Raw genomic sequence first — 57,671 nt, 5'->3', positions numbered from 1 at the left:
CCTCATAATCTACCTAACATTAACCAAGCCTAACTAATGATATTATATCTTATGCAACTAATATTTTTTTTCAGTATTAATCTTTGCTTTTTAACAGAAAAGATGGAAATTTTTAGTTAGTTGAATAACTATTGAGCAGAAATGCAGCCAGAAATCATACCCTTAAAAGATCAGCATGGTGCGTACCTTTAACGTTCGAATTAGATGAAGTAGGCTCAGTGCCATAAATCCCGCAAAATCAACCTGAACTAACATGAATTAACTTGAATTCGAAAGAGTTCCCATGGCAATTTTTTCTAGCTATGCTTAACATATCACCTCTTTGGCGCCCAAGGTATTTGTTATGTTAACCGATAACGTTCATCTAAAGATCATTAATTTGGCTCACCGGATCGATAGAAAAGAGGAATCCATAGCTGAGTTAAAAGAATGCGGTATTAATATTGGTGATGAGTCATTCTTTGAAGCTTACTATAAACCAGAGTGTGGCGCATTAGGCTGTAGCCTCAGTCATGGTAACTTAATTGCCCACTATTTATCTCTCTCTTCCAGTCCATACTTGTTAGTCTTGGAAGATGACTTTGAAGTCCAAGAATGCGAACTATTTCTTTCTAACTTAGAGAGAATTTTGGATTGCTCTAGCGATTGGGATGTATTTCTTCTTGGCAATAACCAAGCCATACCTATTGCAATAATCGATGATCAACTCGGGTTTTCTCGAGTAATCAACTCACAAACCGCATCAGGCTATATTGTCCATAGAAGCTTCGCTGTTAAGCTGATGAGCACGTTTTTTGAATCTGCACTCGGTCTAGAGTATTCGAGCAAGCTCCCTCTCAAGCTCAATAAACTCGTTAGCCATCACTATTGCTTAGATATTTTATGGAAGAAGTTACAAACTGAACATAGATTTGCAACAAGATTACCTCCATTAATCAAACAACGGGCTAGTTACTCGGATATAGAGATGAAAAATGTAGATTATGGTGTTTGATTTAGACAGGTAGGCAAGGGTCAGAACATTTTTGAGTAACAGTCATAATTATAATTCAGTTCTGTCCAACTCGTCAGCCATTGTTAAAATTCGGTTGCAATTCAATCTGTCATTATAATCAAAGAAAACCTGGCCATCATTTAGATAGGTTGTCTTATCATTTATTATTTTTCCTATATTTTCAATGACTTCGTCGCTATTATTACATGATGCCAAAAAGGGCGTTTCTTTATCCGTAATCATTTCCCCTCCTCGGACAGCAAGAAATGCTTCTTTGTCAAATGGATAAGTGATCGCGGGCTTTCCTAATCTTATAAAGTCAAATACGACAGAAGAATAGTCAGTGACTAATAACCTACCTGTAGACAACATATGTTCCCAGTTTAAATCTGACATATACCGAAAAGAAACGCATGGAAGATTAACGTTCATTTCAAATTTAGACATCTTGTGATGTAATACCAAAGTAATCTGATGGTCATTTTCGCTTGCCCATTTTGATAATTTGGACGTTAGATCAATAATTGAACGATAATATTGAGATTTTATAAATTCATCTAAGCTTTGATGTTCCAGCCAATTTCTCCAAGTTGGAATATAAAGAATGTTGTTGCATTGCTTGTTTGTAACTTCAGGAAGATAGTCATACCTTGAAAGCCCAGTGACTTTAATAATATCTTCAGGAAATGAGTAGTCGCTAATAAAACTATTTTTCTCAAAATTAGATGAAACACAAAGCATATCAGGAAGCTCATTCCTGCATGTCATAGAATAATGATCATAATAGAATGATGTGCGATTGAGTGCCATAACACCATGTTGTAAAAAAATAAGTTTTTTGCTATTTCTTGGCTTTTTATTGAGAACTCTCCAATAAGGAGAAATATCTAACATTGATACGTCAAAGAAGTATCTTCTCGCCAGTCCAACATAAAATAAATGCCTGATACTGCCATACTTTAAGACATTACCATGCTTACTCGCTTCTTCAATGTTTTTCTCTCTAGTGACAAAATAACAGTTTAGTCTCCTACCTACGCCTTTAAAAAAAGCAAAGCCATTATCAGATATTGTTTTTCCTTCCCTTTCTCCTATAAGAGAAATGTTTACATTAAAAATTTTTGAACAAAAAAAACCAATATTGAATAATAGCAATGACTTAATGAAATTGTAATATATGATGGATTTTTTACTAAAAAAATATTTAAATGCACTAAAATTTAGATTGAAGATTAAATGACGTTTTTTTAAATTATTATGATACATATTTTTTAAAAAATCCAACTCTCCAGCACTTAAGTATTTAAGAAGGTTGAAATTATATATAAGAATTCTTTTTACATCCTTAATATCTTCATTTTTAAATGACTTAGTCTTAGAATATATACCTATATCACTAATTAATTCTTTTATGAAGAAAAACTTTCTCATTTTTTTTTGAGTTTCTTTCTCAAGAGTACTCAAAGAATTATCAAGATCCTTTGATATGAGAATAGATTCTTTTATATTTTCAATTAAGTATTTGTCCCTTTTGGTACTTTCTATATAGACGACCTTGTCAACAGACCCTATTCTTTTTGCTTTGTAATATCCATAAATACAAGGCTTACTATCACTGGAGTAATTAGAAAAATCTGAAAAAATTGACTCGTTATAACTTATTAAAAATGCTTTCCTATATATCCTATTAAAAGGAAATATATTTTTTATCAGTTTTGGAGTTTCCTCAAAAGTAGTTGAATCGATTTTTCCTAGAAAATGGGAAGGTTTTATATATGCTCCATTGCCTCCAATGTACTTTACCCAAGCAATTGCCATATCTAAGCAGTGCTTTTCCGCGTGTTCAAATAAAGAAATCAGTCCATCTTCAACAACATATCCATCTGATTTCATGAAGAATAAGTACTTACCTCTTGCGTTTTTTATTCCTGAATTAAAACAATATCCATTTTCAGGAAAGTCGCTTTTTATGACTGAAACTCTATCTAATTCAGAGTATTTATTTAATACATTATTAACATTGCTATCGTCTATATTATAGATTACAATAATTACTTCTATATTAAGTTTGCATATCTTTAATAAATCAATAGTATTGATTATAGAATATGAAATATCTCTCGCTGATATAATAATCGAGATATCTATTGTTTTACTTTCCATAATAGTTTTTATAAGCAATGTTTTCTATATACTAGCATAATAATAACTTGGATGTGAAAAATATTATAAATGCTCAATATATTATGGTTAGAGAAGTCCTAATGGATATTCTGTCTTTCAACGTCAATGTTCGTTACTGTATCAACCAAATCACTAAAGACAGTAACTTCTCTCATTGAGTAACAATGACTAGCTGGTAACATTTATGCGCCAACAAGTAAAATCTTGCTTCCCGATCTTGATGAGTTCACATCCAGCCTCAGTGGCATCTGCTCTTTGAGCTCTGAAACATGAGAAATAACGCCGATCATACGACCGGTTTGCTGAAGCTCTACTAGAATCTGCATCGCTAAATCCAATGACTCAGGGTCTAAACTGCCAAAGCCTTCATCGATAAACAAAGTATCCAGTCTTATTCCACCACTGTATGACTGAACGACATCCGACAGCCCCAGAGCAAGAGCCAGTGCCGCCATAAAAGACTCTCCACCTGACAATGTAGCAACATCACGTGTTTTACCTGTGTATCCATCTTCAACCGATAGGTCCAATCCTCGGCCAGCGACACCTTTAAAGCCTTCTGTTTTACGTATAAGTTGATAACGCCCTTGACTCATCACTCTCAACCTTTGAGAAGCTTGAATCAAGACATCATCAAGTAACACACCCAGCACAAAGCGATGTAAACTGACTCGGCTGCCTGTTTTTCCGCTCGCGACATCGTAGAGTGTGCCGTATACCTTATATTCCTCGTCGAGTTTACTGTTTTTGGTTCGTAATTGGGCAATATCCGAAGCGACTTTTTCCAAGCGATGGAAAAGCGATTGATCAGCATCTAGTTCACCTCGACATTTAACGTGCTCTGACTCAAGAAGCGTAACATTAAGTTGCTCTTGTTCTAGATTTGGCCGAGAAGTGTTGGCAAGCTCTTGTTCAATATCATAAATAGTTTGCTTGAGTTTTAACTTGGTCGAGCTATATTGATCTATTTGCTCACGCCATTGTTGCATTTGCTCTGAACTAGAACGGCATTCCCAAAAATGCTCCAATGAGGAAAAAGAAACGGTCTTTAAAGCGTAATCCCACTCTGTCTCAGCCAGTTGCGTATTGTTGAACGCCACAGTCAGTAGCTCTTGGTGAGAAGATATCTGAGACTCAATATTGGAATAGCTTACTGTCGCATTATGCAGTGAGTCTTGCGCACTTTTCAATGCTTTATTAAGCTGGTCAATATTCTGCTGGAGATCGAGGTACACGGCATCAATTTGAGCTACCGAATCATATGAGCCAGAGATTGAGGCACGAAGCTGAACCAACTGTTTTTTTTGAGCTTCAAGTTTTGCTTCATTAGCTGATATTTCTTCTCTAAGAGCGTTTATTTTCGCCTCACCGTTTTCACACCTTTGCTTAAGTTCCGCAGCGACACTTTCTAACTTAGGCACATCAATAGAATCAAGTTCATGGTATCTTGCCTTTAACTGCGAAAGCTTTTGCTCTGTCGATTCAATATCGAGAACGGCATCATCACCTAATTCCAGTTTGTATGACTGAATCAGTTTTTCCTGCTGCTCACACAAGGAATGATGACGCTCCAATTCGTTCAGTGCTGTATTAAATTGATCTAATGCCGCCGTTTCAACTTGACGAGCTTGTTGCACATCCTGCTTATATACTTCCTTACCTTCAAACTCTGTTGGACTCGGGTGCTCACAACTGCCACAAACTGGGCAAGGTTGGTCCGACTTCAGCCGTTTAGCCAGTACTGCTGCCTGAGCACTATGCCAATGCATTTCCAACTTGTCCGCATGTTGGCGTTTCTCTGCTAAATCTTTCTCTAACAGCTGCTTAGCTAAGAGCATAGTACCAGTTTGGTTGGTAAGCTGTATCTGCTCATTGACCAAAGATCTCAACTTACTCAGGTCGGCCAATAAACGTTGGGTTTTCGCAATATCAGCCTCAAGAGAGACTTTCTCCGTAGTCCCTTTCCTTGCACTATCTAAGTCGCGTTCACTTTTCTGTAACTGTTCGAAAAGTTGAGCTTTTAGCGCTTGATACTTAGCCATAGTGTGAACATGTTCTTTACCCTGAGATTCAAGCACTTTCAGATTTGCTTGCTGCAAGTCTACTTCTATTAGTTTTTCTTTACTTTGCGCTAAATGAAAAAGTTGCTCATTTAATCTGGGTAGTTGTTCTGCATTCAATGTGGCTTTTTGAAATTCTTGCTCACACAAAGTTAAGTAAGTTTGAGCTTGCTGTCTTTCAATATTTAAAGTCGAGATTTTACTTTCCAGCGCCTTGACTTGATTAAGGCATGATTGCCAATGTTGATACGGCACATTGAGCTTTTCTGCGCTTAGAGCAAGCTCAAGCAATGAGGTAATTTCTACTATTTTATCCCGCTGCTCTAAATGCAGATTTAAGCTCTTTTGACTATGATCTCGCTTAGAAAATTGACCAGCCAGCATCTTCGACTGCTCAAGTTTAATTTTCGCTTGATTGAGACGATCAAAGCTCGATTTTTCCTCTTGTTTTGCTTTAACCAGTTGCTGTGCGACTTCCTCAAACTTATCTTTCAGCTCTTGCTCTGAGGCCACTTCAGCCACTTTCAGTGCGCCTTGTATTTGGTTATCAAACTCTTCTTTAGCGGTGACAATAGCCGAAGCCTTATCTTTTAAAGCGAATTCTATTTTTTTGTAGATATCGGTTTGAAATAGCTGACCAAAAATCGCTTCTCTGTCTTTTGAACTTGCCAATAATAGCTCACGAAATTTTCCCTGCGGCAATACCATGACCTGACGAAACTGACTTTCATTTAAGCCAATAAGCTGAGTAATCTCTAGCTTTACTTGTGCTGTTTTACTGGTAATTAATCTGTCACTTTCGGTTATTTCGTAAAGCGACGCTGTATGCTTGCGTGTTGTTGTACCCTCTCCACGCGACTTAGGCACTTGCTGCTCTGGCTGTCGAGTTACACGGTAATGTTTGTCATATAGTGCAAACTCAAATGTTATCTCTGTTGGTGTTGAGAGATCGGCCAGATCACACCGCATATGAATTGCTTGTCTCTCATTGCCGGTCGTCTCTCCGTACAAAGCAAAACAAATCGCATCCAAAATAGAGGTTTTGCCCGACCCTGTTGGACCGTTGATTAAAAACAGAGGATTGCTGCCTAGCAGTCGAAAATCAATGGATTGCGTCGTTGCGAAAGGACCAAAAGCTTGCAGAGTTAACAATAGTGGTTTCATTCGTTTGCCCTGTTATTGATGGCTTAGCTGCATGATCAGATCCGAAATTGCCTCATCTTGCTCATGGCTCAAATCAACATTCTGGGTTTCTTTAAAAAAGTCACGAAACATATCCATTTCACTGCGCGACAGTTTGGCGGCTGCCAACTCTTTCTCTACACCGATTAACATGCCCGGTTTCTCAATATGTAATACGTTTGGGTACACGCTACGAAGCTTTTCCATAGGGTTTAGAATGGCGTGAGTATCCATTAAACGAACCAATAAATAGTCCTCATGATTGGAATCCTCTTTCGCTTGCTCAATGATATTAATCAGCTCACCTTCGATAATTCGCATCTGATGCGGCGCTTTAAGATCAATATGTGTTGCCGACTTAAAGCCATTTTTGTCAAGCTCGACTAAAGTCACCCCTTTTTTCTGATGTTGTTCAGAAAAACTGTACTTCATTAGAGAGCCTGAATATCGGATATAATCTTGGCCTTTTTTTTGTGGTTGGTGAAGATGTCCTAGGGCCACATAATCAAAGTCGACAAAGTGCTCATGGCTCACTCGCTCAGATCCGCCAATACAAAGCGGTCTTTCCGACTCAGATTCTATGGCGCCATCAACAAAACAATGGCTGATCAATACATTTTTCTGCTTTGGGCTAAATTGAGACTTAATTTCATCGGCCAAGAATTTGTGCGCATCATCGAACGTCGACACGGGTTGCTTGAAATAATGGCGTACCATTTCAGGGTCGTTATACGGCATACCATAAAAAGCCACTTCTCCAATATCACTAGTGATGACAACAGGCTGAGTCATGTCGTCAAAGCTTGATAAAATATGGAGTCCAGAGCCCTTCATTTGAGATGAACCAAAGCCAAGTCTTTCAGCACCGTCATGGTTACCAGGAATGAGAATGATAGGTAGGCTTAGCTCATCACACACTCGGCCAACAAATTGATTCATTAACTCAATGGCTGCTGTTGGCGGAACCGAGCGATCATAAATGTCTCCCGCAATCACTAACGCATCAACTGGATTTTCTGAAATATAATCAATTAATTGGCTTAACACTGCTCTTTGGTCTTCAAGAAGAGAAACACCGTGGAATTGACGTCCGATATGCCAGTCAGAGGTGTGGAGAAACTTCATTTCATTCCTAAGTTTGAATCATAGTCCTAAGCGCATCATAGCATTGTGATGCGCCCAACCACTAGAAGGTTTTTGCTATCAGAACTTACTGTGTTTTTTGCAAAATTGGACCGCTTCGTCAATCAACTCAAGCGCCGACTTTTTACACTCAGGCAGTGCAGAATGACTCGTATCAATTGGCGTGACACGCTCTCCCCATTTTAGATGTACTGCGCCCCACGTCAAACCAGCCCCAAAAGCGGCAAACAGTATGTCGTCACCCGATTTGACTCGTCCTTGCTCTAAGGCTTCACATAACGCAATCGGAATTGTCGCCGCAGACGTATTACCATATTTATTAATATTGACAAATGCTTTGCTTCGATCGATATCAGATAAATCACAAAGCGTATGAATAATTCGAAGATTCGCTTGGTGCGGAATAACCACATCAATATCTTGTGTTGAAAGCTGACTACTTGCTAACACAGTCTGCGCTGCCGCGCCCATGCCTTTTACCGCACGTTTAAAAATTTCTTTTCCAACAAAATTGAATTCCCAGTACCCATTATCCGCAGCGAAACGGTTCATTGAGCTACCAAATTTCGGCACAGACAGAATATCTCTTCCTTGAGAGTCACAGCCAAGTTGCGCACTTTGCAACCCCACTTTTGCTTCAGATTGACTGAGCACAACAGCCCCCGCTCCATCACCAAATAACACGGCGGTTTCTCGCATGGACCAATCAATAAAAAATGACAGTCGCTCGGCACCAATAACTAAAGCATGGCAATAACTTCCTGATTGCATCATTCGGGTTGCCGTTTCTAGGCTATACAAAAAACCAGTACACGCTGCATTTAGGTCAAACGCCATTGTTCCTTCCATTCCTAAGTTTTGTGAAACCTTAGAAGACATATTAGGAATAAGGGAATCTGGTGAACAGGTTGCGATAATGAGAAGATCGATATCACTCACTTGCAAACCAGCACATGCGATGGCATGTTTGGCGGCAACGGTCGCGAGTTCTGAGGTATCAACATGACTGATTCGACGGTTTTCAATCCCAGTTCGGGCTTTAATCCATTCATCTGACGTATCAATAAAACTGCCCAAATCTTGATTAGACAAAATGGTCGGTGGAAGGCACTTACCCCAACCCGTAATTTCTGCGTATGTTGTAGTCATTCGAAACCTTTATTTTTATTGTGTTAGATAGCCAACATAATCGGTTGGAACATTTATATTTTCAAAGTATAACTACCGACTATCTTCAATGTCACCTGATTGATAGAATCAAGCTCACAGTTGCGTAGAAAACTAAACGAGAAAACAATCATGTCGACATTTAATACACGCAGCCCTTCTTGCCAGAGTATGAATCGAATCCCTAATGAAAGAGTATCTGAAAGCCCCAAATGTGGGAAATGCTCAAGCACACTGCTTGATGGTTTTCCGATAGAAGGAACGGATGCCAACTTCGATGCGATTTTAAACAGTGAACAACCTGTCGTCGTCGACTTTTGGGCGCCGTGGTGTAACCCTTGTGTGGGCTTTGCGCCCATTTTTTCCGATGTTGCACTGGAGTGCGCAGAAAACGTTCGATTTGTAAAAATAGAGACAGAAAGCCAAACAAACCTAGCTGCTAGATATCAAATTAGAAGCATTCCAACAATAATGTTGTTCAAAAATGGTAAAAGGGTCGACTCTTTAAATGGCGCACTGCCTAAAAGTCAGTTTAAGCAATGGCTTAGTGAGGCTTTAAAAAAATAAAAAACACCAGATCAGTGCGTATGTTCGCTTGCCTTGCTGGACCAGTGAAATGCGCACAACACCCAGCCTCAAACTAAAATTGGGGTCAGTCATGGCTGCTTTATTAGAGCTCATTTAGTCACGCTGTATATTTAATTTAATATCGGTAACCTGCGTTCGGGCTGTCAAATGCTGCTTCACTGATCGAGCAATTTCGATTGCGTCTGAACGGGTCGAACTAACCTCTATAGAAATAACATAATTGCTTATGGTTTCGCTACGAGCACCATGAACCGCTTCACATGAGGCTACTAGCAACTCTGATTCAGATTCTTGAGCACTTTTCAGCGCTTGCTGCTCAGAAAGTTTAACAATTCTATTCTCAACGGTTAATTTCAACTCAGGTAACGGCAGAGACAAAAGATACTGCATATCTTGAAGTAGTACACGATGCTGGTCACTCTGATTTGAAATAAACTGATAACTCTCATGAGCGAACTGTTCTTGAGCGTCGATCTCTTGCATTAGCTCCTTAACTTTAGTGTCCAGAGCTCTCTCCACCCCACTCAAAGAGGCTTTACCTTTTATGGCAGCTTCCAACTTACTCACCGCAGTAAACTGCTCTTGATCCAAATACGAGAATATTTCAGATTTTGCTTTACAGTAATCGACAAGCTTTAGCTGTGCTTGGGTCACGAGCTCAGATTTTATCTGCTGTTTTCTCGTTCGGACTTGACGTTCTAAAATTAAACGAGTTTCCCGCGCTGTTTCTGAGACTTCATCAATTGCTGAAAAAAGTTGTTGAATATCATGCGTTTGCTCTAAAGCCTTAATCTTACATTCTTTTAACGTTTTTTCAGCTATTTTTAATGATTTAACATTATCTGACGCAGTAGCAAAATCATTGTCGGTTTCGAGTTCTAGATTTGTCGACGCTATTTGTTCAAGTAAATCCAACTTCCAAGAAGCAAAGTTATTTTTCTGGATTGAACCCAAAATAGATATTTCTAAATGTTCCACATTCTTTCCTTATATTGATTTACTTATGAGTCCGAGAAACTACGAAGACAAGCACTTCAAGGTGATAATTTCATTAACTCAGTTCAGGAGCAATTTCTTGAGGTAATAGCCTTCCATCCGCATAAATGTCATCACTCGCCCAACGTAAGTGAGTTGAACCATCTATTTTTGATGTATTTTTATGTGCCAATTCAATCAGCTTCAAGTAAGCCTTATCAAAATAGCTTTTATCGCACCACACTTGGATATCGCCGATGATAATCAAGTGTTTTTTGGCTCGAGTAACAGCAACATTTAATAAGTTTGGTTTCGAAGAAGCCCAAGATGCACCGCCACTATTTCTTTCATCACAGCCGAGCACCAAAATAACGGTATTGTTCTCCTTACCTTGGAAGGTATGCACCGTCCCGACGTTGTTTTTCAAAAAGTCATTAAACTTCTTTCCAGTCCAACTCGAATTACTGAGTAACTGCGATTTACTACGTCTTAGCTCTTCTTTCAACTCTCTTTTCACCGCTTTAAACGGTGTTATTAGATAGATACTGCTCAAGTCACCGTTGTGTGCTGCTAACTCGAGTAAAAGAGCTTTAACCTCTTCACCCAACTCACGTTTGTACTGTTTCAGTACACAGTCTCCTTGTGAATCATTCCAGCGATTGTGTCCTAACACCTTATGAGTTATTGGCTCGATATCTTTATCTTCAACAGAACCGTGTATCATGCGATTGTTGTAAGCTATTTCATTCGCAATACTAAACATTGGTTCGATACATCGACGATGTACCCATAAGGGTATTCCTATCCATTGACCTTCGCCGTTCATATCTATCATACAACCATATGGATTAACTCGGTCGGCTAACGTCTGAACTGACCACATACAAGGGTCCCACAGCTTTGATTCCTCTTGCAACTTAGATTGCATTAAGTAGTCAATTAACTCTGGTGGTGAAGTAAATACAGGTTCGATCTGTAAAGGGTCTCCAACAACCACTGCTCGCTTAGCACGAAGTAAACCACCAACCGCTGCTTGCGGTATTGCTTGCCCAGCCTCATCAATCATCAACCAACCTAGAGACTCTGGAGGCAGCTTAGAAAACATGTTTCCGAATGAAGCAAAAGTCGTCGAAACCACGGGGACAAACATAAATAGTATCTGCCAAATCGCCAGAGCATTATCACTACTCTTGCCTAACACGACATCCTTAACTTTATATATCTGATTTAGAAAGGTATTTTGATTACTTACCTCTATGAGCCAAGCCTCGTGAAGCTGTAACGCTGCCGCGTACACGTCTGACCTCAAGGCATTTATCTTGTCATGCTGCCAGCAAGCATGTCTCTGTCTGTCATGACACTCGATATCATCGGTAATTTCAGGTAAGTGATACGCCTTAAACTCCATTCTATAAGTATTTAATTCATCTGAAAGCTTTTGCTTTTCAGCCTCTTTGGATTGAATGTCAAGCTTTTGCTGTAAAATTTTCTTTGTAGATGCTGTTATCTCGATTTGTTTGGCCTCAACATCACCAACAATCAACCGAATCGCTTTTTTGACATTTTCGAGTTCACTAAGTTTGTGCGATAGCGAGATCTTATATTGTTTATTATTCTTGGTGTTAAAGAAGCGACTGAACCAACTGGGAGAATTAAGCCTCAGCAACTCTAGGGAAATTGAAATTTCTTCTTCCCTTTTCGCTTCAGAATTTCTGGTTGAATTTAGGATATCTAGCTCTACAGATAGCGAATGAGCATAGTTTTCTAATTCATTTAGAGCTAAGTTCATTCGATTTAAATCAACATCAAATCGCTTTGCATCGAAAGTATTTTGCAGGCTATCGAAGTAGGCTAACTTATCATTAAGCTCATGAAAACGAGATAGCTTGTCGTTAAAATTTTTTTTGGCTTGGTGAAAAGAAGGTCCTGTATAAGTTGAGCGATATTGCCAAAAATTCAAGAAGTCTAAAGAAGGTTCTCTAGCCTCTGGTTCTTTGCCTTTTTGATAGTGGTATTTAAAGAAAAAGCGCTCAAGAAATCTATTCCTCTTTTTATAAGCCCCCATAACGGCAGAGATATTTCCCCAAGTCTGCTTTTCCTCATCCAAAGGTTGTAAACGACCTTTCTTTTCATCTGCACTAATTTGGTTTGCTACAGAACGAAAGAAACTGGTATCTAAATATCTGCTGCCTATTGATTTTATTTGAGGTAGCTCCTTAGAGATGTTTTCAACCGCCGCATTGTTCGATGATGCAACCACCATTTCAAAATCAGTGAGTTCTTCAACAAGGAACCCTTCTGGGTTTAACCCATCTCGAGCTTTTGAACAAAGAAGCTAAAACTTTCCCTCTCTCTACAATATTTTGCGCTATGATATCTCGCAGCAACGTAGTTTTACCTGTGCCAGGAGGCCCGTTAACGGAGATAACACCACCTGTTTTTAGCTCCGTGAATACAGTATTGATGGCAAACTGCTGCATTAAGGACATATTATGTACAGGTTCTGTCAACCATCGACCTTCTGGCGTCATCTTAGGGTTCAAATGCTTATGAATTAGAGGAATAGAATCATTGGTATACAGATCAACATGCTTGGAGCTGGATTGTCCTAGATAAGCTTGAAGAGGTTTGCTAGTCCTGCCAGTCGCAATTGAATTAATCGCGCGCTCTATATCTCGAATGTAAAAGCTGTTTAGAATGGGGAGCTGAGAGTCATCAGTAATAGGATCATCTTCATAAGAGTCATCTTCACTATCGTCTTGAGTATTTTCTGGCTTGTTTTTGTCCGCTAAAAGGTTATCAGACTTAGTTTCGTACTCGTAAAAAGCCATCTGAAACGGGTAAACCTTTGAGTTTTCAGAGAGTAATAAGTCCTGATTAGAGATGCCAGCCCATTGATAAAGTCCCTCTATTAAGTTCATTAGGCTGTTCACACAAAGAGTATACCTACCCTCTAAGCTAGGATGGCTAGGCAAGGTCGTTTCCCAGCGCTCCACAAACTCTTTTAGGTCGTCGCACCTTGTATCAAATCGTTCCTGAGATATTGCCCCAGCTCTGCCCTCGAGTAACTCGGCTAAAGCCCAAGGTAATGTGCTCACCGAAAAAGTATCTAGACGAGGTGCACCAAACTCATCCAACATCAACTTAGCAAAGCAAGACATTCCTTCATTGTCTCTTCTTTGCTCTATTTCTTCACAAGCGCAGTCGTCCTGATTGTTAGTAGAAAAGTATTGTGCAACTTTTTTATCTATCGAAGATTTATCGAACAGCCCCAAATAAAGGGTATAAACGCATTTTTTACCCAGAGTAATACCAAGTGAATCACGAATCGCTGGATTTAACCAAGGAAGCAGATGATTGCCATGTGACTGTAATTCGAGACCAGACACGTTTACTGGTGCAATTTTACTGTCTTCTTTATCTGGTACTGAGTAGGCTTGAAAAAACTCCACTAAATGCCAAGATTCCAATATATTTTTTGAGCTTTCTCTTCTAATGCTCACTAGCCACTGCCTATCAATACCACAAAAAGATCATAGGCTTGTGATGATATACGATCTGGTTGCATAAGGCGACATCTTGCTTTATCCAAAACATATAAATTTCATATGAATTTTGAGCATTTACAACAAATTTTCAGCGTATCTGAATTAAAAAAGCCGCATCTCAACTGAGATACGGCTTTGGGTTTCTACCGTCTTATTTTGGGTTTAAACCTTAAGCTCGGCGACGGGGGCTTCGAGTGAAATGGTTTCTTTGGTGATCCAATTTTCTAGCCATTCGCTGCGTTTTTGCTCATCCGTAAGGGTGCGCCAATGACGGGCGGCCGATTCATTGTATATCTGCTCGCGCTCGACACTTTGCGACCATGGCATACCAGAAACGAGTGACTTTGACGCCGGAAGCGCTATTGGCTGTATTTCCAGCTCAAACTCTGTCGCAACATCGCGCTGAGCCACACTGAGCAAGGTAATTTCTGAACGTGTTAAGCCACCCTGTGACACTATGTCACCAAAAGGACGCAGTCCATTGAGTTTTCGACCGTTTGGCGCGACATAAGCAAGATCAAATTTCATCACATGAACAAATTTATCACCGCAACCCATGAGCCTATCTTTTAGTTCCTCACGTTCTTGGCTGATTTGCTCTAGTGCCTGACTTGCAAAGCTGACAAGATCGGCCTCTAAGGTCTCACTGTCCTCTGGCTCACTTTCTTTCCATGTCATCATATAACTTGGCGTTTCATAAGGGCTAGTGAGGGGCCGCTCTATCCCAACCTCAGCCTGACCGACATAATGCATCCGACTGGCCATTTTTGGCCCTGCACATTTCTCAAGCCCGCCAAGCTGTATTTCTACAGGGACACTCATAGGATCAAGATGCATGGTTTGGTAAGTCTCTTTCTCAAACTCGTCCGAGATCACAGCAAAATATAGCGAGGCGGGTGTTTCTTTCGACCAATCGAAGCTATCGCTATCAAAGGCGACACCTTGCTCAAACAACGACATTGAGCTGCGGGTGCCTTGCTTGAAAAACTTCAGCTCAGAGCCAACTTTCAGCGCAGGGAGCAATATCAAATCTCCACCCACAATTGGAGGGGTGTTTTCTCTTTGGTTAACCGATGGGCTGGTAATGAAATCCTCAATCAAGAGATCGGACCCTTTTAGGCGCACCTTCTGCATGTGCTGACCATCATACAGTGCTTTACTTTGTGATTCGTCAAACACGCCATAATCAAAACGGGCATCCCTTGCAGGCACCTCACGCGTCAAGGTGAGAACTTGTGTATCCGGCCTTGTCGCGAGAACAATCTTACCGTTGAGCTTAAACAAGTATTCCAGCTGGTGAGCGCCATTGCTTTCAACCCACAAATCAAACGCCTCACGTTCATCGGCGAGTGAGCGAATATCTTCGATAAGGTTGGTTTGGTATAAGGGTTTTAGCCCAGGTATTTCTAATGCGCCGAACCAATACGTCGGCTCAAATTCAAATCCCGTCAATGTCTCCTTGCCCTGTTTGGCAAAATAGTCCTCAAGCTGGCTGTCTTGTAAGGTAAAATCGCCTTGTTGTTTTGGCCCCATGAGCAAACTGTATGAAGGGCCTTCAATATCAAACAACAAGCGAGACACCTCGTAAGAGAGATCGCAATGAAAGAGCGTTTTGCTGTCATCTGAGGCCGCTGCGGTGAGCAGTACCTGAATTTTAACCCGTGTAAACGGCCCTATTTTTCCAGCGCTAGGCTTATTTAAAGTGCGTTGCTGCTTGAGCCAATCGGCATGAGACAGCCAAGCGTTAGTCTCGTCATCAAACACCAAAAGGCGGCTAAAACCAACATCAGCCGCCGTCAAATCAGGCTTAGACATATCAAAGTCTTTGCTGAATTTCTCAAGCGCTTTTTCGCCTTTGTCGAGATAAATGGCGGTTTGGACAGGAAAGCCAGTATGAAATGCGCCGCTGATGCTCCTTCTACTGACATAATAAGGGTCGCGGCGATGTGATGACGAAGAGAAACGATTGAGCCAATTGTGCGCGAGCGTATTGTAGTCATGCTCAGGAATTTCCCAGTTATCATTCATCACATAGGTTTCAATAAAATGGTCAAGTTGGTAATCTTTAACAATACTGCCGCGCGTTGTAAAAGGGTTGAACGTTTCTTTTAAACGGATACGCGCCAAAAGCTCAACCAAGCTATTAATCGCATAGGCTCTGAGAAGAAAACGCTTTAACAGCTCTTTTGGCAAGTCTTGATTGTCTAGATGGTCGGCCAATTGCTCGGCATTGAGTTCTTGGGCTTCAATCTTTTCATTGATGTTAAGGTATTGCTGAATGATGCTGCGGTTGATTTTACCCAGTGTCTTAAGTTCACTTTTCTTCTCAAACGCCTCTTTAAACGAGGTATACACTCTTGAACTATTGATTTCATCGAGCAAGGTAAAGGCGGTGTCTAATACATCCAAGCCGGCTGAGCCGATAAAATAGGCACCTGCCGCCGGCGCAAGCGGGGTAAACATAGCAATACTGCACAGCGCACCAATCGCCGATTGCAGCATGTCACCTTGCTGTTTGTCTGCGTCTATCAAGTAGCCCTGCCATAGCTGATGCAAGCTCTCTAGTTTGAGCGTGCCTGTGCGACTTGGGGGTAAAGACACGGCAAAATCAGGGACCACTAAACGCACTTCTACTCGGCGGTCAATGGCAATATCTGCACTGTCGGAGCGGTCATCGTGATCTTGATATTGGCTTTCATCGTCGTAGTAACGGCGCGTACTGCCAAAATAGACATAATGAATGCGCTTTTCGAGCGCTTGGCTATCTTGGGCATAACTGACTATTTTTTCGGTAACGTGTTGCGCTCGCCACTTAGACAGCTTTTGATTGTTTTTCTCACTGCCTATTGGCCCTGCGTGCCCCTCTATCACCACCTGATAACTTAGATTCGCTTCTAAAAGGCCACACAACTTCTCACAAAGGCGGTCAAAATCACTGTTCAGAGGGTGCTGCTGATTACTGACCTCAGCCGAGTTAAATTGGAAGTTAAGATTCACCGCAATGCCTTGCTTATCGACGCGAATACGCGCCTCCTCTCCAAGCTGGTCTTGCAACGATTCGGCTTTACTCTGCCATTTGTTTTTTTGGTCTGATTTGCGCACAAAGGTCACTTGCTGTAAGTAACTTTGTGACAACTGCTCTAGCTGTTTAAACGCACTGTCGGCGCTGTCTTTCATTTCGGAAAAGCTTTGATACTGATTATAAAACGCCATCATCTCAGCGGCAGTATTAAGAGCTGGCAATCCTTTGGAAGTGATTAGCCCCCATGATTGAGACAACCGCCCTATCACTCGGGTGTACTTTTTGTTTTGGTAGAGGGTTTTCATCGCCTCTAGCTCACGCGTTAGGTAAGCGCCATCAACCACCTTCTTTTTAAAAATCAGCGCTAGTGTTTGTTCAAAGGTGAGGTTTCGCCGCGCAATACGCTGGGCTTGGTTCCACGTTTTAAACGCCTCTCGATTGGCCGATACCGCTTCTCTAAAAGCGATGCCCGCAAGCGCAATCTCAGGGATAAACTCTTGGTCGATGTTATCTTTAAACGCACTGCCTATGGTGGCGGCAATTTCAGCCGGTGCCTCAATAAACGCAAGGCCGTCCATTAAGCTCACATCGTTTGCCAGCGCGTCGTAGGTTTTGAACGCTTGGGTTGAAAGAGAAAATGCGCCAATGCCCGCCACGGCATCGGCCTGATAGAACTTACCTTCGCTGGCGTAATCTTGGTACTCCGGCAATTGATTAGGAAATTGATGGATGATCAATTCTTCAAGCGAGAGCATATCGCCGCACACATGGGCAATTTTACCCAGCCCACCGTTGGCGCGAAAAACCAAGCGTTCATGCAGCTCATAGGAGTAAACATCTTGAGCTTTATCATCTGTGACCTTTTTTTTGCAAAAATCATGGCTGAGGTTGCTTTTGGTGACGCTATCTGGCAGCTTAGTGCCTTGATTTATTTGCTCGTACTCTTTTTGCCAAAATTTAATGCGCAACAAATAAAAGCCAGTGTCTATTTCTTCAGGGTCAAGGTTAAATAACGCGCAAGGCAAATAGTCTTGACTGCCCTCTTTGGCTGTTTTCACTACCCATGTACTCGCCACCAGCTCTTCAGTGGCGGCCTGTGGATTTTCAGCATCAATATCGTCGATTGGCCGAATCAGCGAAACCTCAGCGCCGTTATACAGTGGGTCACTAAATACCACAGCCAGAGTATGATAGCTTGGCACCACAAAGCCCTTAATCGGCGTCTCTGGCGTGGCCATTTTTTCTTCGCGCCAGTGATTATACGCCTGCTGATCCTCGGTTAAGGGGTTGCCAGCACTGGTTTGATAGGCAGGGGCAAGCTGGCTTGGTAAGATTTGGGTTGGAGTAAAGTTTACACCCCGATGCTTTGGTAGTACTTCTTTTGCCAAGGATTTTAGCGCGCCACCTAACTGCGTGACTGAAATAGCAGTATCACTGATTAAATGCGCCAGCAGTTTAACAGGCGGAAAGCTCAGCTCATAATCTTGACTGTTTAGGCGGGTTACCCGCGAGCCATGGTGCAATAAAATGAGGTCTGTGGTATCGGCCATTTGCTGGTTTTCCGGCTCAGGGACTAAGCTATCACTACTTGGCTGGCCAAGGCCTAAGTTCATTAGTTTACCAATTTGATTGGTGGCCCAAAGCTGGCGATTATCGACCCCAGTTATTGCATTAACCATTACTGGCGCATAAGGAATAGGGCGAATTTTCCCACTGAGCGAAGCTTCTGAAGTTAAGTCTGAGGATTGATGCCATTCATCAAAGAAGCGGTCTCCGGACTCATTAAGTGAGGTGCGAAAGTAAGTGCCAAATAGAAAGTACTCATCGGTATATTGCTTACCCATTACTTCGCCTCCTTAAACCAGAGGCCATTATTGGCAAAGGCATTATACAAACTATTATACTCTATGGTTCGGTTCATACCCAATGGCCGCCATTCCCATTCTTTATCTTTTTCATAGTCTCTTACGGCAAAGGTGGTCATATGTTTGCTGCCACCAAAGCGGCCATTAAGACCTAAAATATAAGGCATCATGCCCGATTTGATCATTTGTACCGTTCCTTTTTCCATATCAACTTTAAAAAGATGTGTTCTATTGATAGCCCAAGCATATTTACCGGTTGGGCTAATGGAACGATCGAGAGAGATTGCATCTTCCACATCAAGCCCTTTAAACCAAGTGACTTTTTTAACGATGTCATTGGAGGCACCTCGATACCTAACTGCGCCAGCTGATTTTACAGAGTAGAAGCTTCCGTCGTAAAACACATTGGTATCCGTCATTGGAAGATCGGACGGCACAACCTGTTTGGTTTCAATATCCCATTTATAAATAAGACTTCTGGTATCAGTAAAATACAGTGTTTTACTGTCTTCGGTCCAAACAAAACGCGGAACACCATAATAATCGGCCAATGAATAAGTCTCACCGGTTTTTAAATCGTACACCCGCTTCTCTCTACCATTGCCATACGCAAGGTAGCGGTTATCTGGCGAGCGCACCATTTTCCCATAGCCATCACTGGTCATATTATCCAGCACTAAGCGCAAGTCAGTGCCATCGGTTTTCATGCTCCAGATTTTGGTTTGCCCTTCATAGGCGGTGTACATGGGGTCGTGTTTATCGCCCATATTGGCCCAGTAAAATTGAACGCGAGGCAAATCATAAGAGCTGGCATCGTTGAGATCTTCTCTTGGCCACTCTTTAGCGCGGTAAATATAATATTTGGGAAAAGGTTGAATTTGGCTGCGCTCCTTACCATCGGTAAAGTGATTTTTTTCGCTGTCTACCATTTCATACCAATTGTTTTCCGTCACATAATGGCGATCTGGGTACAATTCTTGTTTAGTATATTGACGAGGCGGTGTATTTTCTTGGTCAGATTCAGCGCCGCACCCAACCAACTGGGCAGCCAAGATCAACCCGATAAACCATTTATTCATTGTTGTTATCCTGTAGGGAATGGGGCGGAGTTTTTCGGTGTTTATCATGATTGGGCCTCCTTAAACCAGAGACCATTATTGGCAAAGGCGTTATACAAACTATTATGCTCTATGGTTCGGTTCATACCCAATGGCCGCCAACGCCATGCTTTGTCTGTTTGATAGTCTCTTACGGTAAAGGTGGTCATATGTTTGCTGCCACCAAAGCGGCCATTGAGGCCTAAAATATAAGGCATCATGCTCGATTTCATTCTTTGCGCCGTTTCTTTTTCCATATCAGCTTTAAAGTGATATTTTCGACTGGCCGCCCAAGCATATTTACCGGTGGGGCTAATGGAACGGTCTACAGAAATAGCATCCTCAACATCTAGTTCATTTGGCATACGCCAAGAAGCTCTCGATACCACATCATTTGAAAAGGGCGCAAACTTGATTAGCCCCGTGGCTGCAACGACATACCGATAACCACCAAAGAAAACATTGGTATCCGTCATTTTAAGCTCAGACGGCACCACCTGTTTGGTTTCAATATCCCATTTATAAATAAGGCTTCTGGTATCAGCGAAATACAGTGTTTTACTGTCTTCGGTCCAAACAAAACGCGGAACACCATAATTATCGGCCAATGAATAAGTCTGACCGGTTTTTAAATCGTACACCCGTTTTTCGTCCCCATTGCCATACGCAAGATAACGGTTATCTGGCGAGCGCACCATTTTCCCGTAGCCGCCTGTAGTCATATTATCCAACACTAAGCGCAAGTCCGTGCCATCGGTTTTCATGCTCCAGATTTTGGTTTGACCTTCATAGGCGGTGTACATAGGGTCGTGCTTATCGCCCATATTGGCCCAGTAAAATTGAACCCGAGGCAAATCATACGAGCTGGCATCATTGAGATCTTCTCTCGGCCACTCTTTAGCGCGATAAATATAATATTTGGGAAAGGGTTGAATTTGGCTGCGATCCTTACCATCGATAAAGTGAATTTTTTCGCTGTCTACTATTTCATACCAATTGTTTTCCGTCACATAATGGCGATCGGGGTACAATTCTTGTTTGGTATATTGACGAGGCGGCGTGTTTTCTTGGTCAGATTCTGCGCCGCACCCAACCAACTGGGCAGCCAAGATCAACCCAATAAACCATTTTTTCATTGTTGTTATCCTATAAGTTCAGAAACCGGCACATTGGCTTCGACCAATACGTAGTGCTGGGCGCCGCGACCATGATCGCTGTGGGCTGCACGGAAAATATCCACCTGTTTGACTTCAGGAGGCGGGGCGGCAAACCTGAGCATCAAATTGCCTTGCTCATTGGTTGCCGCAGAGCGGAAATACGCGCGAGAAGACCACTCGAATTGTGCGTTTTTCAATTCAAAGAAATCATCGGGTTCGTCCACGGCCAGCTCTTTACGATACTCAATCACTAGTCCACCGGAATTAGGCAAATTAACGCCTGCAATATTGGTTTTATGTTGCGCATTAAGTAATGCGCCTCCACTTGCGCCTTGCGCCGGATGCGACAAACATAGAACCTTGTCTCCTGATTCCGAAAAGGCTTGGCTCTCGCTGTAGTGACTCAACTCACTGAGCGGTATCGCGCAAGAGACAGGGTCCGCTTCAAGAGCCATGACTTGGTCATTACTTAGCGCTTGTTCGCTGTAGTGCAAAAACAACGAATCTTGCACCTCACCTTTGAGTTTGTAGGGAACCCAAATATGGGGCAGTGGCACCCCATCGGGCTTTCGTTGATTGCCTTGATCAACTCTGTGTGGGCTTGACAGGGTTTTTAAGGTTATCGGCTCTCGGTCTAAATGGGGGAAGACAAGTTCAACCTCTTTTTCGACTAAACCAAACACACGCTCGGTTTCATTTTCAGACAACTCACTGCGACACACCACTTTGCCATTTTGTTTGATCTCAAATGGCTCCGAGCCGTAATGATGATCGTTAAGTACCGTACTTAGGTCAATATTAAGGTGGCGGAAAGTGAGTTCTTTCTGCTGATAGTAGTCAAGGTTTATATCACGAAAATAGCCATTGGGCTGAATGGCTAACTCTCGCCATACCTTGTTGTTCCAAACGACATAAATATAGCCTTGGTCACGCAGCGCCATGCCACTGCTGTTCTTAACAACAGGCAAAACAGGGATGAGTACATTATCCCACTCGGCCATTTGGGTGTCTTTTTCTACAGGCTCAATATCATCGGCCAACTTTAGCTGGATAGGTGCGAGTCCTGAGCAGGGAATATTGAGATACAAACTTCTGTTTTCAGTCTCTAACCCCTTAAAAGTAGCTAGACTTCGGTGAGATGTTTCTCTATCGCGCTTTGGGCTGGCCTTAGCATTGTGTTGCTTACTGGTCTGACCCAAGGACAAATAAGTCGGTGTGTTGTTCCATTGTCCAGCGAATTCAACCACGATTTTGTGCTCTGGGGTCGGCTCGGTTGGGACATAAGTAATAGTTCGTGCGAGCGTTGTGTTATCGGTAATTGGCGCATAGTTTGCTTTTCTGTAAGTGACGGGCGCCTCTTGAAGCTCTGCAACTTTTTTTGCCAAAAGTGGCATGCTGCTTAATTGAGTGGCCGACACAGGCGAAGAATGAGGGGACATAGAGAGCGCCACCGACTGGCCTTTTTTAAGCTCTCCTTTTAAGCGTTCAAGATATGAAGCTACATCTCGCTTTTTATAGGGTTCAAGAGGACGCTGCAAAAAAGCCGGCAACAAGGCGTGAACCTCACTGGCGTTTTTGTAACCCCGCATTTGCCACGGTACTTTTTCTGGTAACACAATATAGGACAGGTGCTCAGGCTTGAGTTGATTCGCTAAAATAAACCGACAACTTAATCTCATTACTTACTCCAAAACATTGGTTATCACCTTAAGCGGGCAATATTCGCTTATGGGGATTCAGTCAGCGCGACTTGGCCCTATCTATTGTTTGTCCATCCATTAGATACCGATACACCGAAGTGCTTGAAAAAAGACAAACTCTCTGGGGTATTTTACAGGAAAGGCGGCTGTCATTCTTACCAAATCAATAGGTAATGTGCCGGATTTATTAAGGATTTTGACGTTTTGGACACGAGTCACATCATCTGACATGGTTGAGCTCAAAATAAGTGGGTGAAAAACGTACGATTTGTAAAGATTGATACAAGAGGGCGGCTATATCTCGCGAGAAAGTATCGAATTAGGGGCATTCCAACCATCATGCGGTTTAAAAATGGTAAAAATCTAGACCAATTGATGGAAGAATAATAATAAATTATTTAAAACAATTATTTATCAACTCGCCAAGTAAAATAGAACAGTGATTCTTCTTTAGTTAAAAGGCTTATATTGATTCACTTAATATGTCCTTTTATTCACTTTTTGTAAAATATTAGCTATTAAAATATTTTTTGTCGAAACGACCAAAATTATTCGCTTTACCGCCAGTCAAAATAGCCTCACATTCGCGCGAAAATTGGTTACTTTTCTATCGTTCGTGTTTTGAGGTTACGGCATTGGACAATATTCTTGCTCCTACGACAAAAGCTCGTGTTTCCATCCCTGTCATTGCGTTAGCTCTCTACGCGGTCGCATCGGGCTATTTGATGAGTCTCATTCCGTTAATGCTACCTCACTATGGACTGGACAACTCATTAGCAAGCTGGCTAGCCAGTGCGTTTTATGTTGGTCTTTTAGTCGGCGCCATCGCTATTGAACCCGTCGTAAGCCGGTATGGTCACAAGCGCACGTTTGCTCTATGCCTTGCTTTGTTCGTTGGTACCACAATAATACTTCCTGTGTTTGTTCAATCTTGGGTATGGTTGATGGCTCGTTTAGTCGCAGGTCTCGCTGTCGCTGGAATATTTGTTGTTGTTGAATCATGGCTTCTGCACGGAGATGAAGCTTCGCGTGCTAAACGCCTCGGTTTGTATATGGCTTCTCTATACGGCGGCACCGCAATAGGCCAGTTAGGCATTGGTTATGTCGGTGTTGAAGGGTATTTACCTTTCGTAGTGATGAGCGTGTTGACTGGTCTAGCTATTGCTCTTGTCCTGTTTGGAAAATGCGATCAACCAAAATCCGAATTGATTACTCATTTAACAATGAGGCAGATTTTTAAACTGAATCACGCTGCGATTATAGGCTGTGTTGTTTCCGGTCTAGTGTTAGGTGCTATTTACGGAATGATGCCTTTAGAGCTAGTGAATCAAGGTATTACAAACGCTGATATTGGTGGCCTTATGGCCCTTATTATATTAGGCGGCATGCTGGTTCAACCGTTAGTCCCTTGGATGTCTAACTATTTAGGTCGCACACTGCTAATGGCTTTTTTTTGCCTATTAGGAACGTTAGCGGTCAGTTTAATGATGCTCGATGACAGTATCCGATTATTAGCACTTGGTATGTTCTTGCTCGGTATGGCTGCATTTGCTTTGTATCCAATAGCCATCAATCTTGGATGCAATAACTTAGAGCCTCAATACATAGTGTCAGCCACCCAAGTGATGCTTTTCAGCTATAGTATCGGATCTGTATTTGGGCCGGTTCTCGCCGATCTCTACATGTCTGCAGAACACAACTTGATGGGATACCTATTCTCTATTTTACTTGCGACCTGTTTATATATGCTCGCCGCTGGCGCCAAAATCAAAAGTCAGTTGGTGGCTGGCGAATAGTAAGAAGTCCAATACGGCATTCTCAGATCAATACAAACCGTCGCAGAATCAATATAAAAAGCCCGGAAAGTGTCTACTTTTCGGCTTTATTGTTTTGAATAGAGTAAAACGAGAGCTGTGACGAAAGTCATGGCCGTTATCGCTATCTTGTTTTATCTACTAAAAAAGGGAAGTTTATAGGATGGAGGCGCGTCCCGGAGTCGAACCGAGGTCCACGGATTTGCAATCCGCTGCATAGCCACTCTGCCAACGCGCCTTATCTGATGTTTCTTTCCGAAAGAGGAAATTAGATGGTGCCCCGGGCCGGACTTGAACCGGCACAGCGCGAACGCCGAGGGATTTTAAATCCCTTGTGTCTACCAATTCCACCACCAGGGCAACGCAGAAAATGCGATGGTAACACCATCTCAGCGGGCTTACCCGCTGGAACGAGGCGTACTTTAACCGATTCTGATTTTAGGTCAACAAAATTTTTGTCTTTTCCATTCAGATGGTTAAAAACCAATCTTAGCGGAACGTTAGGCAATCAATTCGAACAAACTTTCCTCTTTTGACCGAATTGCTCCTCGCTAATACTTGAATTGTGATACTTCTGAATTTAATTGCTCAGCTTGAGATGATAAGCCTTTAAGAATGTCATCCACATCACCAACCTGATTCGATACCTCTGAAGAGGAATCGGCAATAGACGTAATACTGTCTGTAATTTTGCTTGTTACTGATTGCTGCTCGTCTGTAGCAGCCGCAATTTGCAAGTTCATTTCATTAAGATCATTCAACATAGCGACAATCTGTTCCAACATCTTTGCGTTGGTGTCACACGTTTCAACCCCTTTTGATACGGTTTCGTTGGCATTGGTGATACTTGCAGATACGTCGTTGGTTTCTTTCTGTAGCGAGTCTATTTTCTCTCGAATTTCCTCTGTCGAGGACTGGGTCCGCCCTGCTAGATTACGAACTTCGTCAGCCACCACAGCAAAGCCTCTACCTTGTTCACCAGCACGAGCAGCTTCTATAGCGGCATTAAGCGCCAATAAATTTGTTTGCTCAGCTATCCCCTGAATAACATCCAGCACTTCAGCTATTGAGTTACTTTCGTTATCAAGGCGACTAATGGCATCAACAGCCGTTCGCATCTCTTCATTAAGCTGGGATATTTCCACTCCCAAGTTTCTACCAACACCTACACCTTGGCTCCCTGTGGCGTTGGCATTTTTGACAAACTCCGCCGCCCGGCTAGCAAATTCAGCGACTTCCGAAATTGAGTGAGCCATTTGGTTGATAGCCGCTGCGACAGATTCAGCGCGCTCATTTTGAGCATTTACCGCCGAACGAGTACTGTTCATACTGCCACTCATAGTGTGAATATTGTTATTCAGATTATCAGTGGCTTGGGCAAATTTACATATGATATCTTGAAGATGTGCAAATAAGGAATTAAGCGATATCGCCAAGTCCGTCATCTCATCTTTACCATTTTCATCGAGACGCTCGGTAAGATCATTGTCTCTACTGATATTTTGGATTTTGTTGCTCGCTTTGCTGATTGGCCGAGCAATACTTCTTCCAAGAAAATAAGAGACGGATATCGCCGCAGTAACCCCTATGACTATGCTAATAACGACGGTAATGATGCCTGCATTTACCAAGACTTGCAGATCGGATAGTGCCTCAGCTTTTTCAATCTCAGTGACAATCGCCCACTTCAGACCTGCGGCATCAAGAGGCGAATAGACTGATAACACCTCAACTCCAATCTCACCCATAGCGACATCGGTACCACTCTCTCCGCTGAGCGCAGCTTTAACACTATCGCTACCAATTTTGTAGCGGCCAATGGCGGAAGATTTTCCTTTTATCTGCTCTAGAGTTTCCGCTGGTACACCAAGCGCTTTTAGTTCAGAGAAATACTGTTCGGGCGCCTCAATTAAAAAACGAGATTCACTTCTTAATAATTCATCTGGCCCTACTAAATACGTCTCACCGGTTTTACCTAAACCAGCATATTGCCAATTTTCTCCGAAGGTCATGATTTTGTTGATTCTATCAACAGGCATTTGGAACATTAAAACACCTTGCGTTTTTCCTTCTATTACAACAGGAGTGGCGATAAATGATGCGGCTGCTTCATAAGATGGAAAATAAGGAGAAAAGTCTTCTAAGTAGTATTGTGAAGGGCCAATCTTCAAAGCCTGTTTATATGCCTTGGCAATGCCAGTCGAGGCATAAGGCCCGGAGTTTAGGTTAGTGGCGTAATCCAACTCCTTAAACACCGAGTAAACGATATTACCATTGGTATCAACAAGAAAAATGTCATAGTAGCCAAATTCTTCGAGAAATCCTTTGATACTTGGATGATATTTTTGATGGACCTCATCATATTGGGTACCTAAAGAATCAGCCATTAACTGGTGCTTCTCACCAAGCGGATTCGGATTGACCCCAATATAGCGCGCCTGAAGTGCTTTTGCTCTCGCTGGCAGTTTGGCCAAAACCTGTTGCTCATTTGCAGATTGACCACCATTGGAGTTTAAATACGTTGCGCCGAAACCAGAGGAATAATAATCAGACAATTTACCTAAATCCGCATCGCTGACTCGCTCAATCGGATAGTTTTCAAAGGCATCAGCGAAAGCGAGCATAGCATCTTTAACACCAATTGAATTAGCAACCGTAACGATTTGTCCTCTAATCTGCTGAAAATAGTCCTCTATTTCACTTTTTTTATTTTCTCTGATGGACGTAAGTTGGCTCATAGCCCTCTGGTATAACGCTTGCTCTGACAGCAGTGCCGCTCTCCATCCTACGAACGAACCCGTCGCTACAACAACCACACTACACAGTAACGTCGAAGCAAGAACAATTTTTGTGGCGATTCTCATACTCAGCCCTTATGCGGTAATCCATGTCCGCTGTTTTTTTGTATGGGCCCAGACCATCTGACGAAAAATCAATATTGACATCATTATAAATTAAAAAGGGGGAGTTTTCGAACCTGCGAGCACAATTCCATGCAAAATGAGTGGTTATTAAATTATATCGTATCTCATACTCATGCTGAAAAAAGGCATGGTTACGAGTAATGACTCTAACTTTTCAACCATAAATAACTTTTTTTTGCGATTTTCACAAAAAAACCCAGATAATATTCTAATTAATTTTGCCAAATCATTAGTGAATATTTTTGAATATTAGGTTTAGGCAATAAAAAAACCAGTACTTTCCTCTGTTTTTCAAACTTTGTAAGGATTAGTTTACTCTCAGCTCCAGTCCCACGAGAGGCAATATTTAACAATTTGGTTACACTTACCACAACTGGCGAGATCAATATTCAAGACTGGATAAGCTCAATAAATCAGTACTTAAAAACAATTTTATCTAATTATCCAGCACAGTGTTTCGATTAGAGCGTAAACTCAGAATATTAAAAATGATCGCGCCCGGAGGATGTTAATCAATTGCTGCCAGAGAATGCAGCACAACAAGGAGCTTGAGATGAACGTTCAGGCATTACCCATGAATCGATTTATCGATCAACATGGACAAATCGTCAAACCACTTCCAGAGTGGGCAGATGTTACAACACTGAAAAAGTTCTATCGCGACATGGTTGTCGCACGCACCTACGACAACAAAGCGGTCGCACTGCAACGAACCGGAAAGCTAGGCACTTACCCATCACACCTAGGCGCTGAAGCCTTTGGCATTGCCATAGGTCACGCGCTAAAACCACAGGATGTGTTCGTCCCCTATTATCGTGACATGCCCGCCATGTGGGTCCGAGGGATTGGCATGGAGAAAAATCTTCAGTATTGGGGAGGTGATGAACGAGGTAGTGATTTTGATTTTGAAGACAGCGAGCTAACATGCCGCGATCTACCCTACTGCGTCCCTATCGCGACCCAATGTACCCATGCAGTTGGGGTTGCTTCTGCTCTTAAAATTGCAGGAGACCATAATGCAGCTCTGGTCACCTGTGGTGATGGCGCAACATCAAAAGGGGATTTTCTTGAGTCTATAAACTGTGCCGGGACTTGGAACATTCCTCTGGTCTTTGTCGTCAATAACAACCAATGGGCTATCTCTGTGCCAAGGTCTCTTCAATGCGCAGCTGACTTTTTATCTGAAAAAGCCAAAGGAGCTGGAATTCCGGGTATCACAGTGGATGGAAATGACGTTGTCGCGATGTACGATGCGGTACAAACCGCATTGCATCGTGCGAGAAAAGGCAAAGGAGCAACACTGATTGAAGCCGTCAGTTACCGACTTAGTGATCACACCACAGCAGATGATGCCACCCGCTATCGAAGTAAAGACGAACTAAACCAAGCATGGCAATACGAACCGATTAAAAGACTGAAAACCTACTTAACCGAGCAAGGACATTGGTCTGAAGAAGATGAGCAAGCATTGCTGGATTATGCGAGATTGGAAGTGGACAAAGCTGTGGAACGTTATCTTAACTTACCTCCTCAAGCGCCTGAAGCCGCGTTTGACTATCTCTATGAGTCCCCTGTTTCAGAGTTAAACAAACAACGAGATGAACTCATCACCAAAGCAATGCGTATGCAAGGAGGTAAACATGTCTGAGATTACACTCGTTGAGGCTGTCAACCTCGCCTTGCACCATGAAATGGCCAAAGACAATAATGTGGTCGTACTTGGAGAAGATGTTGGCGATAATGGCGGTGTATTCCGCGCAACCGTCGGCCTTAAAGATAAGTTTGGGTTCAAACGTGTTATTGACACACCACTGGCGGAAGCGCTCATTGGTGGGGTAAGCGTGGGTATGGCAACACAAGGGCTCAGGCCTGTTGCTGAGTTTCAGTTTCAAGGATTTGTCTTTCCTGCGCTAGAGCACCTGATCTGCCATGCGGCCAGAATGCGTAATAGAACACGGGGCCGTTTGACTTGCCCAGCTGTATTCCGTGCTCCCTTTGGTGGCGGTATTCATGCACCAGAACACCACTCTGAGAGCGTAGAAGCCATCTTTGCTCACATACCCGGGTTTAGAGTAGTGATACCTTCATCGCCACAACGTGCATACGGCCTGTTGCTTGCGGCGATAAGAAGCAACGATCCTGTGATGTTCTTTGAGCCAAAGCGCATTTACCGTACTGTTAAGTCCAATGTTATTGATAATGGTGAAGCTCTGCCTCTCGATACCTGCTTTACGCTGCGCAAAGGCAGAGATCTCACCTTAGTAACTTGGGGAGCTTGTGTCGTTGAATCTCTACAAGCTGCACACAGTTTATCGGAACAAGGCATTGAAGCTGAAGTGATTGACCTAGCGAGCATTAAGCCTATCGATATGGACACCATTTTTAAATCCCTAAACAAAACTGGGCGTTTATTGGTCGTTCACGAGGCAAGCAGAAGCTGTGGCGTAGGTGCAGAAATTATTGCAAGAGTCGCCGAACAGTCTATGTGTAAGCTGAAAGCACCACCAAAACGTGTCACAGGTATGGACACAGTGATGCCGTATTACAGAAATGAAGACTACTTTATGATTCAAGAAGAAGACATTGTTATTGCAGCGAAAGAACTCATGGAGGATTGGAAATGAGATCGTTTTTACTACCGGATCTTGGTGAAGGACTTGCAGAGTCAGAAATTGTGCAATGGCATGTCAACGTTGGCGACATGGTTAAAGTCGATCAAATTATTTTAACCGTCGAAACGGCAAAAGCTGTCGTCGACGTCCCTGCTCCCTACAGTGGGAAAATTGTCAGTCGTCATGGGGAAGAAGGTGACGTAATCAATATTGGTAGCCTGCTGCTCGAGATAGAGGAAGAAGGTGCCAGTGAGAGCAGTAAAGAACAGCGAAAAGATGCGGCAACCGTCGTTGGCAATGTTTCCAGCCAAACTCACAAAGTTGATGTCGATGATTTTTGGATAGGCGCTTCTCGAAATAGTGATGATGACTCTCCAATTACCGCGATGCCTTCGGCCAGACTGCTCGCTAAAAAACTCGGTGTCGACTTACTGAAAATCAAAGGCAGTGGCCATGATGGCATGATCACTGATGCTGACATTTATGAGGAAGCTGGCAAACAGCAACCGGGTACAGAAGTACTAAAAGGTGCGCGCAGGACCATGGTTGGCACCATGGCTGAATCTCACCACAATGTTGCTTCAGTGACTATCACCGAAGAAGCCCTACTTGAAAACTGGGTGAAAGGTGAAGACATTTCAGGGCGTTTAATTCAAGCCATTGTTCATGCATGTCAAAAAGAGCCAGCGCTAAATGCTTGGTTTGATGCCGAGACGATGACACGCTGCGTTCATAGCACGGTTAACATAGGCGTTGCTGTAGACAGCAGTCATGGACTTTATGTGCCTGTGCTCCGCAATGCAAATGAAGTGAAAACAGCAGATATCCGTTCATGGCTCAATGACACTGTCGCGGGTATACGTGACAGAAAAATCGGCCGTGAGCAGCTTCAGCATGCAACCATCACTTTATCAAATTTTGGCGCGATTGCAGGGCTTTACGCTACACCTGTAGTTTCACCGCCTCAAGTCGCCATTGTAGGGGCTGGACGCATAATAGAAAAAGTGGTGATGAGAAACAACGAAGCGGTTGCGGTTAAAGCGATGCCTTTATCTGTCACATTTGATCATAGGGCTTGTACAGGAGGAGAAGCTGCACGCTTTACAAAACTCCTAGTTGAACACTTGGAAATGAAGCTCAAGTAAGTAAGGCTCGGAGACATTGACATCTATAATATTTATGGAGAAGGGTGTCTCCCAGCAACGACCTGATTTCTACCATTTGTTTTCGCGCTGTAGAGCGCGTTATCTGCTCTCTCTACAGCGCTTTGCCAGTCTTCATCATACAGCTGTGTAATCCCAAAGCTCGCGGTACAGTGGTCTTTTTTACTGGGTAATATTCTAGAGTTTTCGATTTCTTCTCGGAGCTTTTCGGCCACAATCAAGGCTTTTTCTACATCAGTATTGGGTAGCAAGACCATAAACTCCTCACCCCCATAACGAAAGCTTAAATCATTTCTTCGAGTGTGTAGCCTGAGTATACGTCCCGTTGCTCTCAATACCTTATCTCCTACCTGATGACCATAAGTATCATTCACTTGTTTGAAGTGGTCGATATCCAGCAATAAAATCGATAATGGCTGATCATGCCTTTGAGCTCTCGCCACTTCTGTCGGGATCAGTTCCTCAAGTGCACGGCGGTTATACAACTGGGTCAATTCATCTTTAATCGCAGAATCATGAAGCGTTGCGACAAGTCGCCCAGTCAGCATCCAGGTAACCGAGAAAAAGATGAGAATAATCATCAGCAATGTGCTGACAAACGCCAATTGATGGACGGTACCTGCTCGCATAAAGTCATCAATAGCCCCTTCAAATAGGCTCCAGCCAAAGCGGAAAAAATTGTAAAGAGATTGGATGGCGAGTCCGAAAGACAGCAAGACTGTAGATGGAGAAATATCCGTACTTTTGCCTTTATGATTAGCAATAATTGCAACAAAGCAAATGGTTGAAATATACACCGACATTAAGATCACTCTTGCGTTTGTCGAGGGCATAAAAAAAGTGAAGTACGTGAGTCCAACCACGAGTACAGGAAAGCTATAGAACCCAACGTTCGACAGCTTGACACTAAAGTCTCTGAACTGGCATATGCCTAGCAGCAGCAAAATGTAGCTAAAGGCCATTAGCGAATTGGCAAGGATTTTCGACACCCAAAGGGTAATGTTGTTACCAAAACTAAGAAAAAAGAAACTTAAAGAAAGTAGCAATAATGACGTAGCGATGGTGTTAATACCACAAACGCTTGGCTGAAGTCTCTGAATTAAAAAAAGCCCTATACAATAGCATATGGACAATAGCACACAAATAATCGATAGAGTGGCAATATCTAAATGTATTGTCATTCTAAATGCTACCTACAATTCACATAATAAATTTAGTTTAGGAAATTTACCGAGAATTGGCTGCATTTCGAGTGATTTTTACGAAATTTCAAGAATATTCAGCGACTAAACTTCCGACACATGACAAAAGCAGGTATCGGAAGTTTCTCACTAACTCAAACTTGAGGTCACAAGGAATGGGTAAGTTCGGGCAATATTGCAAATAAATCGCCAACCAGACCGTAATCAGCAATTTCAAATATTGGCGCTTCAGGATCGCTATTGATAGCCACAATAACTTTGGAATCTTTCATTCCCGCTAGGTGCTGAATCGCTCCTGAGATTCCCACCGCAATGTAGAGATCAGGAGCGACTATCTTCCCTGTTTGGCCAACTTGTAAGTCGTTTGAAACGAAACCAGCGTCAACAGCCGCCCTTGAAGCACCAATGGCACCACCAAGTTTATCCGCTAGCTGCTCAATCAAGGCAAAGTTTTCTTTACTTCCTACCCCTCGCCCACCAGACACTACTACTCTGGCTGCAGGTAAATCAGGTCGTGCACTCTGCGTTTTTTGACGCTCAATCATATATGAAATGTCATTGCCAATATTGATATCAACAACCTTTACCTCAGCGCTAGAATCGCTATCCACTTCCGCATTCTCAAAAGCGGAGCTGCGCACCGTCATGACTTTAACTTTGTCTAAAGATTTTACTCTCGCGAGTGCGTTTCCTGCGTAAATAGGACGAACAACGGTATCTTCAGATTCAATTTTTATCACGTCAGAAAGCTGCCCAACGCCAAGCAAAGCTGCGACCCTAGGCATTAAATTCTTACCAAACGTTGTAGAAGGTGCCAGCAGATGAGAAAAGCTTTCAGCGACTTGTTGGACGAGCAACGCACTATTCTCTGCTAATTGATGCTGATAAATCTCCGAATCAGCCACAAGCACTTCTGAAACAACCTTTACTTTTGATACCGCATCTACCACAGACTGACAACCACAACCGATAACCAATACGCTGATTGGTAGATTTAACGTATTGGCCGCAGAAATGGCTTTCAAGCTATCACCAATTAACGCTTGATTATCATGCTCAACGATGACTAATGTTTTCGAATTCATGCTCATCTCCCTATAAAACCTTAGCTTCATCTTTAAGCTTGGATATCAACTCGCTCACACTCGTGACCATTTCTCCTGCCGATCGCGGTTGAGGTGACATGACTTCGATGATTTCCTGTGTCGACACAACTTCGATGCCTAAATCATCTGCAGAGATAACTTCTAATGGTTTTTTCTTCGCTTTCATAATATTGGGCAAAGATGCATAACGCGGATCGTTCAGTCTTAAGTCTGTGCTAATGATTGCAGGTAATTGAAGTTTCACCGTTTCAAGTCCACCATCGACTTCTCGAGTCACACACACGCTATCATTTTCAACTTTGAGCTCTGAAGCGAATGTTCCTTGTGGCCGGTGAGTGATGGCAGCCAACATCTGAGCGACTTGGTTATTATCAGTATCAATAGATTGCTTGCCAAGAAGAACCAGTTTGGGGTTCTCTTTGTCCATCACTGCTTTTAGTAAATTTGCAACGGCAAGTGGCTGTGGGGAAATATCATGTTTGATGTGTATTGCCCTATCTGCCCCGAGCGCTAGAGCTCCCCTCAGGTTTTCCTGACTTGCCGCATCTCCGATAGAGACTACAACCACTTCACTGGCAACACCCGACTCTTTAAGCCGAACGGCCTCCTCTACCGCAATTTCACAAAATGGATTGGTGGACATTTTAACGTTATTCGTTTCAACACCGCTGCCATCACTCTTAACCCTCACCTTCACATATGGGTCAATCACTCGCTTTATGGCTACTAATACTTTCACATCTCCTCCTTGGTGCCAAAAGTAACTACATAACAATAACGGACTGATAATTAGGATGTTTATCCTAACTTTCTCAGCTACATTTTGCTGATCGGCTTCACATTAAACACAATTGGTGGCCAATTTTCTCTTATACTCAGCTTAGTTAAGTTTACGTTTACGTCAACTAGACTATATTGATTAGTGTTAAACAGTTGGAAAGGTAGGTTTACACCCATGGAAAGAGAATGTATGGAGTTTGATGTTGTCATTGTCGGCGCGGGACCTGCGGGGTTATCAGCCGCAATAAAACTTGCACAGTTGAGTAAGAACAATGACATACCCATATCTATCTGTGTTGTCGAGAAAGGTGCTGAGGTAGGGGCTCATATTCTTTCTGGCGCACTCTTTGAGACCAAAGCCTTAACCGAGTTATTTCCTGATTGGCAAGATCTAGGGGCACCAGTCAACAATCCTGTCTGCAAAGACGAATTTGTCTATTTAACCTCAGAACAACAGCATGTGAAAGTCCCTTCATTGCTAACACCAAACCTTATGCACAATAGCTCTGACAACCATGTGATTAGCCTTGCAAACCTGTGTAGATGGTTAGGCCAAAAAGCGGAAGAACTCGAGATAGAAGTCTATCCAGGGTTTGCGGCAACCAGTATTAATGTCGATCAAAGTGGTGCGATAACTGGCGTCAACACTTCCGACATGGGACTGGATAAGTCTGGGCAGCAAAAGGCGTCATTTGAGGCAGGCATTGAGCTTAAAGCAAAGTACACTATTTTCGCCGAGGGTGCGCGAGGGCATCTAGGTAAAGAAATAATTGAAAAGTTTCAACTAGACAAAGACTGTGAGCCTCAACACTATGCTCTGGGCCTAAAGGAGATATGGCAAGTTTCTCAAGACCATCCTGCCTATCAAGCAGGTCGCGTTCTGCATGGTGCTGGCTGGCCTCTCAATGAAACCAGCTCTAACGGCGGTAGTTTTCTCTACCATTTGGATAATCACCAAATTGTTGTCGGGCTGATCGTCGACTTAAATTATAAAAATCCTCATCTAAGCCCATTTGATGAGTTCCAACGCTATAAACACCACCCTTTAATACGCCAGTTCTTAGAAGGCGGTGAACGAATCGCTTATGGTGCTCGAGCCATTGCAAAAGGTGGACTCCATTCGTTACCCAAACAACAATTTCCTGGAGGACTATTGATCGGTTGTGATGCTGGTACTCTTAATTCAGGTAAAATTAAGGGAAGTCATACCGCGATGAAGTCGGGAATGCTCGCTGCGGAAGCGATTTTCGAACAACTCAAATCAGGTGATAGTCTATCCATACCTGACTATCAGAGCCTATATAAACAATCTTGGCTATATGAAGAGCTTAACCAAAGTCGCAATTTTGCAGCATCGATTCACAAATATGGGGCGATTGCGGGAGGTGCAATTGCAACACTTGAGCAAAATATATGGCATAAACTGTTCAAGTGTACCGCACCATGGAATATCTCAGACCCGCTTCCAGATCATCTTGGAATGAAAGAAATATCTCGTTGCTCAGCGGTACAATATTCTAAGCCAGACGGAAAACTGAGTTTTGATAAACCTTCATCTGTCTATCTCTCCGGAACGCAGCATGAGGAAGATCAACCGTGTCATTTGCTTTTAAAAGATACCGACCTACCCATTAATGATCATCTCCCAAGATTTGCAGAGCCTAGCCAGCGCTATTGCCCTGCAGGCGTCTATGAGATCATCACTGTCGATGGTGGCCCTGCTTTACAAATCAACGCTGCCAACTGTTTGCACTGCAAGACCTGTGATATTAAAGACCCATCACAAAATATCACCTGGGTACCACCGGAAGGCGGCGGTGGCCCGAGTTACCAAAACATGTAGCCTCATAAAAAACAAAGGCACGCTGTACAGCGTGCCTATTTTATTGGTGCCATTAAACATACAGCAATTACATGAACAGCCCGCCGTCTATCTCAAAAACACGAGCATTGACGTAATCATTTTCAAAAATAAACTTCGCAGTTTGGGCAATTTCTTCGGGAGCCCCCATTCTGCCTACGGGAACCATATTCTCTAAACGTTCACGAGCCTCTGGTTTCATTCCGCCTGTCATCGATGTCTCAATGACCCCAGGAGCAATTGCGGCAGCCCTAATACCATAGCGAGCTAGCTCTTTGCCCCACGTGGTTGCCAAAGTAGCGACTGCAGCCTTCGAAGCGGCATAGTTGCTTTGACCGATATTTCCCACTCTGGCAACACTCGAAATATTAATAATCACCCCTTTGCGTTGAGTATTAATCATTTGAGCAGCCGCTTCTCGGCCACAGAGAAAGGTTCCATTGAGATTAACATCAATCACTGAGCTAAATTGCTCAAGAGACATTTTCGTCATCTCATCATCTTTTACCTTAATCAGCAAACCATCACGAAGAATACCAGCATTATTAATCAAACCGTCAAGTTGACCAAAGTCTCTTACAATGTCACTAAATACCTGTTCTACTTGTTGCTCGTCCGTCACATTCACTTTGTAGGTCAATGCTTTAACTCCAAGCATATTGCACTTTTCTTTGGTATTAAGTAGGGCTTCATCATTAACATCTAGCAAAGCTAGCTCTGCCCCCGCTTGTGCCAATGTTATCGCCATCATTTGGCCTAAACCTTGTCCGGCCCCAGTAATAGCTATTACACTATGTTTTAATTCCATCCGCGCACCCCATTACTTTTCTGATTGATAAAACTCGAACAAACTTGAAAAGTCTAGTTCCTCATTGCCATTTGCGTTATGAAAAGCATACAAATTTCGTGCGAGAGATCCCATCGGAACGGATGATTTACTCATTGCAGCAGCATCCAAACCCAAACCTAGGTCTTTGAGCATCAGCTTGCTCATAAAACCAGGACGATAGCCGTTACTTGCAGGAGAGGTTTCCATCACACCCGGACACGGATTGTAAAGTTCTAGTGCCCAGTTACGCCCAGAGCTTTGCAACATAATATTGGATAGAACTTTCGGATCTAGCCCATTATCAATGCCAAGATTAAGCGCTTCACAGGTACCTGACATCAGGATTCCCAGCATCAAGTTGTTACAGATTTTGCCCATCTGTCCATCGCCTGCTTTTCCTGCATGGAAGATATTTTTACCCATATGTTTGAGAATATCTTCAGCCTTGGCAAATGCCGCATCTGAACCACCGACAATAAAGGTTAGAGTCCCTGCCTTTGCTCCCGCCACTCCCCCAGAAACAGGAGCATCAACAAAATCCAATCCCTTTTGTGCTGCCCGCTCGGCAACCATTCTGGCCGAGTGCGGATCAATCGTCGACGAATCAATAAGAAATGCGCCATCTTCAACCTCGTCGAGTAAGCCCGTTGCTTTATCGTTACCAAGATAAACATCTTTGACGTGTTGACTTGCTGGAAGCATGGTGATGACCACTTGCGCACCTTCAACGGCATCTGTCATGGACGAAGCGGCATAAGCACCAGCAGATTCAAGATTTTTTACCGCATCTGGCATTAGGTCAAAGACTCTAACTTTAAGACCGGCTGCAAGAAGATTCTCAGCCATAGGGCCGCCCATATTACCTAGGCCAATAAACGCAATCGTGTTCATGAATGATTTCCTTATTTAGTTAATAATGGCCAAGCGATGCTAGTGGATGCTCTTGCTCGTCCCACAAAGAGGTAAATAGTGTGTTGATCGTAGTTTCATCAACATTATCTACCCTGCTATAAATCCACTTGGGTTGATTGTCTTTATCGATTAAGCGAGCTCTCACCCCTTCACGAAACTCACCGAGCAAACAGCAACGAACCGACAAATTAAGCTCAAGGCGAAAACAGTCAGCCAATGATAGTCCGTGATACTGAGTTAGTTGGCGAAAGCATAGATGCGCGGTAATCGGGCTTCCCTGTCTATGATTATTCTTGGCGGTTTCAAGCCACTTTGTCTGTCCAGAGAGAGCCAAAATACCTTTACTGATTTTAGTGACACTGTCACCTTGACAGGCTTGTTGTATTTCCTCAATAAAAGGCATCATTTGTGGATCGGGTTGATGGCCATTGACCTTGTTACTTAATCCACTAAGAAGCTGTGTTACCTGTTGATAAACATCTTCAATTTCTGACCAATGCGCTTCTTTTAAAAGAGAAAGTAGTGCTTGTTTGTCGTCGGCACAGATTATGTGGTCTGCAAGCCTAATACCTAACGCATCAGTGGCATTGACCATAGCGCCTGTTAATCCAAGAAATAAACCTACTCCAGGGTCTAGTTTATTCAAGAACCAAGTCGCTCCAACGTCAGGATAAAGACCGATACTTATCTCCGGCATGGCAAGGCGACTTTCTGGAGTGACTATCTTATGACTCGCTGCCATAAACAGCCCCATACCACCGCCCATGACAATTCCCTGCCCCCAAGCAATGATGGGTTTGCAATAGGTATGAATGAGATAATCACATTGGTACTCTAGCTTAAAGAAAGAGGTGCAATACGCCGCAATATCTTCCGCTGAACCCTGACACATCTTATCGTGCATAGTGCGTACATCACCACCAGCGCAAAAAGCTTTGTCTCCATTGCCTTCAATAACAACGCAAACAATATTGTCATCCTCATGCCAGATCTCCAGCTGCGCTTTGAGCTGTTCCAACATGTCATAGTTTAGGGCATTTAGTGAGGGCGCATTGTCCAGCGTTGCGACCCCAATTCGCATACTTTCTTCTGTACATTTTAACTCTTCAAAATGGACATTTGCTGTCATGTTTCCCCCTATCGATTTTTCCACTGAGGTGGGCGCTTCTCGAGAAACGCATTGACGCCCTCAGCTTGGTCTTGGGTATCAAAAAGCTGAATAAATAATTCCCGCTCCTTGACCAAACCATGTGCCAGAGGATTGGTCCTTGTATTTTGGATTAAGGATTTACATGCACTAACCGATGATGGAGATTGGTTTGCAACCATTTCTGCAAGACTGATCGCAGCATCTAAAGCATTACCTTTGCTGACGACTTCTTCAACAAGTTTTATGTTTAGAGCTTGCTCTGCCGTCACTTGTTCACCACACATGATCATGCGTTTTGCCCACCCTTCGCCTACTAAAGCCGTCAGGTTTTGCGTACCACCCGCACAAGGAAGCAAACCAACTTTCGCCTCAGGTAAAGCCAATATTGCCTGCTCTTCTGCAATACGGATATCGCAGGCAAGTGCGACTTCGAGTCCACCGCCCATGGCATAACCATTAATCGCCGCAATTGATACCCCGCGAAAACTCGACAGTGTTTCAAAGGCTTCACCAAACCAGCGCGACATATCAACGGCTATCGCTTTATCGCCTGTGGCAAAGAGTTTCAAATCTGCACCAGCCGAAAAGAATTTATCTCCCTTTCCCGTCAGGACTAACGAATAGACATCCTTATTTTCATTGAGCGTTAGAATCAATTGTTTTAGTTCTAACAGGCTCTGTGCTGTCCAAGTATTGGCCGGTGGATTATTCATAGTGACGATCGCCACATGATTTTGAATGAGGTGCTCAATGGCACCACTATCAGATTGATTCATCATTATCGTTCCCTAGAATTTTAAAGCAATTGAGCGCCTTCAGATAACACGCGACGGGCAATAATAAGGCGCATAATTTCATTGGTACCTTCGAGTATTTGATGAACGCGGACGTCTCTAAAATGACGTTCCATCGGGTACTCTCTGATATAGCCATAACCACCATATAGTTGCAGAGCCTGGTCACAGATCTTAAACCCAACATCGGTTGCAAACCGTTTTGCCATCGCACAATATGCCGTAGCTTCCGAGTCCTGATTATCCAACTTACTCGCCGCGAAACGCACCATTTGTCTTGCAGCAACCAGTTCTGTCACCATATCCGCCAGCTTAAATTGTAACCCCTGAAAGTGGGATAACTCTTTGCCGAACTGTTTCCTTTCTTTGACGTATTGCAAGGCTTCATTAAGCGCTTGCTGCGCTGTACCAATTGAGCAAGTCGCGATGTTAATGCGTCCACCATCTAAGCCTTTCATCGCAATTGAGAAGCCTTCACCTTCCTCTCCCAAACGGTAGTGCTCGGGCACGACTACATTATCGAAAGTAATGGCACGAGTGGGTTGACTGTTCCAACCCATCTTAGGCTCTTTACGCCCATAGCTAACGCCATCAGCATTGGCTGGCACAATAAAGGCCGAAATGCCTTTAGCTGATTGATCGCCTGTTCTGGCCATCACGACAAGTACATCAGTATCACCGGCTCCAGAAATAAAGGCCTTTCCACCGTTTATTACATAAGTGTCACCTTGCTTTTTGGCACTGGTGGTTAGAGATGCTGCGTCAGAGCCCGCATTCGGCTCGGTCAAACAATACGAACCTAGCCAATCTCCAGAAACAAGCTGAGGACAGAACCTTTGTTTTGCCTCTGGCGAGGCAAAACTTGCGATCATCCAAGTCACCATATTGTGTATCGTCATAAATGCTGTTGTTGACGTACACCCCATCGCAAGCTGTTCAAAAATGATTGAAGAATCCAGCCGACTTAATTGTAATCCGCCTTCTTCCTCTGGCGTATACAAACTCAAAAAGCCGAGCTCCCCAGCCGCTTTAATAATGTCAATCGGGAACACTTGCTTTTCGTCCCATTCTGCGGCCATAGGAGCAAGCTGGCCCATGGCGAACTGCTGTGCAGTTTCAGCAAACGCACGCTGATCTTCATTCAATTCAAAGTCCATTTTTTCCTCCCGTTATCGTAGCTGAATGGTAAGATTTGGGCCTGTCGGGATGTCGTCATCAAACCAGCGAGATGTCACGGTTTTGGTTTCGGTATAAAATCTCACAGCCTGTTTTCCGTAAGCGTGCAAGTCACCGTAGAAACTTCCTCTCCACCCCGTAAATGAGAAGAAAGGCAAAGGCACAGGAATAGGAACATTGATGCCCACTTGCCCGACTTGGATTTCATGTTGATACTTGCGTGCTGCTGCACCATTGGCAGTAAAAATAGACGTACCATTGCCGTATGGGTTGTTATTGATTAGTTCAATTGCCTCCTCTAAGGTATCAACTTCCATACAAACAAGTACAGGGCCAAAAATTTCCTGCTCATAAATAGACATATCAGTCGTCACACCGGTAAACAAAGTCGGACCCAGCCAATGTCCTTCCGGCATTCCCTCCACATGGCACTCAGTACCATCCAATTGGCACACGGCACCCTGAGCTTTTCCTTCCTCTATAAGGCTTACGACTCGATTCTTAGCCTCTTTGCTGATCAGCGGACCGTATGAAGCGTTATTGTCATTCCATGTACCCGGCTTCATTTTAGCCATTTCAGTTTTTAAATCATCGATCCACTCTTTCGTACTACCAACAAATACTGCAACGGAAATCGCCATGCAGCGCTGTCCTGCCGCGCCCACTGAACTACCAACAAGGTTGTTAATCACATGAGCTTTATTGGCATCTGGCATAATCACCATGTGATTTTTAGCGCCTGCAAATGCTTGAACGCGTTTGTTATAATCGGTACCCGTTTTGTATATATACTGCGCAACAGGAACAGAACCAACAAAAGAAACCGCTCGAATAGTCGGATGTTTAAGCAAGGTATCCACTTGCTCTTTACGCCCATGGACAACTTGAAGAACGCCCTTGGGCGCCCCCGCTTTTTCAAAAAGTTCAGCCAATCTCATCGCGGTCAAAGGAACCTGCTCTGATGGTTTGAGAACAAAAGTATTACCTGCGGCAATCGCCAGTGGAAACATCCACAAAGGAATCATGGCTGGGAAATTAAACGGGGTAATACCACAGCACACACCAAGTGGCTGAATCATCGAATAAGAATCGATATCCGTCGCCACATTTTCAACCGTTTCTCCCATCATATTGCTGGCAATATTGGCCGCCTGCTCAACAACTTCAATACCGCGCCACACATCGCCCTTAGCATCAACGAATATCTTGCCTGTCTCTTTAGAGAGTAACTCAGCAAGTTCATCATGATGCTCTTTAAGTAAATGTTGATAACGGAGCATCACGCGTGCGCGCTCCGACACTGCAACCTCTTTCCATGATTTAAAGGTCTCTGCGGCATTTTTGATCGCATGTTCCATTTCTTGTTCGGTTGCACAGGGAACTTTCGCAATCACCTCGTTTGACGCTGGGTTTGTCACCTCAACCCACTCTGTTGATTGAGATTGGCAGAACTCTCCACCAATAAATAAGGGAACTGACTGAATCATGATTTGATTATCCTTTTCTTTTATAATGGTATTTCTATTCCAATAGCAGTTGCTTCTCCGCCTCCAATACACAATGATGCAATACCTTTCATCACTCGTTTTTGATTCGGATTTCCATTGCTACCTAACTGTTGCAACTGACGTAAACTGTGAATTAGCGTAACAATAATTCTTGCCCCACTTGCGCCAATCGGATGACCTAATGCACAAGCCCCCCCTTTGACGTTGACTTTTTCTCTATCAAGCCCGAGTTGTTTGACAGCGATTTGAGTAACGACGGCAAAGGCTTCATTGATTTCCCACAAATCCACTTCCTCAACGCCCCAATCGAGCTGGGAAAGCAAATGTTCAATCGCGTGGACCGGCGCGATAGTGAACTCAGAAGGCGTGCGAGCATGGGTGGCATGTCCTTTGATTATCGCTAATGGCTGTAAACCTTTCTGCTGTGCTAACTGTGCGTCCATCACCACTAACGCGGCTGCACCATCTGAAATCGCACTCGAATTGGCGGCGGTAATGGTGCCATCTTTGGCAAATGCAGGTCTAAGTTGGGGAATTTTTTCAGGCTTGATAGAAGGGGGAAGCTCATCATAACTGAGGCTTTCACCACCCTTTAACGATATCGGTGTCATTTCCTCATCAAATAACCCTTGCTGCTGAGCTTGCATAGCTCTGTCAACAGAAAGTAATGCCCATTCATCCATTTGCTGACGTGAAAAATCGAGCTTATCGGCAGTCTGTTGACCAAAGACCCCCATCAACTCACCTTGGTACGCATCTTGGAGTCCATCAAGAAACATATGGTCATACGTTGACTTATGGCCCATACGCATTCCTGAACGGGCTTCTTTGAGCAAATACGGCGCATTGGTCATGCTCTCCATTCCCCCAGCTACAATGCAATTGGCACTGCCTGACCGGATAAGATCGTGCGCTATCATCACCGCTTTCATGCCCGACCCGCAAACCTTGTTAATGGTTGTACACGCCACCGATTCATCAAGCCCAGCGCCCAACGCGGCTTGCCTTGCTGGAGCCTGACCTGTACCCGCGGGTAAAACGCATCCCATGTATACTTCATTTATCAACTCAGCAATGTCAGGCTGCTTTTCAATTGCAGCCTTGATTGCCAAAGCACCGAGTTGGGGAGAAGAATATTCAGATAGCATTCCCTGAAAACGTCCCATTGGCGTCCTCTTTGCCGCTACAATCCAAATTTCTTTCTGTTCCATTACCTATTCCTCATGACTGTGAGCAACGGCTTTACTGACCAAGTAACTGCAAAGCGAGTTTTCAAGAACATCGCTTTTACTTTTTCAAGCCATTAAATTTTTGCACCATTATCCCTTGACGTTTACGTAAGCATAGCACTAACATTTACGTTAACGTAAAGAAACACATTCGCCAACTGTAAAATCTTTTTTACCGTTGCTGCGTACAGTGTGACTGTCTATTACCAACTTAAGGAATTTCACCTAGTGGAAACTTATAAAATCAGCGAGCTCGCAAAAGAGTTTGATATCACGACAAGAAGTATCCGCTTTTACGAAGACATGGGCCTAATTCAACCTGAACGCAAAGGAAGCATGCGTGTTTATCAGCGTAGAGACAAGGTTCGTCTCAAGTTGATTTTACGAGGAAAACGGCTCGGTTTTTCACTCGCCGAAATTCGCGATTTGTTAGAGCTTTACGATACAAAACAACTGGATACTCAATTAATCAAGATGCTAAAAATCATCGATGAAAAGGAAGCAGTTCTCAGACGTCAGCTCGAAGACATCACCATAGTTTTAGACGATTTGAATACTGCTCGTAGTCGGTGTGAAGAAGCTTTGGAAAGGTCTAAAGCCAGTTGATAGAAACTTGGATAATGAGAGTGTAACACTGCAGAAACCGCTCAATTGGAGGCGACATGATATCTCAATACACCCCCCTCAACTTTGGATTGGATGAGTCCATCAATATGCTGAGGGAGCACGTTAACGCTTTTGCTCGCGAGCACATCGCTCCTATCGCAGCCAAAGTTGATGAAGAAAATCAATTTCCAAATCACCTTTGGTCTTTAATGGGAGAAATGGGACTACTTGGCGTTACGGTTAGTGAAGAATACGGCGGTGCTGCCATGGGCTATCTTGCCCATGTTGTTGCTATGGAAGAGATCAGCCGCGCTTCTGCTTCTGTCGCCCTTAGCTACGGCGCACATTCCAATTTGTGTGTTAATCAAATATTTCGCAATGGTAATGCGGCGCAGCGTGAAAAATACCTGCCCAAGCTGATCAGCGGCGATCATATCGGTGCGCTGGCCATGAGTGAGCCTAACGCGGGTTCTGACGTTGTCAGCATGCAGCTCAAAGCAGAGCTCAAAGATGACCACTATGTCCTTAACGGCAACAAAATGTGGATCACCAACGGTCCCGACGCCGACGTGCTTGTTGTCTATGCGAAAACAGATCCTGCCGCCGCATCAAAAGGTATTACCGCTTTTATCATTGAACGTGATTTTGTAGGTTTCAGCCACGCTCAAAAACTCGATAAATTAGGAATGCGAGGCTCAAATACCTGTGAGCTCGTGTTTAACAACTGCAAAGTCCCAGTGGAAAATGTTCTTGGAGAAGTGAATCAAGGCGTGAAAGTGTTAATGAGCGGTCTAGATTACGAACGTGCTGTGCTTGCTGCTGGACCTTTGGGCATCATGCAAGCCTGTCTTGATCTGGTCATCCCTTATGTCCACGACCGCAAACAGTTCGGACGCTCAATTGGTGAGTTTCAATTGATTCAGGCTAAGGTGGCAGACATGTATACCCGCGCCAATGCTGCCCGCTCGTATGTTTATGCTGTCGCAAGTGCATGTGATCGAGGAGAAACAACCAGAAAAGACGCCGCAGGCGCTATTCTCTATAGCGCAGAACTGGCTACTCAACTTGCTTTAGACGCCATTCAGTTACTTGGCGGTAATGGTTATATCAATGAATTTCCCGCAGGTCGCCTGTTAAGAGATGCCAAACTTTATGAAATTGGTGCGGGAACATCAGAAATTCGCAGGATGCTTATTGGGCGTGAACTGTTTGAAGAGTCACGTTAACGAGGATGTTATGGCTGTAATTAAGACTAAGATAAAAACCGATTCCCCATTATTTGTTAAAAATCAACAAGCAATGACAGGGCTGGTTGAAAAACTGTGCGCTGATATAGAAAGCCTCAAACAAGGTGGTGGTCCTAAAGCTGTTGAGAGACAACGACAAAAAGGCAAACTCCCTGTCCGAGAACGTATCCAACTCCTTCTCGATTCAGGATCAAAGTTCCTTGAAGTTGGTCAGTTTGCGGCTTGGGAAGTGTATGAAGAATCCATCCCTTGTGCTGGCGTTGTCGCGGGTATCGGTCAAATCAAAGGCGTGCCTTGTATGATACTCGCCAATGATCCATCAGTAAAAGGGGGGACCTACTATCCACTCACCGTCAAAAAACACTTGCGAGCACAAGAAATTGCTGAGAGATGCAACTTGCCTTGCGTCTATTTGGTCGATTCAGGTGGTGCCAACCTGCCACATCAAGCCGAAGTTTTTCCGGATAAAGACCATTTTGGCCGTATTTTCTTTAATCAAGCTCGCATGTCTGCCAAGGGTATCCCTCAGATCGCCGTGGTCCTCGGGCCTTGTACCGCTGGAGGTGCATACATACCAGCCATGGCCGATGTGTCTGTGATTGTGAAGAAACAAGGCACTATTTTCCTTGCTGGTCCTCCGCTTGTCAAAGCGGCGACTGGAGAAATTGTTACAGATGAAGAACTTGGTGGGGCTGACGTTCACTGTAGAAAATCAGGAGTTGCGGATTATTATGCTGAAAATGAGCAACAAGCGATGCATATGGCTAGAGAAGCCATCGCCAGTTGTAACCAAGTTGCCAGCCAACCGCCCGTTGACAAAATTCTACCGCCTAGACTCCCAGCCGACGATATCTATGGCATTGTGAATTCCGACTTACGCTTGTCTTTTGACGTAAGAGAAATTATCGCTCGCATTGTCGATGACTCAGATTTTGATGAATTCAAAGCCTTATTCGGTACCACGCTCGTCTGCGGGTTTGCTCGAATTGAAGGCAGACTGATTGGGATCGTCGCCAATAACGGGATTTTATTTGCTGAGTCAGCGCAAAAAGGGGCGCACTTTATTGAACTGTGTGCCAAACGCAAAATTCCGCTGCTCTTTTTACAAAACATTACTGGCTTCATGGTTGGTAAGAAAGTCGAAGAAGGTGGTATTGCCAAGCATGGGGCGAAACTTGTCATGGCCGTTGCCTGTGCAGATGTGCCTAAATTTACCATTATTATTGGTGGTTCATACGGCGCGGGCAATTACGGTATGTGTGGTCGGGCTTATGACCCAACACTCATGTGGATGTGGCCCAATGCCAGAATATCTGTCATGGGTGGAGAACAAGCTGCCGGCGTATTAACCCAAGTAAAAAGAGAGGTCTTAAAACGCCAAGGTGAGCCATGGTCTGAGATTCAAGAAAACCAATTCAAAAAAGGGATTGTTGATCTTTATGAACAACAAGGGCATCCCTATTACGCCAGTGCTCGGCTATGGGATGATGGCATTATCGATCCCAAACAAACTCGAGATGTGCTGTCGCAAGCGCTGAAAGCCTCTGCTCAAGCCCCCATTCCCGATAGCCAATTTGGCATTTTTAGAATGTAAGGATAAGGTATGAACAACACCAAGGACAGGCCATACCTAGACTGCCACGTCGATTCAAGGGGCATTGCAAGATTGACCCTTAATCGCGTTGATAAACACAACGCGTTTAACGCTGACGTTATTGAAGCCTTGATTGACTCCATAGAATCCCTTGCACAAAACAGCATGGTTCGGTACCTCATTTTGCAGGGAAATGGCAAACATTTCTCTGCTGGTGCGGATTTGGCGTGGATGAAATCTATGGCCAGCAAAACTGAGCAAGAAAATCGCCAAGATGCTGAAAGGCTTGCATTTCTTATGCAATGCCTTGACAACTTTCCTCATCCGACGCTTGCTCTTATCCACGGCTGCGCTTTTGGTGGGGCCTTAGGACTCATTTGTTGCTGTGATATTGCATTGGCCGACAGCAGCGCACTATTTTGTCTAAGCGAAGTAAAACTCGGCTTAGTACCTGCGACCATAGGCCCTTATGTTAACCGCACCATAGGTCCTCGTCAGTCACGGCGCTATATGCTCACTGCAGAGCGCTTTGATGCACAACAAGCCATGGCTTTGGGGCTAATTCATGAAATAGTGTCGCCAGAGCAAATGAATGAGCGTGCTGAAGATATTATTTCTCATCTCGTCTCCAACAGCCCAGCTGCCATGATCAAAGCCAAGCAGCTTATTCAAGAATGCGACGCTAAGCCAATCAACCCAGAGCTAATTCATTACACCAGCGAACTGATTGCCAGGGTTCGCGTTTCAGAGCAGGGACAAGAAGGATTAAGCGCATTTTTTGACAAGCGCTCACCGAGCTGGGTAAATGAGGGCTCATCATGACCCTAAAGCTACCTAAATCAGTAAAGATTGTCGAAGTGGGTCCTCGCGACGGCTTACAAAACGAAAAGACGGTTTCTACAGAGGCTAAGATCGATCTTATTAATCGGCTCTCTTCTTGTGGACTGACTTATATTGAGGCCGGTGCCTTTGTCTCCCCCAAGTGGGTGCCACAAATGGCTGACTCATTGGATGTCATGCAAAAAATCCAACGTGAATCCAATATTTGTTATGCCGCTCTCACGCCCAATTTAAAAGGACTTGAGCAAGCAACAGAGGCAAACGCAAATGAGGTTGCTGTATTTACATCCGCCTCAGAAGGGTTTTGCCACAAAAACATCAACTGCTCCATCGAAGAAAGTCTGGCAAGGTTCAAACCCTTGATTGAGCAAGCCCAGTTGAAGGACATCCCCGTTAGAGGATATTTATCCTGTATCGTCGACTGCCCTTATGATGGGCCAACTGACCCCGAACAAGTGGCAAAGGTCGCTAAGGATCTGATTGATCTGGGTTGTCGAGAGGTATCACTCGGTGACACCATAGGAACGGCGACTCCACTGCAAGTTGCCAAGGTCATCAATGCTGTCACGACTCAAGTACCGATTGAACGTATCGCGGTGCACTTTCACGACACCTATGGGCAAGCGCTAGCTAATATATATCAATCCCTGCATATGGGCGTTCGGGTCATTGATAGCAGCGTTGCTGGACTTGGCGGATGTCCTTATGCGGCTGGGGCATCCGGTAACGTAGCAACCGAAGATGTGGTCTATCTTTGCCACGGATTAGGTATCGAAACTGGTATCAACCTACCGCAACTTGTTGAAGCGGGTTGGGAGATTAGCCAAGTGCTAGGTCGAAAGCCAACGTCTAAAGTCTCACTTGCACTGCATAGGTAAAGAGTTAGGCTGACAAACACATCAATCTGAGTTTGTCAGCCTGATTTAGACCAAAAATGATAAGATTTTAATAACAATTAACCTCAACGATAGAGTTTCCGACTGTACTCAATACCATTTAAGGTCAGTTTTCAGTGGGATACCTGCTGAAATACTTTCACCACACATTTCATCATACGCGCTTTGATGAATTAGGCTCGCACTACGGTATTGCTGATCTTTAAAATGTTCTTTTGCCTGACATAAGCTCGAAAACTTGAGAGGATCGTGCTTACTGTCACGAAGAAGTTTACGAGCACTTCCATCCACAGAATACGCTAAGTAGATACCGCCTTCCAATGATTCGATTTGCAATTCCATATCGTTTTCTCCTTGATCAGTCTACAGTATTGTACGTGTTGAAATTGGAAAACGATTACATAAGACATTTTTTATTCACCGGTCGCCGTACTATTTACGTGCAACTTAAGGTCTGGTTAGTCAACTTTGAGAGTAAACTCGCGACTCGCTGGCGCATCTCTCTTCTATCGACAATCATATCGATCGCGCCATGCTCTAGTAGAAATTCACTCCTCTGAAATTCATCGGGTAATTTTTGTCTCACAGTTTGCTCAATCACACGCCGACCAGCAAAACCAATTCGGGCTTTTGGCTCAGCAATATTGATGTCTCCTAGCATGGCTAAACTTGCTGACACACCACCAAATGTCTGATCAGTCAGCACTGAAATATAGGGTAACCTCAACTCCGATAAACGCCCCAAAGCGGCGCTGGTTTTTGACATTTGCAGCAGTGACATCAAAGACTCCTGCATTCTCGCTCCGCCACAAGCTGAAAAACACACTAACCCGCACTTCTCTGCTATCGCAATTTCAACGGCTTTAACAAACCTTGCGCCAACCACCGATCCCATTGAACCGGCCATAAAAGAAAATTCAAACGCACAAGCAACAATGGGCAAGCCATGTAACTTACCTTTCATGACGATCAGCGCATCTTTTTCACCCGTGTTTTTTTGCGCCACTAGCAAACGCTCTTTATAACGCTTTACATCTTTAAACCCGATAACATCCTTAGGCGTTAAGTCAGCACCAATTTCTGCTAACTCATCTTTGTCAAGAAAACACTCCAGCCTTCGTCGAGCTGGCATTCTCATATGATGCGCGCAGTCGGGGCATACATATAAGTTTTGTTCAATAAAAGCTCGATATAATGTTGTCGCACATTCGGGACATTGCATCCAAACACCCTCAGGTATTAAGGTCTTGCGTGCTTTAATTATATTGTTCTGTTCAAATAATTTCTCTAGCCAAGTCATTGGGTATTTTCATGCCATTTAATTGGATAACAATCGTCAGCAGCTTCAAGCAAGCTCCACTCACTCCATAAATCACATTGTATTAAGCCAAAATTGATAATAAAGTGGTAATTATTGAACCGATAATCCAATAAAATGGGATAACTTATGCTAGAGAAGGTTGATCAACAATGGCTAAGAAGCTTTCATTGCGTCTATGAAAATAGCAGTTTTAAGAAAGCATCTGAGTTTCTTGGATTGCCGACATCAAATGTCAGCAGACACATCGCTCTACTCGAAGATACCCTGAATACTCGGCTATTTAATAGAACCACTCGTAAAACCTCACCAACTCCAGCAGGAAGTCAACTGTATAACAGGACTCACCCCCTTTTTGAAAAGCTTAACGATGCGTTAAACGATGTTACTCATCACAGTCATGAGACATTTGGTCAGCTGAGAGTACTCATGCCTGATTCTCCTCAATTGGCAAGTGCAGTGGTCGCCTTTTGTCTGGCTCATCCCGGCATTTCATTGTGTTGTGATACTAGCCTCAATCCCAATCGAGACCTACTGGACGGTTTTGATGTCTTTCTAAGCTTCCATAGGGGCTCTTTACTGGACAGCAGCTGGATTGCACGAGAAATTGCTCGTTGGCCAAGTGTCGTGGTAGCAGCACCAAACTTATTGCGCTCTTATCCACAGCCGCTTCATATTAGTGACTTACCTAACCTGCCATGCATCAGTAGTTTATCGGTCTTAGGTGGGTCACCTTGGATCTTTAAAAGCGAACAAGGTGAGACTGTGACACAGAAAGTGTCATCTCCCTTTAGAGTAAACAGTGGTCAGCTTGCAAAACAAGGAGCACTTGCTGGATTGGGTGTGGCCATTTTGCCATTGGAGTTTTGCCAAAACGAAATTGATAGTGGTCAGCTTACCATGCTGACATTGGATCACATGCCAGAGGACCTTACCTTGAATGCATTCTATTCATCCCAAAAACATCTAACCAAGAAAGTGGTAGCATTTATTGAGCATCTACAAACATCCATGCACGACCTTTCGCAGGATTAATAAAGCCCCTTTTGAAGCTCTATCATAGTAATTGCGCCAAAAATCATCAATATAACAGACACTGAGGATATAAAAGAAAACGTGCCTTGAGCTTTATTACGAAACAGGTGATAAAGCACCATCTTGGTCGAACCCATTGCCCACAAAATGTGTAACACTGTCACAACCCTAAAGATTTTTCCAAACCTGAACACATCAAACATCGGGATGCTCGCTAATAGGTCTATCCAGCCCCACTTCATAAATTGCGTTTTGCTTTGCGCTTGTTTAAAACGAATGAAGAAATCCGCCAAAAATATCAAACATATAAGGTTATCGGCAATCGAAAGAATGTGGGCGATGTGGGAAGGTATGGCGATGACGCCTTCAATCAGCAGCGCCACCAACACGTATATGGATAGGATCAACGTAAAAAATTGAAACGGGCCAAAGTCCAGAGACTCGGCTTCCATTGCTCTGTCTGTTATCATTTTAGCCTACCAACTTATCTTCTAATTATTATGAGTTAACATTCATATGAAATTATAGTTCATAGTATTGCTAATGACAAAATGGAGTGTAGTCAGCAAGCCACACATTTACATTACATAGTAAAACAACCATCCCTAAGACTGGTCTCATATCCGCTACCAATATACGTATGCCTCTTCCACCTAGATCCCAGTATAGTATTTGTAAATCTGCACATTTGACCAAAAATTCACCACTACTGGGTAATGGGAAAATTATACACATTAAAATAACAGGTTAAATCCCAGTACTAACCTCACACACTACAATATAAAATCGATAGAGTATATTGTCTCGTTTCTTAGTCACATAAAATCATATACTTATAAAGGATTGAGATGAATAATCACAAAAATCAGTTTGGTAACAGTTTGATCCTCGGTCAGGGTAATTTAACACTACAAGAAGTCGTTCAAGTCGCTCAAGGAACTCGTTCCGTCGCACTTTCATCAGATGCAAAGGTACGAACCAAGATCAACCAGTCATTCGATATTATCCAGTCTGCTATCGACGATGGCTCGCTGATCTACGGCGTGAACTCGGGATTTGGTGGCATGGCAGACATTAGGATTGATGCGGAGAATATCGAGGCGCTTCAAGAAAACCTGATCCATTTCACTCACGCTGGAACAGGTAAGCTTCTCAGTAAGGAAGATACAAGAGCAGCCATGTTGATCCGAGCCCACTCACATTCTTATGGTTCATCTGGTATACGTGCAGAATTTATTGAACGGCTTATCGACATGTTAAACTTGCATGCAACGCCACACGTTTACGAGTATGGTTCCATCGGTGCTAGTGGAGACCTTGTCCCTTTGAGCCATGTGGCAGGTGCTATGACAGGTCTATCCAACGCTTTTACTATGGATTTGAACGGGCAGTCCGTTGACGCGATAAGCGGCCTCGCTCAATTAGGCCTACCCCGCCTAAAATTAAAGGGAAAAGAAGGACTTGCTATGATTAATGGCACCTCTTTTTCCAGTGCAATTGCAGTCAATAATATGCACAAAATCGGTAAACTCATCGAACATGTACTCTGGTTTCATGGTGCGGTGATGCAGGGAATGCAAGCAAATACAGAATTTTTGCACCCATATGTTCATCAAGTTAAGCCGCATAAAGGACAATTGGATGTAGCAAGTCGCCTAAGAAAGATCGTCGATGGCTCACTTTTATTACGACAATCGGAATATCAATCACACGAACTAGCCCAAGATAGGTACTCTTTGAGATGTGCTTGTCAATACCTAGCCCCTATTATTGAAGGCTTTGAACACATCGAAAAACAGGTTGTTCAAGAAATCAATTCCGTTACGGACAATCCAATTATTGATTCAGTCAACAACACAATCATTCATGGCGGTAACTTCCTAGCACAGCACATTGGTATCGGTATGGATCATGTTCGCCAGTATATTGGGCTGATGGCCAAGCATATCGACTCACAAATCGCATTGATGGTTCACCCTGAGTTTAGTAATGGCTTACCCAAATCACTGGTCGGTAACACTCAAAAAAATATCAATATGGGGCTAAAAGGCCTCCAAATCTGCGCGAACTCTATGATGCCTAGATTAACCTTTTTGGGAAATACATACTGTGACCATTACGCAACGCATGCCGAGCAATTCAACCAAAATATAAATAGCTTTGGCTCGGCCATGTTGGCTAGAGAGTCCATTGACATTTTCCAGCGTTACCTCGCTATCGCAAGTATCTTTGCTGTTCAAGCTATTGACTTAAGAACATACAAAATGTTTGGGCACTATATAGGTTATGAAACCATAGCGCCTGCCACCAGAGAGTTTTATTCAAATGTATATCAGACTCTGGGTAAAGAACTCGATGAAAACAAACCACTTATCTACGACGACGATCAACAATCTCTAACCGAATACATTGAAAAACTATATGCAGCATTGAGTGATCGCCTTAGCCAGATATAACCAAGCTGCGATAACACTCTCTGCTTCATATTCATTGATAGAAGCTCCCCCCCTTACTAGGGGGAGCATTTAGATTTTCAACTGCCCAGTTATTCTAGGACCTCGTATGGCTCTTTTATAAGCAACTTGAAATGCACGCCTTTGCTTTGTTACCTCATACAATACAATCCCTGAAGTCGTCCCTAAGTTGAGGCTCTCAATCATTCCATACATGGGAATAGAAATACAAAACTCGCTGTTTGCCACCGCAAGGTCGCTAATACCGCGAGATTCATTGCCAAACCAAACGGCTAAACGAGGATAAGTATAGTCACCCTCATGTAGTACGACGTTATCCTTCCCCTTTATATGAGGAGAAGTAACCACGGAAATGAAACGATTTTTTTCCAAATGACTAATACAATCCTCTGTGCTATCAAAGCGCTTAACAAAACTCCATTTGATCGCTGAAGTCGATGTTTTTGACAATGACTTCCTATTTCTCATTTCACTCCAATCATCTGGTAATGATTTTTTCGGGTCCACAATATACGTTTTCTCGATACCCAAGGCATTGACGTTTCGAATCACGGTTCCGATGTTTTTTATATCCGTCGGGTATTCCAGCACTGCAATTAAGTTTTTGCAGCGATAACTTTTAATTTGATCCGCTCTTTTTCTGACACGGCTCTTACACGTTCCATTTATCATGTATTCGTTTCCTAAAGAGATCTGTTGTAAATCGATCGCTTTTCATTTCTTTCTAACACGGCTTTGAATAATCTGTTTAGAACTTCAAAGTCTGCATCACGATCTTTTTGGCTTGCAACCCAAGGTTCACGTCGATCTAATTCTGATTCAATAAACTGGTTGATTAGCGGTAATTTGGGAATATGCTCTGTTTCTAAACATGCTTTCTTGCGTTCCAACAACTCTGTAATTGCCTCATCTAAAGGAGTGTTACCAGCAACTAAATTACGCAGCTTTTCAAATTCTATTGGTGCTGGCTGATCATATTTTTCAAGCCACATAACTGCCAATAATGGCCTCAACACATAAAAATACTTTTTTAAAAGCACGCAATCCTTTGACAAGTATTCGCGAAAGTTAGCCTTCGCCATATTTAGGTAGTGATATATACCCTTTTGTGAAACTGCAATGGTCGGCAACAGTTCTCTCGCTTTGTGGACGAAAAAGTCATCATCTTTATAAACTATTGGAGACTGCAGCCACTCGATGAATGAAGGGTTAGACTTCCAAAATAGTTTTAGTGCCTTACGTATATCCCAACCACTAATATCCATTTCATCTACGATGGGATATTCAATAACGTCTCGCTTATCTTCAACATCAACTGAAAGGTACCAGTCTTGCTTGCGCACATAGATAAACCGCACGTCATAATCGCTATTTGGGCTAGCAAAACCCCACGCCCGGCTTCCCGACTCAACGGCATATATTACTTTTATATCATGCTCTATTTCCGCAGCCGCCAATCTGCGAAGAATCTCTTTCTTTGTCTGTACATCTATCATTTTTCTATCCCTTGACGCATATTATTTGTTTCAATGTATAGACAATTTCCACCAAGTCCTTTTGAGCCTCCATCACCCTATCAATGTTTTTGTAGGCATAAGGAATTTCATCGATGACTGATTCATCTTTCCTACATTCAACACCTTGTGTAGCAGCTATGTGATCGTCGATACTGTAAATTTTTTTGGCTTGTGTTCTTGACATAACTCGTCCAGCACCGTGGCTGCAGCTATTAAAACTTTCTGGATTACCCAAACCTCGTACGATAAAAGATCGTGCTCCCATATTGCCCGGAATAATTCCCATTTCACCTTTTTCTGCTCTTAGTGCACCTTTTCGAGTCACATAGCAATCTCTACCAAAGTGATGCTCACGAGAGATGTAGTTGTGATGACAATTCACAGCAAGTTCAGCCGTAGAAAAATCAACAGGTATGAGTTTTTTCAATGCCGATAAAGCATTAAACATCATGATCTGCCGATTTTTTTCAGCAAAATCTTGGGCCCACTCTACTGCTTCAACATAATCATCAAAATAGTCACTCCCTTCTCGGAGATAGGCTAAATCTACATCTGGCAAATTGATTTGATGACGCTGCATTTCTTTTTTGGCTAGCTCAATAAAGTAAGTGCCAATTCTATTTCCTGCTCCTCTGCTGCCAGAATGCAGCATGAGCCAAACGGCATCATTTTCATCAAGACAAAGCTCCAAAAAGTGATTTCCCGTGCCCATGGTACCTAAGTGCTTAACATGATTACTCTTACGTATGGCAGGGTGCTTTTCACATATCTTGTCAAAACGTACCTCTAGCTTTTTCCATTCCTCAGCAACAACATCAGGAATATTGTTCCAAGCTCCTCGATCTCTTGCTTTCCCTTTTCCACCTGTTCTGCCATGGGGAACCGCAGCCTCAAATGCATGTCTTATTCCTGCCAAGTTGTCTGGTAACTGGTTGGCACTGAGTGTCGTTTTCGTTGCGACCATACCACAGCCAATATCTACACCAACGGCTGCGGGAATTACTGCATCGACAGATGGAATCACACTACCTATCGTTGCTCCTTTTCCTAAATGAACATCAGGCATCACGGCAATATGGGAGTGAATGAGTTGCATACTGGCAATATTGCTTAATTGTTGTTGAGCCCTCTCTTCAAAAGGTACTCCTTTTGTCCAAGCCTTTATTTTTGCTCTTCCCTCTTGTTCGATTACTCTATAGTTACTGCACATTTTTCTTTGCCCTATCTAGCCTGACTTAATCAATCGCGCCTGTTTTTTTGTTGAGGGGATACAACCTTTATATAGCAATCTTTGGGTCGATTTATCCATCTTCATAAAACGAGGCATAGCAGTCTTATCAATCTATGTGCCAAAAGTTTCAAAAGATATATCTATTTTCTATCCAATTGTTAATTAAGACTTTATTTTATTTTTTTCTCTTTATCTTAAATTAGTCATTGATATCATCACCTCCAAAACATACTATTTAGGATAGGCAATGTATCCAAATAGATAAGTCGTAATGAAGAAGAAAGTAGCCGTTAGCCTGATAGGCACTCAGCTAGACTATGTTGGCAAGCGAGTGAATAGATGGACTCGGTGGCGTCCTAATGTGAGTCTCTGCAGTCAAAAACATCTGATTATTGATGAGCTTCATATCCTGCATGACAACCATAGCCAGAGGTTAGCTAACAATGTAGCGGCCGATATAGAAACTATTGCTCCTAACACCAGTATCTGCCTCCATATTGTGAATTTCTCTAATCCTTGGGATTTTGAAGAAGTGTACGCCAAACTATTTGACTGGTGTCAGCAACAAGAATTTGATACCGACACCAATGACTATCTTTTTCATATAACGACGGGCACCCACGTCGTACAGATTTGCAGTTTTCTCCTAACAGAAAGTCGACACTTTCCTGGCCGATTAATTCAAACATCGCCAGATAACAGCAACGAAAATAGATCGATTGGGCAAGCACAGATAATTGATCTGGACCTATCTAAATATGATCAGCTCGCCAGCCGATTTGATATAGAACACCAAGAGGGAAAAGTGTTTTTAAAAGGCGGTATCGAAACTCGTAATACTGCATTCAACAGCCTAATCACACAAATTGAAAAAGTTGCCATACGCTCAAGCGATCCTATTTTACTTATGGGCCCAACAGGATCGGGGAAAAGTCAGTTGGCGACTCGTATCTATCAATTGAAAAAACACCGCTCAATGGTTACTGGTCAACTAGTATCCGTAAACTGTGCAACCCTCAAAGGCATCAATGCAATGGCTGCTTTGTTTGGTCATACTAAAGGTGCGTTTACAGGTGCACAAACATCCCGAGATGGCTTCTTGTTAACAGCGAATAACGGTGTTCTATTTTTGGATGAAATAGGTGAATTAGGTCTTGAAGAACAAGCTATG

46 protein-coding genes and 2 tRNA genes (2 of these 48 cut by a window edge) are annotated in these 57,671 nt (G+C 43.2%); 16 read left to right on the top strand and 32 right to left on the bottom strand.

What is annotated here, in order from left to right:
* Nucleotides 1–6 carry the 5' end (the start) of an ATP-binding response regulator gene (locus QQK21_RS18885; protein WP_284193731.1) on the bottom strand. Its footprint begins 2,022 nt before the window's first position, so only the first 6 of its 2,028 coding nucleotides appear in the window; it begins with the start codon at nucleotides 4–6; its stop codon lies off the left edge, out of view.
* A gap of 337 nt (nucleotides 7–343) precedes the next feature.
* Here QQK21_RS18885 and QQK21_RS18880 point away from each other — a divergent pair, with 337 nt between their 5' ends.
* On the top strand, nucleotides 344–994 hold the full coding sequence (locus QQK21_RS18880) for a glycosyltransferase family 25 protein (protein WP_284193730.1): 651 nt from the start codon (nucleotides 344–346) through the stop codon (nucleotides 992–994).
* A 48-nt stretch (nucleotides 995–1,042) separates the two neighbouring features.
* Here the strand turns inward: QQK21_RS18880 and QQK21_RS18875 are convergent, their stop codons facing one another.
* The 4 genes from QQK21_RS18875 to QQK21_RS18860 form a co-directional block, all read right to left on the bottom strand.
* Nucleotides 1,043–3,157, bottom strand: a complete 2,115-nt coding sequence (locus tag QQK21_RS18875) for a CDP-glycerol glycerophosphotransferase family protein (protein ID WP_284193729.1) — start codon at nucleotides 3,155–3,157, stop codon at nucleotides 1,043–1,045.
* Nucleotides 3,158–3,360: 203 nt separating this feature from the next.
* Entirely contained in the window at nucleotides 3,361–6,402 is a 3,042-nt protein-coding gene (locus QQK21_RS18870) for an SbcC/MukB-like Walker B domain-containing protein (protein ID WP_284193728.1), read from the bottom strand.
* A gap of 12 nt (nucleotides 6,403–6,414) precedes the next feature.
* Nucleotides 6,415–7,545, bottom strand: a complete 1,131-nt coding sequence (locus QQK21_RS18865; RefSeq protein WP_284193727.1) for an exonuclease SbcCD subunit D — start codon at nucleotides 7,543–7,545, stop codon at nucleotides 6,415–6,417.
* A 78-nt stretch (nucleotides 7,546–7,623) separates the two neighbouring features.
* The gene (locus QQK21_RS18860) at nucleotides 7,624–8,712 is read right to left on the bottom strand and encodes a ketoacyl-ACP synthase III (protein WP_284193726.1); all 1,089 of its coding nucleotides are present in this window, start codon (nucleotides 8,710–8,712) and stop codon (nucleotides 7,624–7,626) included.
* 150 nt (nucleotides 8,713–8,862) lie between these two features.
* On the opposite strand from QQK21_RS18860, the gene trxC reads away from it, so the two are divergent.
* Nucleotides 8,863–9,297, top strand: coding sequence for a thioredoxin TrxC (gene trxC / locus QQK21_RS18855; protein ID WP_284193725.1), 435 nt, complete (start codon nucleotides 8,863–8,865; stop codon nucleotides 9,295–9,297).
* Nucleotides 9,298–9,411: 114 nt separating this feature from the next.
* On the opposite strand, the gene QQK21_RS18850 is transcribed toward trxC, so the two are convergent.
* The 8 genes from QQK21_RS18850 to QQK21_RS18815 all read right to left on the bottom strand — a co-directional run bounded on the left by QQK21_RS18850 (nucleotide 9,412) and on the right by QQK21_RS18815 (nucleotide 22,913).
* The gene (locus QQK21_RS18850) at nucleotides 9,412–10,296 is read right to left on the bottom strand and encodes a hypothetical protein (RefSeq protein WP_284193724.1); all 885 of its coding nucleotides are present in this window, start codon (nucleotides 10,294–10,296) and stop codon (nucleotides 9,412–9,414) included.
* A 73-nt stretch (nucleotides 10,297–10,369) separates the two neighbouring features.
* The gene (locus tag QQK21_RS18845; RefSeq protein ID WP_284193723.1) at nucleotides 10,370–12,556 is read right to left on the bottom strand and encodes a DEAD/DEAH box helicase; all 2,187 of its coding nucleotides are present in this window, start codon (nucleotides 12,554–12,556) and stop codon (nucleotides 10,370–10,372) included.
* 19 nt (nucleotides 12,557–12,575) lie between these two features.
* Nucleotides 12,576–13,796 carry a hypothetical protein gene (locus QQK21_RS18840; RefSeq protein WP_284193722.1) on the bottom strand — a complete coding sequence of 407 codons (1,221 nt, stop codon included), beginning with the start codon at nucleotides 13,794–13,796 and terminating at the stop codon, nucleotides 12,576–12,578.
* A gap of 207 nt (nucleotides 13,797–14,003) precedes the next feature.
* Nucleotides 14,004–18,707 (bottom strand): OmpA family protein, encoded by a 4,704-nt coding sequence (locus tag QQK21_RS18835; RefSeq protein WP_284193721.1) that lies wholly within the window; start codon nucleotides 18,705–18,707, stop codon nucleotides 14,004–14,006.
* Nucleotides 18,707–19,807, bottom strand: a complete 1,101-nt coding sequence (locus tag QQK21_RS18830; protein ID WP_284193720.1) for a TolB family protein — start codon at nucleotides 19,805–19,807, stop codon at nucleotides 18,707–18,709. The genes QQK21_RS18835 and QQK21_RS18830 overlap by 1 nt, the downstream gene beginning before the upstream one ends.
* A 44-nt stretch (nucleotides 19,808–19,851) precedes the next feature.
* Nucleotides 19,852–20,961: a TolB family protein gene (locus QQK21_RS18825; protein ID WP_284193719.1), complete on the bottom strand. Its 1,110-nt coding sequence runs from the start codon at nucleotides 20,959–20,961 to the stop codon at nucleotides 19,852–19,854.
* Between the two features lie 5 nt (nucleotides 20,962–20,966).
* A complete protein-coding gene (locus QQK21_RS18820) occupies nucleotides 20,967–22,661 on the bottom strand; it encodes a hypothetical protein (RefSeq protein ID WP_284193718.1) in 1,695 nt (564 codons plus the stop codon).
* 99 nt (nucleotides 22,662–22,760) lie between these two features.
* Nucleotides 22,761–22,913, bottom strand: a complete 153-nt coding sequence (locus QQK21_RS18815) for a hypothetical protein (RefSeq protein WP_284193717.1) — start codon at nucleotides 22,911–22,913, stop codon at nucleotides 22,761–22,763.
* 21 nt (nucleotides 22,914–22,934) lie between these two features.
* On the opposite strand from QQK21_RS18815, the gene QQK21_RS18810 reads away from it, so the two are divergent.
* Nucleotides 22,935–23,069: a thioredoxin domain-containing protein gene (locus tag QQK21_RS18810; protein ID WP_284193716.1), complete on the top strand. Its 135-nt coding sequence runs from the start codon at nucleotides 22,935–22,937 to the stop codon at nucleotides 23,067–23,069.
* Between the two features lie 248 nt (nucleotides 23,070–23,317).
* Nucleotides 23,318–24,478, top strand: a complete 1,161-nt coding sequence (locus tag QQK21_RS18805) for an MFS transporter (protein ID WP_284193715.1) — start codon at nucleotides 23,318–23,320, stop codon at nucleotides 24,476–24,478.
* A gap of 182 nt (nucleotides 24,479–24,660) precedes the next feature.
* Here the strand turns inward: QQK21_RS18805 and QQK21_RS18800 are convergent.
* The 3 genes from QQK21_RS18800 to QQK21_RS18790 form a co-directional block, all read right to left on the bottom strand.
* Nucleotides 24,661–24,734 (bottom strand) — tRNA-Cys (locus QQK21_RS18800).
* A gap of 35 nt (nucleotides 24,735–24,769) precedes the next feature.
* A tRNA-Leu gene (locus QQK21_RS18795) sits at nucleotides 24,770–24,856 on the bottom strand.
* 191 nt (nucleotides 24,857–25,047) lie between these two features.
* Nucleotides 25,048–27,360 carry a methyl-accepting chemotaxis protein gene (locus QQK21_RS18790; protein ID WP_284193714.1) on the bottom strand — a complete coding sequence of 771 codons (2,313 nt, stop codon included), beginning with the start codon at nucleotides 27,358–27,360 and terminating at the stop codon, nucleotides 25,048–25,050.
* Between the two features lie 613 nt (nucleotides 27,361–27,973).
* Between QQK21_RS18790 and pdhA the strand changes: the two genes are divergently transcribed.
* Genes pdhA through QQK21_RS18775 form a run of 3 tightly spaced genes read left to right on the top strand, consistent with a single transcriptional unit; the run spans nucleotide 27,974 to nucleotide 31,177 of the window.
* Entirely contained in the window at nucleotides 27,974–29,068 is a 1,095-nt protein-coding gene (gene pdhA / locus QQK21_RS18785) for a pyruvate dehydrogenase (acetyl-transferring) E1 component subunit alpha (RefSeq protein ID WP_284193713.1), read from the top strand.
* The gene (locus QQK21_RS18780) at nucleotides 29,061–30,044 is read left to right on the top strand and encodes an alpha-ketoacid dehydrogenase subunit beta (RefSeq protein WP_284193712.1); all 984 of its coding nucleotides are present in this window, start codon (nucleotides 29,061–29,063) and stop codon (nucleotides 30,042–30,044) included. The genes pdhA and QQK21_RS18780 overlap by 8 nt, the downstream gene beginning before the upstream one ends.
* Entirely contained in the window at nucleotides 30,041–31,177 is a 1,137-nt protein-coding gene (locus QQK21_RS18775) for a dihydrolipoamide acetyltransferase family protein (RefSeq protein ID WP_284193711.1), read from the top strand. The genes QQK21_RS18780 and QQK21_RS18775 overlap by 4 nt, the downstream gene beginning before the upstream one ends.
* A 32-nt stretch (nucleotides 31,178–31,209) precedes the next feature.
* On the opposite strand, the gene QQK21_RS18770 is transcribed toward QQK21_RS18775, so the two are convergent.
* The 3 genes from QQK21_RS18770 to QQK21_RS18760 all read right to left on the bottom strand — a co-directional run bounded on the left by QQK21_RS18770 (nucleotide 31,210) and on the right by QQK21_RS18760 (nucleotide 34,242).
* On the bottom strand, nucleotides 31,210–31,998 hold the full coding sequence (locus QQK21_RS18770) for a GGDEF domain-containing protein (RefSeq protein WP_284193710.1): 789 nt from the start codon (nucleotides 31,996–31,998) through the stop codon (nucleotides 31,210–31,212).
* Between the two features lie 545 nt (nucleotides 31,999–32,543).
* Entirely contained in the window at nucleotides 32,544–33,482 is a 939-nt protein-coding gene (locus QQK21_RS18765) for an electron transfer flavoprotein subunit alpha/FixB family protein (protein ID WP_284193709.1), read from the bottom strand.
* Between the two features lie 10 nt (nucleotides 33,483–33,492).
* Nucleotides 33,493–34,242, bottom strand: a complete 750-nt coding sequence (locus QQK21_RS18760; protein ID WP_284193708.1) for an electron transfer flavoprotein subunit beta/FixA family protein — start codon at nucleotides 34,240–34,242, stop codon at nucleotides 33,493–33,495.
* Nucleotides 34,243–34,458: 216 nt separating this feature from the next.
* Between QQK21_RS18760 and QQK21_RS18755 the strand changes: the two genes are divergently transcribed.
* Complete coding sequence (locus tag QQK21_RS18755) at nucleotides 34,459–36,126, top strand: electron transfer flavoprotein-ubiquinone oxidoreductase (protein ID WP_284193707.1); 1,668 nt, start codon at nucleotides 34,459–34,461, stop codon at nucleotides 36,124–36,126.
* A gap of 67 nt (nucleotides 36,127–36,193) precedes the next feature.
* On the opposite strand, the gene QQK21_RS18750 is transcribed toward QQK21_RS18755, so the two are convergent.
* Genes QQK21_RS18750 through QQK21_RS18720 form a run of 7 tightly spaced genes read right to left on the bottom strand, consistent with a single transcriptional unit; the run spans nucleotide 36,194 to nucleotide 43,724 of the window.
* Nucleotides 36,194–36,952 (bottom strand): SDR family oxidoreductase, encoded by a 759-nt coding sequence (locus tag QQK21_RS18750; protein WP_284193706.1) that lies wholly within the window; start codon nucleotides 36,950–36,952, stop codon nucleotides 36,194–36,196.
* A 12-nt stretch (nucleotides 36,953–36,964) separates the two neighbouring features.
* The gene (gene mmsB, locus QQK21_RS18745; protein WP_284193705.1) at nucleotides 36,965–37,864 is read right to left on the bottom strand and encodes a 3-hydroxyisobutyrate dehydrogenase; all 900 of its coding nucleotides are present in this window, start codon (nucleotides 37,862–37,864) and stop codon (nucleotides 36,965–36,967) included.
* A gap of 19 nt (nucleotides 37,865–37,883) precedes the next feature.
* Nucleotides 37,884–39,014, bottom strand: coding sequence for an enoyl-CoA hydratase/isomerase family protein (locus QQK21_RS18740; RefSeq protein ID WP_284193704.1), 1,131 nt, complete (start codon nucleotides 39,012–39,014; stop codon nucleotides 37,884–37,886).
* A gap of 8 nt (nucleotides 39,015–39,022) precedes the next feature.
* Entirely contained in the window at nucleotides 39,023–39,811 is a 789-nt protein-coding gene (locus QQK21_RS18735; protein ID WP_284193738.1) for an enoyl-CoA hydratase, read from the bottom strand.
* A 20-nt stretch (nucleotides 39,812–39,831) separates the two neighbouring features.
* Nucleotides 39,832–40,986, bottom strand: a complete 1,155-nt coding sequence (locus tag QQK21_RS18730; protein WP_284193703.1) for an acyl-CoA dehydrogenase family protein — start codon at nucleotides 40,984–40,986, stop codon at nucleotides 39,832–39,834.
* Nucleotides 40,987–40,998: 12 nt separating this feature from the next.
* Nucleotides 40,999–42,492 (bottom strand): CoA-acylating methylmalonate-semialdehyde dehydrogenase, encoded by a 1,494-nt coding sequence (locus QQK21_RS18725; protein WP_284193702.1) that lies wholly within the window; start codon nucleotides 42,490–42,492, stop codon nucleotides 40,999–41,001.
* Nucleotides 42,493–42,512: 20 nt separating this feature from the next.
* Entirely contained in the window at nucleotides 42,513–43,724 is a 1,212-nt protein-coding gene (locus tag QQK21_RS18720) for a thiolase family protein (protein ID WP_284193701.1), read from the bottom strand.
* Between the two features lie 246 nt (nucleotides 43,725–43,970).
* On the opposite strand from QQK21_RS18720, the gene QQK21_RS18715 reads away from it, so the two are divergent.
* Genes QQK21_RS18715 through QQK21_RS18695 form a run of 5 tightly spaced genes read left to right on the top strand, consistent with a single transcriptional unit; the run spans nucleotide 43,971 to nucleotide 48,907 of the window.
* Nucleotides 43,971–44,348 (top strand): MerR family transcriptional regulator, encoded by a 378-nt coding sequence (locus tag QQK21_RS18715; RefSeq protein WP_284193700.1) that lies wholly within the window; start codon nucleotides 43,971–43,973, stop codon nucleotides 44,346–44,348.
* A 56-nt stretch (nucleotides 44,349–44,404) separates the two neighbouring features.
* Nucleotides 44,405–45,574, top strand: coding sequence for an isovaleryl-CoA dehydrogenase (locus tag QQK21_RS18710; RefSeq protein ID WP_284193699.1), 1,170 nt, complete (start codon nucleotides 44,405–44,407; stop codon nucleotides 45,572–45,574).
* A gap of 10 nt (nucleotides 45,575–45,584) precedes the next feature.
* Complete coding sequence (locus tag QQK21_RS18705; RefSeq protein WP_284193698.1) at nucleotides 45,585–47,189, top strand: carboxyl transferase domain-containing protein; 1,605 nt, start codon at nucleotides 45,585–45,587, stop codon at nucleotides 47,187–47,189.
* A 9-nt stretch (nucleotides 47,190–47,198) separates the two neighbouring features.
* Entirely contained in the window at nucleotides 47,199–48,011 is an 813-nt protein-coding gene (locus QQK21_RS18700) for an enoyl-CoA hydratase-related protein (protein WP_284193697.1), read from the top strand.
* Nucleotides 48,008–48,907 carry a hydroxymethylglutaryl-CoA lyase gene (locus tag QQK21_RS18695; protein WP_284193696.1) on the top strand — a complete coding sequence of 300 codons (900 nt, stop codon included), beginning with the start codon at nucleotides 48,008–48,010 and terminating at the stop codon, nucleotides 48,905–48,907. Before QQK21_RS18700 ends, QQK21_RS18695 begins: the two co-directional genes overlap by 4 nt.
* A gap of 108 nt (nucleotides 48,908–49,015) precedes the next feature.
* Here the strand turns inward: QQK21_RS18695 and QQK21_RS18690 are convergent, their stop codons facing one another.
* Nucleotides 49,016–49,267, bottom strand: coding sequence for a DUF6482 family protein (locus QQK21_RS18690; RefSeq protein WP_284193695.1), 252 nt, complete (start codon nucleotides 49,265–49,267; stop codon nucleotides 49,016–49,018).
* A gap of 94 nt (nucleotides 49,268–49,361) precedes the next feature.
* The gene (gene accD, locus QQK21_RS18685; protein WP_284193694.1) at nucleotides 49,362–50,225 is read right to left on the bottom strand and encodes an acetyl-CoA carboxylase, carboxyltransferase subunit beta; all 864 of its coding nucleotides are present in this window, start codon (nucleotides 50,223–50,225) and stop codon (nucleotides 49,362–49,364) included.
* A 147-nt stretch (nucleotides 50,226–50,372) separates the two neighbouring features.
* On the opposite strand from accD, the gene QQK21_RS18680 reads away from it, so the two are divergent.
* The gene (locus QQK21_RS18680; protein ID WP_284193693.1) at nucleotides 50,373–51,278 is read left to right on the top strand and encodes a LysR family transcriptional regulator; all 906 of its coding nucleotides are present in this window, start codon (nucleotides 50,373–50,375) and stop codon (nucleotides 51,276–51,278) included.
* Here the strand turns inward: QQK21_RS18680 and QQK21_RS18675 are convergent.
* Entirely contained in the window at nucleotides 51,275–51,748 is a 474-nt protein-coding gene (locus QQK21_RS18675) for a hypothetical protein (RefSeq protein WP_284193692.1), read from the bottom strand. The two genes, QQK21_RS18680 and QQK21_RS18675, sit on opposite strands and share 4 nt — an antisense overlap.
* 378 nt (nucleotides 51,749–52,126) lie before the next feature.
* Here QQK21_RS18675 and QQK21_RS18670 point away from each other — a divergent pair, with 378 nt between their 5' ends.
* A complete protein-coding gene (locus tag QQK21_RS18670) occupies nucleotides 52,127–53,734 on the top strand; it encodes an HAL/PAL/TAL family ammonia-lyase (RefSeq protein ID WP_284193691.1) in 1,608 nt (535 codons plus the stop codon).
* Nucleotides 53,735–53,803: 69 nt separating this feature from the next.
* Here the strand turns inward: QQK21_RS18670 and QQK21_RS18665 are convergent, their stop codons facing one another.
* From QQK21_RS18665 to QQK21_RS18655, 3 genes are read right to left on the bottom strand one after another with little or no spacing between them, the layout of a single operon-like run.
* Complete coding sequence (locus tag QQK21_RS18665) at nucleotides 53,804–54,424, bottom strand: TrmH family RNA methyltransferase (RefSeq protein WP_284193690.1); 621 nt, start codon at nucleotides 54,422–54,424, stop codon at nucleotides 53,804–53,806.
* A gap of 11 nt (nucleotides 54,425–54,435) precedes the next feature.
* Nucleotides 54,436–55,248 (bottom strand): nucleotidyltransferase domain-containing protein, encoded by an 813-nt coding sequence (locus tag QQK21_RS18660; RefSeq protein ID WP_284193689.1) that lies wholly within the window; start codon nucleotides 55,246–55,248, stop codon nucleotides 54,436–54,438.
* Nucleotides 55,249–55,252: 4 nt separating this feature from the next.
* Entirely contained in the window at nucleotides 55,253–56,479 is a 1,227-nt protein-coding gene (locus tag QQK21_RS18655; protein ID WP_284193688.1) for an RtcB family protein, read from the bottom strand.
* Nucleotides 56,480–56,771: 292 nt separating this feature from the next.
* Here QQK21_RS18655 and rtcR point away from each other — a divergent pair, with 292 nt between their 5' ends.
* Nucleotides 56,772–57,671: the 5' portion of an RNA repair transcriptional activator RtcR gene (rtcR, locus tag QQK21_RS18650; protein ID WP_284193687.1), read on the top strand. Its footprint extends 699 nt past the window's final position; 900 of the gene's 1,599 nt are visible here — the first part of the coding sequence; the start codon lies at nucleotides 56,772–56,774; its stop codon lies off the right edge, out of view.

This window comes from Vibrio zhanjiangensis, assembly GCF_030161235.1.
In the GTDB taxonomy this organism is placed as follows: Bacteria; Pseudomonadota; Gammaproteobacteria; order Enterobacterales; family Vibrionaceae; genus Vibrio; species Vibrio zhanjiangensis.
This window is presented reverse-complemented; position numbering and strand designations above follow the sequence as displayed.

Bases quoted from the DNA above. Each gene is read 5' to 3' on its own strand.
- QQK21_RS18725 (WP_284193702.1), bottom strand. From the start codon at position 42,492: ATGATTCAGTCAGTTCCCTTATTTATTGGTGGAGAGTTCTGCCAATCT.
- QQK21_RS18780 (WP_284193712.1), top strand. From the start codon at position 29,061: ATGTCTGAGATTACACTCGTTGAGGCTGTCAACCTCGCCTTGCACCAT.
- QQK21_RS18740 (WP_284193704.1), bottom strand. From the start codon at position 39,014: ATGACAGCAAATGTCCATTTTGAAGAGTTAAAATGTACAGAAGAAAGT.
- QQK21_RS18875 (WP_284193729.1), bottom strand. From the start codon at position 3,157: ATGGAAAGTAAAACAATAGATATCTCGATTATTATATCAGCGAGAGAT.
- QQK21_RS18695 (WP_284193696.1), top strand. From the start codon at position 48,008: ATGACCCTAAAGCTACCTAAATCAGTAAAGATTGTCGAAGTGGGTCCT.
- QQK21_RS18775 (WP_284193711.1), top strand. From the start codon at position 30,041: ATGAGATCGTTTTTACTACCGGATCTTGGTGAAGGACTTGCAGAGTCA.
- QQK21_RS18820 (WP_284193718.1), bottom strand. From the start codon at position 22,661: ATGAGATTAAGTTGTCGGTTTATTTTAGCGAATCAACTCAAGCCTGAG.
- QQK21_RS18750 (WP_284193706.1), bottom strand. From the start codon at position 36,952: ATGGAATTAAAACATAGTGTAATAGCTATTACTGGGGCCGGACAAGGT.
- accD (WP_284193694.1), bottom strand. From the start codon at position 50,225: ATGACTTGGCTAGAGAAATTATTTGAACAGAACAATATAATTAAAGCA.
- QQK21_RS18880 (WP_284193730.1), top strand. From the start codon at position 344: ATGTTAACCGATAACGTTCATCTAAAGATCATTAATTTGGCTCACCGG.
- mmsB (WP_284193705.1), bottom strand. From the start codon at position 37,864: ATGAACACGATTGCGTTTATTGGCCTAGGTAATATGGGCGGCCCTATG.
- trxC (WP_284193725.1), top strand. From the start codon at position 8,863: ATGTCGACATTTAATACACGCAGCCCTTCTTGCCAGAGTATGAATCGA.
- QQK21_RS18870 (WP_284193728.1), bottom strand. From the start codon at position 6,402: ATGAAACCACTATTGTTAACTCTGCAAGCTTTTGGTCCTTTCGCAACG.
- QQK21_RS18705 (WP_284193698.1), top strand. From the start codon at position 45,585: ATGGCTGTAATTAAGACTAAGATAAAAACCGATTCCCCATTATTTGTT.
- QQK21_RS18860 (WP_284193726.1), bottom strand. From the start codon at position 8,712: ATGACTACAACATACGCAGAAATTACGGGTTGGGGTAAGTGCCTTCCA.
- QQK21_RS18835 (WP_284193721.1), bottom strand. From the start codon at position 18,707: ATGGGTAAGCAATATACCGATGAGTACTTTCTATTTGGCACTTACTTT.
- QQK21_RS18790 (WP_284193714.1), bottom strand. From the start codon at position 27,360: ATGAGAATCGCCACAAAAATTGTTCTTGCTTCGACGTTACTGTGTAGT.
- QQK21_RS18675 (WP_284193692.1), bottom strand. From the start codon at position 51,748: ATGATAACAGACAGAGCAATGGAAGCCGAGTCTCTGGACTTTGGCCCG.
- QQK21_RS18815 (WP_284193717.1), bottom strand. From the start codon at position 22,913: ATGTCAGATGATGTGACTCGTGTCCAAAACGTCAAAATCCTTAATAAA.
- QQK21_RS18700 (WP_284193697.1), top strand. From the start codon at position 47,199: ATGAACAACACCAAGGACAGGCCATACCTAGACTGCCACGTCGATTCA.
- QQK21_RS18765 (WP_284193709.1), bottom strand. From the start codon at position 33,482: ATGAATTCGAAAACATTAGTCATCGTTGAGCATGATAATCAAGCGTTA.
- QQK21_RS18660 (WP_284193689.1), bottom strand. From the start codon at position 55,248: ATGATAGATGTACAGACAAAGAAAGAGATTCTTCGCAGATTGGCGGCT.
- QQK21_RS18665 (WP_284193690.1), bottom strand. From the start codon at position 54,424: ATGATAAATGGAACGTGTAAGAGCCGTGTCAGAAAAAGAGCGGATCAA.
- QQK21_RS18755 (WP_284193707.1), top strand. From the start codon at position 34,459: ATGGAAAGAGAATGTATGGAGTTTGATGTTGTCATTGTCGGCGCGGGA.
- QQK21_RS18825 (WP_284193719.1), bottom strand. From the start codon at position 20,961: ATGAAAAAATGGTTTATTGGGTTGATCTTGGCTGCCCAGTTGGTTGGG.
- QQK21_RS18720 (WP_284193701.1), bottom strand. From the start codon at position 43,724: ATGGAACAGAAAGAAATTTGGATTGTAGCGGCAAAGAGGACGCCAATG.
- pdhA (WP_284193713.1), top strand. From the start codon at position 27,974: ATGAACGTTCAGGCATTACCCATGAATCGATTTATCGATCAACATGGA.
- QQK21_RS18680 (WP_284193693.1), top strand. From the start codon at position 50,373: ATGCTAGAGAAGGTTGATCAACAATGGCTAAGAAGCTTTCATTGCGTC.
- QQK21_RS18735 (WP_284193738.1), bottom strand. From the start codon at position 39,811: ATGAATCAATCTGATAGTGGTGCCATTGAGCACCTCATTCAAAATCAT.
- QQK21_RS18770 (WP_284193710.1), bottom strand. From the start codon at position 31,998: ATGTCGGTGTATATTTCAACCATTTGCTTTGTTGCAATTATTGCTAAT.
- QQK21_RS18690 (WP_284193695.1), bottom strand. From the start codon at position 49,267: ATGGAATTGCAAATCGAATCATTGGAAGGCGGTATCTACTTAGCGTAT.
- QQK21_RS18865 (WP_284193727.1), bottom strand. From the start codon at position 7,545: ATGAAGTTTCTCCACACCTCTGACTGGCATATCGGACGTCAATTCCAC.
- QQK21_RS18730 (WP_284193703.1), bottom strand. From the start codon at position 40,986: ATGGACTTTGAATTGAATGAAGATCAGCGTGCGTTTGCTGAAACTGCA.
- QQK21_RS18830 (WP_284193720.1), bottom strand. From the start codon at position 19,807: ATGAATAAATGGTTTATCGGGTTGATCTTGGCTGCCCAGTTGGTTGGG.
- QQK21_RS18710 (WP_284193699.1), top strand. From the start codon at position 44,405: ATGATATCTCAATACACCCCCCTCAACTTTGGATTGGATGAGTCCATC.
- QQK21_RS18845 (WP_284193723.1), bottom strand. From the start codon at position 12,556: ATGGTGGTTGCATCATCGAACAATGCGGCGGTTGAAAACATCTCTAAG.
- QQK21_RS18670 (WP_284193691.1), top strand. From the start codon at position 52,127: ATGAATAATCACAAAAATCAGTTTGGTAACAGTTTGATCCTCGGTCAG.
- QQK21_RS18655 (WP_284193688.1), bottom strand. From the start codon at position 56,479: ATGTGCAGTAACTATAGAGTAATCGAACAAGAGGGAAGAGCAAAAATA.